The following is a 57,671-nucleotide window of genomic DNA, read 5'->3' as shown; positions in this document are numbered from 1 at the left end:
CTTTCGATATAAAAATGCGACAGCCACGCACACTCTTTTCTAGAATAAGAATAAGTAGGGAAAAAATAAAGTTGATCTGTCGGACTGATTGCAATCGGTGCTTTATGTGTAATGTGCGTTAACTCTTTCGTTCCTTCTTTTCTGCCCAAAAAACTAGATCCATGCTTACGACAACTTCTCTCTATAATATCTAGAGGCTTTTGAAATACGAAAAAAGAATCTTCCATTTCAACAACTCGCGTAACAATTTTCTTTTCACTTAGAATAACAGGAAGTAAGGCCATTGTATTTTTAGTTACAACATAATTTTCGACATAGCGTTCTACTTTACTTTCCATATCCTATTATCTCCTTTTTTCATTTTCTATTTATATTAGCAGCTGCATATATAATTTTAGCACCTACGAAAAGGAAATAGGTAACAGGTTCCGCTTTTTTACAATTTTTTATCATTTATCAAACATTTGTCAAAAAATAAAATCACAATATATAAATTAAGTAATTTTCCAACCATAAAAACAGCATTTATACTACCTATAAATATTTATTATCCCTTCCTCTTTTTACATCATTACAACAATTAACTTTGCTATAATTAAAATATAAATCCAATATATGGAGGGCCATTATGGAAGAAAAAGAGATCCAACCATCGATTCAAATGAAAAATAGTAGCGTCATTATCGTGAAAAATTCAGCTAGTATTATATTCGGTTTATTTTTCATTCTGCTATTCTTCGCTAAACCATTTCGTAAATCGAAATGTCCTGAATGTAAAAAACGCGAGAAGAAAAAAGCAGGGAAAGAAGAGTAAAAGGTCTTCCTTTTTGGAAGGCCTTTTACTCTTCTTCATTGCCTCTATAAACGTCGAGTACAACTTCATTTACATATATCTCAACAACAAAAAAAGGATGGCATGAGCCATCCTTTTTTCCATCATCAACTATAAAATTATAGTTTGATTACGTTTTTAGCTTGAGGTCCACGGTTGCCTTCTTCGATTTCGAAGCTAACTTTTTGACCTTCTTCTAAAGATTTGAAACCTTCAGTTTCGATTGCAGAGAAATGTACGAATACATCGTTTTCGCCTGGAACTTCGATGAAACCGAAGCCTTTTTCGTTGTTAAACCATTTTACTTGTCCTGTTACTGCCATGATTATTTCCTCCTAAGAAAATACAAATTATTTTAGTCTTCCTGTATAAAAAAAGAATCCACACATTATCAAACACGAAACATAAACTAGTTCTCACATACTTTTTCTCGTTCGTTTTCGGCACTTGATAATATATGGATTGCTTAATTTAACTATTCAACTGACATCATCATAGCATACTTAAAATAAAATGTACAATCTTTTTTGAAAATAGAATTTCTAATTTTTAGTATTTCTTATAAAATAAAATTATCTCTATTCTATATAAGGAGGAATTCATGACAACCAAAATTCCTAAAAAAACATTAAAGAGAATTGAGGAGGATATTGAAAATAATAATCTTGGAAAGGCAAGAGAAAGATTACATGGTCTCATCTTTACATATCCAAATGAATTACATCTTCGAAAACAACTCGGAGACATTTATTATAAATTACAATATCCAGAAATGGCTGGACGTTATTGGTATCTAGAGGAGCATAAAACAGATATTATGCATGAATCATGTTTATTATTTGAAAAATCAATGGGAAATGATCCTTATCATATTGCGCGTGCTTTAAAATTCAAAGGCGATTCTAGCAAGATAAAGAAATTGTATAAAGAGCAGCCTTTATCTCCAGTACAAAAAAAGTAGCAGAGGAATTAGTATATGAATATAAAGAAACATGGGAAGATAAGTTACTCTCTCTTGGGTGTCTAGTATTCCTTGCTTTCCTTCTTTTCTCTGCTATTGTCGGTATATTCACTATTTGGAATTGGATTTTTTAATTATAGGGGGAATTTTCACATGTCAAACTACGAACAAGAAGAAAAGCTAACAGGGGGAAACGTCTCAAACGTATATCGTTCTGAAAATACTGTTCGGCGGGAATTAAAGCCAGACAGTAAAAAAATTCATAAGCTATTACGTCATCTAGAAAACAAAGGATTTCATTATGCCCCAAAGTTTTTGGGCATAGATGAAAAAGATAGAGAGATTTTATCATTTATAGAAGGCGACGCAGGCAATTATCCTTTAAAAGAATTCATGTGGTCTAATGATGTGCTGAAAGAAATCGCAAAGATGCTCCGTCTGTACCATGATGCTGTAAGTGACTTTCCGTTATTAGCTGATTGGAAACCGATGGATCATACCCCACATAACATTGAGGTTTTATGCCACAATGACTTTGCTATATATAACATTATTTTTAATAATGAAAAGCCAGTCGGTATTATTGACTTTGACGTCGCTGCTCCTGGTCCAAGAATGTGGGATATCGCTTATACGCTTTATACTTGTGTACCTTTAAGTCGAGTGTATTATACAGAATCAGGAGAAGCCGTTCATTACGACTCATCGCAACACGCAGGTCGTATTAAAGAAAGAGTGAGGTTGTTTGCTCAGTCCTACGATAAAGATATGGACGAAGATTACTTCGAAATGGTGTTACTACGTTTAGAAGGGTTATGTACATATGTGAAAAGAAAAGCACAAGAAGGAGACGGAAATTTCCAAAGAATGATTGATGAAGGACATCTAGATCATTATGAAAAAGATATGACGTTTATTCGTGAGCATGGGAAAGAGTGGATCTAATATTATTTCTATTTTTGTTAGTAAATCGATATATCTTTTCGAATCGTAAATATATTTTAAGTTGTGTTACATATATCCGAATAATCGTTCATATCGTTTCTTTTCCTACCGGAACTATCACATCACTATCAAGCTAAAATCTCGAGATACCCCCTAACGAAATTTTAGCTTTCTATAGTTATGTAAGAGAATTCAGCCCATTTTTTCGTTTCACAAAAATTTTATAATAATTAAAATCACATTATAAAAATATTATATTATAATGCAACTAGTTAAAGGGAAACTTTAATCAGTGGGGTTTTGTGCATCTCCCACGTAACTTCTTTGCTCCAGCCAACTTTTGAGGCGGGAGTCTTACTGCCGCAAATAGCGGGATAAAATTACAAGGCCGTTTGCCATGGGGGATTTACATACATGAAAAAGATTTTATTTTTGTTATTGGCTACTATTATTACGTTAACATACCTTCTAGTTTTTAATAAGACTATTGATTCTGAAATTAAAGGATTCCCTATACCTTATGAAGCTAAATTAATTCATACTACTGAGGAGATAGGTGAGTATGTATATAAAGGCGATTGTTTTGAATCAGGTTTATCTATATGGTATCAAATACATATAAAATTAAAAGGATGGGATAAAAATTTTGCAGAGGGTGGAATGAAAGTTTATGAGAAGGATAATAAAAAAGTAACCGTAATATATTTAACGGGAGAAGATGTTATCAGTTTATATAAAGAGTAATAAAAAAGGTGATCACTTAATTGTGATCACCTTCCTTTTATTTCGTAAACTGAGCTTCTTCTGTAGAACCTTTTAACGCTGTTGTTGATGAAGTACCGCCTGTAATGACTTGTGCTACTTCATCAAAATAACCTGTTCCTACTTCGCGTTGATGACGAGTTGCAGAGTAACCGTGTTTCTCTGCTGCGAATTCCGCTTGTTGTAATTCAGAATATGCTGCCATGCCACGGTCTTTATAGCCACGTGCTAATTCAAACATGCCGTAGTTTAATGAGTGGAATCCAGCAAGTGTTACGAACTGGAACTTGTAACCGTAAGATGCGATTTCTTTTTGGAAGCTCGCAATCGTTTTTTCATCTAATTTTTGTTTCCAGTTAAATGACGGTGAACAGTTATAAGCGAGTAATTTCCCTGGATATTTTTTATGGATTGCGTCTGCAAATCGTTTTGCATCTTCTAAATTTGGTTCAGACGTTTCACACCAAACGAGGTCTGCATACGGTGCATACGCTAAACCACGTGCAATTGCTTGATCCAGTCCTGCTTTCGTACGATAAAATCCTTCTGGTGTTCTTTCTCCTGTAATAAACGCTTGATCAACCGGATCGATATCACTCGTAATTAAATCAGCTGCATCTGCATCTGTTCTTGCAACGATAATTGTCGGCACTCCCATTACGTCCGCAGCAAGGCGTGCGGAAATTAAATTACGTACCGCTGTTTGTGTCGGCAGTAATACTTTTCCACCTAAATGTCCGCATTTTTTCTCTGAAGATAATTGATCTTCAAAGTGTACACCTGATGCACCCGCTTCAATCATACCTTTCATAAGCTCGAATACGTTTAATTGTCCGCCAAATCCAGCCTCTGCATCTGCTACAATCGGTACGAAATAATCTGTATCATCGCTTCCTTCCATATGCTGAATTTGATCCGCACGTTGAAGTGTTTGGTTAATTCGTTTTACTACAGCTGGTACGCTGTTCGCTGGATATAAGCTTTGGTCTGGATACATATGTCCAGAAAGGTTTGCATCAGCCGCTACTTGCCAACCACTTAAGTAAATTGCTTTTAATCCCGCTTTCACTTGTTGCATCGCTTGGTTTCCTGTTAATGCACCAAGTGCGTTAATATAATCTTCCGTATGAAGCGATGTCCAAAGCTTCTCAGCACCGCGGCGTGCTATTGTATGTTCAATATCAATCGAACCACGCAAACGAATTACATCTTCAGCTGAATACGGACGTGTTATTCCTTTCCATCTCGTATCTAATTCCCAGTTCTCTTGTAATTTATCGATTCTTTCGTTTTTCATTTATTCCATCCCCTTTTCACTTTATAAAATTTCATAACCCGGTAATGTTAAAAATGGTACGAACTCATCATTCCGAACGAGGTTTGTAAACAATGTTGTCGCCTCTTGGAATCTCCCTTTCTTAAAGGCTTCTTTACCAATCTCTCTTTCTATCTTTACTAATTCTTCTTCTTTCCATTCTTCCATTAATTCGAGCGTAATATTGCGGCCATCATTTAGCTTTCCGCCTTCATGACGAATCCATTGCCATATTTGTGCTCTGGAGATTTCCGCAGTTGCTGCATCTTCCATTAAGTTATAAATTGGCGCTGCTCCCCGTCCACTTAACCAAGATGCAATATATTGAATACCTACACTAATATTCGTGCGAAGACCTTCTTCTGTAATCGTTCCCACTGGTACTTCTAATAAATCTTTTTCTGTAACACGTATTTCTTCACGTTTCCTAAAAATTTGATTCGGCGTTTTCATAATGTGATTAAATACTTCCATTGCAACCGGTACAAGTCCCGGGTGGGCAACCCAAGTCCCATCATGACCGTCTAAAGCTTCCCGCTCCTTATCAGCACGCACCTTTTCGAAAGCCGCTTCATTCGCTTCTGGATTATTTTTAATCGGAATTTGTGCTGCCATTCCTCCGATTGCTGGTGCATTACGGCGATGACATGTTTGAATTACTTTTAAAGAATACGCGCGCATAAACGGCGCCGTCATCGTGACTTGCGCTCTATCTGGCAGTAAAAATTCATTATGATTACGGAAACCCTTTAAGAAGCTGAAAATGTAATCCCATCTTCCGCAGTTTAAGCCAGCAGAATGATCTTTTAGCTCATACAAAATTTCATCCATTTCAAACGAAGCGTGAATCGTTTCCAATAGCACAGTCGCTTTAATTGTTCCGTTTGGAATACCGATGTATTTTTGAGCAAATACGAATACATCGTTCCATAATCTCGCTTCTAAATAACTTTCCATTTTCGGTAAGTAAAAGTACGGGCCACTTCCTTTTTCTAAAAGTGCCTTCGCATTATGGAAAAAATACAGACCAAAATCCACTAAGCTGCCAGACATATTTTTCCCATCAACTTGCATATGCTTTTCCTCTAAATGCCATCCTCTTGGACGCACAATGAGTACAGCTGTTTTATCATTTAATCTATATTCTTTTCCTTTATCATTTTTGTGTGAGATCGTTCCCTTTACTGCATCTCGTAAGTTAATTTGGCCTTCAATTGCATTTTCCCAAGTTGGTGAATTCGAATCTTCAAAATCCGCCATAAAAAGATGAGCTCCTGAATTTAAAGCGTTAATGACCATCTTTCTATCTACCGGCCCAGTAATCTCTACGCGGCGATCCTCTAAATCTTTCGGAAGCTTGGCGATTGTCCAATCCGTTTCACGTATGTGCTTTGTTTCTTCTAAAAACTTCGGAAACTCCCCTGCATCAATTCTTTTTTGTTTCTCTACACGTTTTTGTAATAGTTCTGTGCGGCGCTCATTGAAATTTTCATGTAGTTCCTTTAAAAAACTAAGCACCTCAGGTGTCAATATTTCGTTGTACGCTGGTAACATTTCTCCGGGCAATGTAACCCGTGAAGTTTGCGTCGACATATTAGCATCCCCTTCTTAAACTGTTTTATAACAGATTTGATTTTATGTTTTATATTATATAACAAATCTTCAGAAAAGGAAGTTTTTTTTGAAAATTCATTTCATTTTTTTTGAAAACGCCGTTCTTTCGTGCTCTATTCCATACAAAAAAGGCCACTGTTATACAACAACGGCCTTTTCGTAACATCTTCCAAAATTAAAAATGAAATTATATCAAATACAACTTTACATTTCAGAGGTAGCACTTCCCTTCACCGATAGCTCCTTTTCTCTTCCTTTACGAAAAGTGAGTGCCATTCCTACAAAAATAAGGACAATCCCTGCAACTTGCATACTAGTCGGTCTAAATCCGGTAAAGACCGTATCTAACAAAATTGCAACAGCAGGATCTAAAAACACTAATACAGAAATAAGTCTCGTCGATAAATCTCTTAAACTGTCAAAAAACAAGTAATATACAAACCCAGTATGTATAAGTCCTGTTGCCGTTATCATCATCCAGTTCGTCTCTGTTAAACCTTGAAACTGTCCGAAATCCACAAATGGTAACAATAAAAATATACCTAAAAACGTTTGTACAAATGTCATCGCATATGCACTCGTATGCTTGATTCCTTTTCCTAATAAAGTCGTAAAAGCATAAAATAACGCTGCAAGTAGTGCCCATACCATTCCAGATGACATGAGTTTCTCGAGCGACACACTTCCATCTACTCCAGCTACTAAAACCGTGCCGAGGAAACAAATGACAATGGACATAACGGCAAACGCTGTTAGCCTCTCTTTAAATACGATACTCCCAATCATTAATACGATAATTGGAGCGAGATGATAGACAGAAATTGCAATTGTAATTGACATAACTTCAAACGCTTTAAATAGAAATACCCAGTTAAAAACGAGAAATACGCCGCACGCTAATATTTGCACAATCTCTTTTTTATTCCACTTTTCATTTTTATATTGTCCGGTCACTAACCAACATAACGCTAAAAATATAGTTGCACAAATACAACGAACAAATACTAATTCAAAAGACGGTAAACCTGTTTGGACAGAAAAAAATCCAATTGATCCGAAAATAGACATCGAAAGGATCATTTTTATAGTCGGCATTGATTTTTTATTGTACACCCTTTCTCTCCTCCTACAATCACTCTCTTATAAAACTAAAAATTCTAAAAACATTACTTATTATTATATATTACAATCAAAAAATTGTAAAAAACTAGAATATAACGAGTGACATCCACACAAAATTTTCATAATAAAAAATCATCCTTTTGTATTCCATAGGATGATTTTTTATACGTATTGAGAGGTCTATATATTTATAAAGACTTACATATACTCTACTATTTTTGAAGAGTAAATTGGGAAACTATTTGTTTTAGTCCTCCTGCTACGTTGTGCAGATGTTCAATTGAAGTCGAAATCTCTTGAACAGATTTTTCTTGCTGTTGAATAGACTCTTTTACCCTATCAGTTCGATCAGATGATCTTTGAGAAATTTGCGCCATATCTTCTGTAGAAGCAGAAATCTCCTCACTACTCGCTGCAATTTCATCTGTAGACATAGATACCGTTTGAATTTGCTCAGATACTTGCTGCACTTTTTCTGTAATAGTTCCAAATACTTTTTCTGTATGCATTACTACTTGTGTACCTGCCTGTACCTCATTATCTACTTTCCCCATCATATGTACCGTATGATTCGTTGTTCCCATAACTTGAGTAATAAGCTTCTCAATTTGTTTAGCAGAATCACTAGATTGTTCTGCTAATTTTCGTACTTCATCTGCCACAATTGCAAATCCTCTACCACTTTCTCCAGCACGTGCAGCCTCAATTGCGGCGTTTAATGCTAATAAGTTAATCTGAGAGGTAATACCTTGCATAACATCAATGATTTTAACAATTTCTTCTGATTGTTCTTTCATCGTCTCTACTTGTTTCACACCGCTATGTACTGAATTTTGGATTGTATCCATCTGCTGAATCATTTGTTTCATTAATTTGTTACCACTCTCTGCATCTAATGCTGATTGAGCAGACAATTCATTTACAGAGGATGATGTATTCACTATGCTCTGCATTCCTTGTGTCAACTCTTCCATCGCACCCGCAGTCTGTTCCATTGCTTGCATTTGGCTCTCTGCGCCATTGGCAACTTCTTCAATATCCATAGTGATTTTCTTTGCTGCACCGCTAGATACTTCTGATGCAGATACTACTCCGTCTGCATGTTGGAATAAAAGCTGAATATTATTCTCTACTTCTTGCATATTTGTTCTTAGCCCTGCAATCATCTCGTTAAAATCACTTACTAATATACCTAATTCATCTTTAGCATTATAATCACCATGTACAGTTAAATCTCCCTCTTTTGCTCTTTCCATCATACGACTAACCGTTTGTAAAGGAGCAACTATAAGCTTGCTAATAATATAACTTACTATACATATAATGATTGTAGTAACTACTGCAAGAATGATAAAGGTAATAACGGACCGATCTATCATTTTTTGAGAATCTTTAAATACTTGGTCAGCTAAGTCTGAAACATAAGTTTCTAAATCTACAGCATAACCAGCTAACTCTACTCCCTTCGGTTTTAAGTCCTTTTGAAATTCGTTTACCATTTGAGATTCATTTGTTCCCTTCGCTTTGTCAAACAACTTCTTATATGTCTCCATATAACTTGGCAAAGATTTCTTCATCTTCTGAAACAGCTCATCCTCTTGCTTACTTAAATTAACGCCATCATCATATTCTTTTAATAAAGAATCATATTTTTTAAGATCCTTTTCAACATTACTAATAATCCCTTCTTTATTTGTCCCCTCATTTTGTGACGTTGTAATTAATTCTAGTAAGTTATATTCTAGTGAATTTTGTGTACGAAGCATTCCTTCTAATATAACTGCAGAATTTTGATAATCATCTACTACAATCTCTGTATCGCGCTTAATCTTATTAATAGAATTAATTGCTACACAGCTCATAATTGTCATGCCCAAAACTGCTAATGAGATAAGTAAGAATAATTTATGTTTCACTTTTAAATTTTGTAAAAAATACATATTTCCACCTTTATTCCTTTATATATAGATTTTTAGAATTTTATAGCTTATTATTTACAAAATCTCAATAAAAAGCAATGATAAATATTCCCAATACCAAACTGATATTTCTATAAAAAAGAAGTAGCATAATCGCTACTTCTTGTTTTTTTGTTTCTCATATTGTTCAAACGTATGAATTCTTTCGAAAATTGGTGGATGTGTGTATAAGAAAAATTTGACTAACGCAGGTGGATTCACTTGGCTTAAGCTTGTTTTTGATAAATATTGAAAAGTTCTCACACCAGATTTCCCATCTTTCGTCATATTTAAAGCGTATTGATCTGCCGCTCGTTCTTCTATTCGTGAAACGTAGTTTGTTGCTGGTTGTGATGCAAAAGATAATAAAGAGGAAATTAAGAAAAACAAAGGTAAAATTGAAAAACATGCCATTTTGGAAATTTGCAGCGTATCTCCCCATTTTCGAATACACATATTTAAAATACGACTAATTACATACATACCTATAAACGATATGAAAATATAACTCGCAACGCCCCAATATATATGTTTCATTACGTAATGTCCCATTTCATGGGCCATAATAAATAAAATCTCTTTATCTTTTAATTGCTTAAGCGTTGTATCCCACATTACAATACGCGAGTTAAGGCCAATTCCTGTTACATATGCATTTAACGAATTCGTTTTTTCCGACATATTTACTTCATATACGTGTTTAGCAGGAATGTCAGCTTTGTCTGCCATCGCTAAAATTTTCGTTTCTAACTCTTTATTTTTCAGCGTCGAGAAGTCATTGTAAAGCGGATCAATAATAACAGGTTGCACGAACGTTAAGAAAATTGTAAACGGTACAGAGAGTGCCCATCCTGCTAGCCACCATCTCTTCGGAAATTTACGGATAAGCCATAAAAGAACTGTAACAATGAGTAACATCGTCGCATAATTAACCCAAAAATCGATAACGTGATCTTTTATCCAGCTTTGTGTACTTTGCGTGGAAATACCGTAATCAACGGACACTTTACGGCCGATCCATTGCATCGGTAATGCAAGAATGGTTGTCAGTAGTGATAAATAAAAGAAATAAATCGCAATTTGTAAGACATTTATTTTGGTCGTTTCCTTCGACCACTTCTCAAACTTTTTTGAAATACCGAGCACGAGTACAAATAATAAAATAATCCATTCAAGGGGCGTCGCTAAAAAGAAAAGTAAATTTTTCACGCGCGAATAATCTTGGCTTAGCGTAAGCTCTTTCGCATTCATAAAGGTTTCTGGATCTGCACTCGTTCCTTTATACATGTCCGGAATGAGTTCATGATTCCATCCAAATAAATACCAATATATAAATAACGCAAATCCAACGTACAAAAAAAGCGACCACCCAATAACTTTCCTCACGTTATTCCCTCCTCTATGCTGCCTGTCTATTATTATTGTAAGTTCGTACATGCTAAATTAGAACAAGCTAATTACGAGAATTGCTCGAGAGCCTTCTATTTACATAAAGTGAAACTTTAATCAGTGGGGGTTTTCTTCATCCCCCACTGATTATTAGCCTTCACCAATCGGGCTTTTACGGGCAGTTGATCCCCCGCCTAACTTCTTTGCTGTCACTGAATTTTGAGGTGGGAGTCTTACTGCCCGTTAATGCGGGATAAAAAAAACTCTTCTACATAAGAAGAGTTTTACCTATTTTTAGACACTTTCCTCGGTTCATAATTCGGAATAAGAAAAGCACTTACAAACCAGCACATTAAACCAGCGCCTTTTACATATTTTACATATTCATAGTCTTGAAAAAATAGCGTCGTTATAATAATCGTAAAAAAACCTACTAAAACAAATATATACCCTATTTGTTTCTTCGATAACATAAATACTTATCCCCCTTAAGGCAGTACATCTATTAACAAACTGAAATCTTGTACAGAAAAAGAACTATATTTCATAATACCTTGTACAGCTAAAAGTAAAACAAGACCGATCACACACATATAGTTAACACTTTCGTCACCCTTTTTTTCAGTAACCATGCCACCACTTATACATAAGACCCCTAATAAATGGAGCGCTAAATACATGAAAAAGTAGGCTTCCTCCCAGCGGAGAATAACATTTACTGTCGTTATTAGCACTATGCTAAGTAAAATCAAATAAAAAAACTTATTTGATGATATTGTTTCATTCATATAATTTTATACATTCCTTTCAAATTTAGAATTAATGATGTCTCAAAGCTATAAAGTAAATGATTGTTTTCATACCATAAAACAAAAGGAAAGCTCCCATTACTTTCGCGAATACTTTATGAACCCGCACATACTTCTCTTCATTTTTTCTGAAGATACGCTTCATCATTGCTTCTAACATTAGACCGAATATTATTAAAATCCCTAATACAATAAGAAGAGAAATAATATTTTCTTTTAAATGAGTACTAGAAAATAAGTAATACTCCGGAAACACAATTGTATCTACTACAGGTTAAAAAGCCAATGACAAAAGCCTTTATCACACATATCTGTAATAGACGTAGCATCTATAATGTCTTTCAATATTTTTTCAATCGTTTTCTTCGTCTCATTTATCTCCCACTACATCTGCAAAACTCTCTACCTGCTCTGCGTATATAACTGGCACTTCTTTACTCCAGTATTTGCGGTTAACAAATAAAAAGATGAGTACTAAATTTAATCCTGTTATAAAAATAATCAGTCCTGGAAAGAACGTCGTATAGTTTGAGAAATCTGCAAAACTCATGATCTTTTCTCTACTTACTAGGAACGATGCACAAAGTACAAATGTATTATTTAACATATGTATCGCAATTGGCATGAGTAAGCTTTTCGTACGAATATATACGATTGATAATACGATACTAAATACGGCGGCACCGAGAAAATCGACATGTAATATCGCAAATAAAAGTGCCACTGCAATCATCGCTATACTCGTTCCCCATTTCGCAGCAAAGCGCTGAAGTAAAAATCCACGAAAAACAAATTCTCCAATAATAGGTGCGATAAATACAACCATAATAAATTGATATATATATCCCCCGGCACTATCTACAATCGGTTTGTGTAAAGCATTCATAATAAAATCTGGTGTAATCCATGCAAAGCTGTACATGTATAAAATCAGATACCCGTAACTGAACATGCACAACATAATCGTAATGTATATAACTTGCACCAAGTTAAATGTTTCATTTTTATTAAGAAATAATGAAAATGAAACACGGTGCTTTCTATACTCATAAAAAATCCATGCAATCGGAAGGATATAAAATATAAGTATATTTATAAAAGATGAATTTTGTATATGAAATGTACTTTCTAGCAATTTTTCACTACTTCTCGCTACTAAAATTAATAGTGCAAATACAATTAAAAAATATCTAGCTCGCATCATTTGAAACGGATTCACACTCATCTCCTCCCCTATGTTACTTTTATCATATCATTTGATTCTTAATTTTTTATAAAAGAAAACCTTAAATTTTCCTTAAAAATTCCATATGTTACAAAAAGATGATATGATATTCGAGGAAATTAAGGGGGATTCTTATGTATCAAGCAAATATATTACTCGTCGATGATGAAACAGCAATTTTACAACTACTAACTACCATTCTTGAAAAAGAAGGTTTTTCTCATATTACAACTGCAACATCAGCTGAATTAGCTTTATCTCTCACCGAACAAAACAATTACGATTTAATTATTTTAGATGTCATGCTTCCTGGACAATCTGGTTTTGATATTTGTCCAATTATTCGCCAACAAACAGATTGTCCAATTTTCTTCCTATCAGCGAAGGCATCTGATTTAGATAAAATATCTGGATTTTCATACGGTGCAGATGATTATATTACGAAGCCATTTAATCCATTAGAAGTCGTAGCTCGTATGAAAGCACAACTTCGAAGACATATGAAACAAACCGTACCACACGAACAAAAAGCACACTCCATTTCATTTGGGAGATTTGAAATTGATCAACATTCCGCAGAACTTACAGTAAATGGACACGTTGTCGAATGTTCCGCTCAACTGTTTCAACTACTACTCTTCTTTTGTGAGAATCCGAACTACGTATTTTCGAAAGAAGAAATATACGAAAAAGTTTGGGGAGCACCCGCCTATAATGGCGATGACAATACTGTTATGGTCCACATTCGAAAGCTACGCGAAAAAATTGAACAAGACCCAAGTAAACCAGAATACATAAAAACTGTTCGCGGACTTGGCTATAAGTTCGTTACAAAGTAGGGTGACAATATGAATCTTAATAAACGACTTATCATCCAATTTATACTGCAACACGTTTTTGTTTTAGTTACATTACTTATTGCTGTAGTCGCTGCTTTCACTTATTTAATTTTTCTTGTTACTAGTATTTCATACGAACCTAATATTCCGGATTCTGATAGTTTTACAATTTCAAGATATATCTCTTCAGAAGATGGCGATATTACGTTAAAAAAGGAAGTAAAAGATTTAATTAAAGAGAAAAATGATTGGATTCAGATTGTAAAAGAAAACGGCAAAGTCCTCTATCAATTTAATACACCAAGTGATGTCCCAACTTCTTATACGAAAACATCTTTACTCGCACATATACAGAATCATATAGAAAGCCCTTATACATTTACATATTGGGAAATTGAAGTAGAAGAAAAGAACGTACTTGTTATTTATGGCGGTATGTTAAAAAGTAATGCATTACTAAAAACAATTCAGAAAGAACACCCTTCTGTTTCTACAGATTCGTTCACATTAACGGAACAAGAAAAACAGTTACTCTCTAAAGAAAAAGCAACAATGCAAATATTTAATCATAATGGCGAAGAGATTTTTTCCTATCCGACTGGAAAGAAAAAAACACTTTCAACAATACAGACTGCTCTTAACGAAAAAGAACCGTGGAATCATAAAGAAAACACGTCTAGCTTTTACGATGCAAATAGCGGTCAGCTTCTCGTCATTACCGCAAAAAATGAACGCTACTATCCAGATGATGAAATTGAGGATATATTTACTAAGAAGTTTCTAATCGGATGTGGATTAATCCTTCTTATCGTCTTTGTTTATTTAGTCATTCTATCTATTTGGTACGGAAATAAGTTTGGGAAACCGTTACTACACGCAATGCGTTGGCTTAAAAATATCGCTGGTGGAAAATATGAAGAGCCTGTTAGTAAAAAAGGAAAACCAGTTCGATTCAGGCGATCTGGTAAAGAAAAATGGTCATTTCGCTTATTTAGAGATGTTACTAGCTCACTAGAGCACCTTTCAATTACACTCAATAAAAATGATGCGATGAGGCAAGTACTGCAGCAAACACGTGAAGAATGGATTACCGGTCTCACACACGATTTAAAAACACCACTTAGCTCTATATATGGATACGCATTATTACTAGAATCAAAGCAGTATAACTGGACTGATCGTGACATTCAGCAATTCGGCAGCGTTATGAAAGAGAAATCTCAATATATGACTACACTAATTGACGATTTAAGCTTAACGTATCAATTAAAAAACAATAGCCTTCCTGCCCAGCACGTAAACATTGAAATGAATCAATTCGTCCAAAAAGTATTATTACAATTTATTAATAATCCGACACTGCAAAATCAAAATATTGAATTCGTACCGAGCTCAAATAAAATTCAATATTTCATTGAAGAAAAATTGTTCCAGCGTATTATCGAAAACTTACTAGCAAACGCTGTGAAACATAATAATGAAACGACAAACGTAATCGTAAAGCTTTCGCAGGATGTAAATTCATTTACACTATCTATTTCAGATAACGGAAAAGGAATGGACGATAAAACGAAAGAACTTCTATTCGAGCGATATTACAGAGGAACGAATACAGAAGAAAGCAACATCGGAACTGGACTTGGTCTCGCCATTACGAAACAGCTCGTTCATGCCCATAACGGGACAATTTCTATTGATAGTGAACTCGGGAAAGGAACGACGATTGTTCTTGTATTTCCGTTTCGTTCGTAGGAAAGGCGCTATGTGGCGTCTTTTCTCTTTTGGAGTGATTTTTTGGTAAATGAAATTATGTCGCGTGTCTTTTATCAGTGGTTCGTCGGTAAAAGAAATTATATCGGCGATTTTCTAAATATATCGGCGCAACTCGAAATATATCAGCGATTTTTCAAATATATCGACCGCAACTCGAAATATATCAGCGATTTTCCAGATATATCGATTTGTCGACAAAAATCATCAAATATAGCAATCTATATGATAAGAGGATCTGTATTTCATACTTCTTACAAAAAACAATTCAATATTCTCCCCGTATTACGGATAAAAAAGCGAACCTCTCTGGTTCGCTTTTCCCCTATTATTTCTTCTTCACTGGTAGCCAAAGTTCAATTTGAGCAAACTCACTTTTATCTGCATGGGAACGCTCATCATATAGTTCAAACTCTGTAACGCCGCAATGTTCATATCCTGAATGCGGGAACCATTCTGAGAATACTGCATTCCACGTTTGATGAATAGACGACACCATTTCTGCATGAGGAACTTTCGGTGTTGTAAATACGGCATATGTTGCTGCTGGGAATGTACGCTTTGCAATTTCATTTGGTACATTTTCAAAGCCTGTAACTTCCATTCCGATAATATAAGTGAAGTCCCCTGTTTCTAAATTAAAATCAGTACATAATCCAAGCTCTACCCATTGACTCGTATCTTTACGATTCGGAATTGTCGTTCCAAGATCTTTTTGTAAATATTCTTGCCAAAATGTTGGAATGTCTTGATGGTTTTTTCCTTCTTTACTTGTCGTCTTCAGTTCATAACCTGCCATTAAAAATTCTGGTTTATTTACAATACGATATTCCATTTGTATGCCCCCTAAATACGGATTTAATTTTCTTTGTTTTACATTCACACTGTAATACATCGGTGTTTCAATTTCTTGTTTTCGATATTCACTCGGTGTCATTTGAAATAATTTTTTAAAGGCTCTCGTGAACGTTTCGTGAGATTGAAAGCCATGCTCAAATGCGATATCAATAACTTTTTCATCCGTATGAGAAAGTTGATAAGCTGCCCGGGCTAACCTCCTCTTTCGAACATACTCCATTACCGTATCACCTACTAACGCCTGAAATACACGATGAAAATGCGACTCAGAAAAACCTGCAATGCGAGCTAAATTACGCAGCGTCTGTTTTTCCATTACATCTTCCTCAATATAATCAATGGACCTTTGAATTTGTATTTCATAGCTTTCCATCTCTGTTCACCCGCCTTATATGTATTATGATAAAAGAGAATCCTATCCAATTCTTGACGTTTTTTACTATAATTTTAAAAACAAATGTAACTTTTTTATATGTATTTCGTTGTTATGTATGAAGGGAGGGAAATTAGTGAAACGCAAACAATCATTAGAAGACATTTATTCAGATCATATGCATGATTTATTTCGCTATCTTCTCTCCCTAACCGGAGATTCCCACTACGCGGAAGATCTTATGCAAGAAACATTTTACCGAATGCTCGTCCATATTGACTATTACAAAGGAGAAGAAATTAGACCTTGGTTATTTACAATTGCCTACAACGCCTTTATCGATTGGTATCGAAAAGAAAAGAAATATAAAACAACTGAAGTTGCAGAATTCCATTTACCAAACGTGCCAAGTACAGAACATGCATATTTCGTAAAACATGAGATTACTAGTTGGTTAGACCGTTTATCCTCACTTCCGCTCGAAAGACGAAACGTGCTGCTACTACGAGATTACTACGGATTCTCTTATAAGGAAATAGCAGAAATGACCGGTCTCTCATTAGCGAAAGTGAAAATTGAATTACACCGCGGACGAAAAGAAGCAAAAAGCATAAAGGAGTGATACAGATGGGTTGTGCAGAGTTTAAAAAACTATGGGAAAAGTACGAAAACGGAACGCTCACGCATGATGAACAAGAGCAGTTAGAAAGTCATATAGAAACTTGTGCAGAATGTGAAGCTCATTTAGATGAATTGCTTACGAAGAGTGAACCCGTAAAGAAAAAATTACCGCCAAAAAATCTTAAAGTTCCTTTTTGGAGAATTAAGTGGAAACATCGGTTACAAACGTTTGGTTTTATATTATCCATTTGCATCGTTATATATATAATCGGCGGGGTATTATCAGCCTTTTATTTTCAAGCTAATAATGATAAAAGGCTAGAAGAAATTAGAGAGGTTCCTTCACTTGCACTTGAAGCAACGATCCCAAATAGCCGCGTTATGGGGGGCGGAACAAGTGTAGAAGCTTTTTTCCGTACGAACAGCAGCTTTGATTTAGTAAGAACCGTCGGTAAAAAAGAAATGCCACTCGGTACAGTAGAAACAAAAAGCTTCTTATCATCTGTAGATGTCACGAAACAAACTTGGATGAATCCGTTCTATCAACCAAAGCTTTTCTTTGTTCATCCTAAAACAAAGCAGGGTGATGATCTAAAGGATTCCTCAAAAAAAGTATGGGATACACTTGCAAAAGTACATGATGGCACGGTTGCAGAAGCAGCAATTTCTTTTGATAAAGCTTACACTTTAAAAGAATTAGAACCGCTTTTATATAGCATATTTGAAGCACAAGAACTCCCCCCAACTCCTGTATGGTACGCTTTAGATACAGGACAAGAAAGAAAAAATGCAGAAGACTATATCCTCCATGGCGGAGAAACTATAGGATTTCCAGAACATGTAAGATTCCTCGGTAATGAAACTGACAGGCAGAAAACGCAAGAAGACAAAGTAATCGAAATGATGCGCGTCCTTTCTACCCATAAAAAAACGGTAAGCAAAATAGCTGCGCTTCCAGAAAACGAACTAAACTTAGATAAACGTTATCAATATGTAAAAGATAACGGCGTAAAAGTATATGGCATTGTCATTACCGGCCCGTCGAAAGAATTATTAAAATTACAAAACTCCCCGCACGTACGTTATGCGACTCTTGGAGATATTGAGATGTGGAATTGGTTTGATAATTAACAGGAAAGAAGTAGAGCATCCAAAAGTGATGCTCTACTTCTTTTTAATTAGAAATCACTTTCACATACATCCCTCTCACCGATTTTTCATAAGCGATATCGCTCATCTCTCTTATTTTTTCTGATACGACAGATGACTGAACGATTTTCCCTTCACGAAGTAATGGCGGATCAATAAGACGGACTTTATTTTTCTGATGTAAATCATACTCACTTCTATCTTCTCTTACTTTTACATTTGGATGGACTTTTCTTAATAAAGCATGTATTTCTGAATCGTTACATAGCTGCAATTTTACTATAAGCTCATGATCTTCAAGAAGAAAATCCTCTGCATGAATAACTTGTTTATGAAGAGCTAACTTTAACGTCTTAGCTAACATATCATTTCCGTAAATATTAGTTGGTTGCATAAAGAAATCGATTACTTCTTTGTAATACGTTTCTGTAAACCATTCTGCCATTTTGATATTTTGAAGAACCATTTTCCCATCTACTTCGATGACATCCGATAAAAAATTGTGAACTTCTTCTAAAGAAACATATCCGTATGTATACATATCTCGTAATGTGTAATCCACCCGGTCTGCACATAATTCCGGCGCGGATCTTTCCAGTAACGTCCACTTCGAATCATCTAACAAAATATCTTCATAGTTATAACCATACTTTGAAAGAATTGCTGGAATTTCTGAGTTTTTCACAACAGAACTAAATATCTCTTCATGATAACTTTCATTCATATTATCAAAAACGTAATCTATTACATGAGAAAAAGTAGTATGTGATACGTCATGCAGTAAACCAGCAATCTGTTCTTCTACCGAACCACCTAGTTTTTTTATTAACAACATAACACCAACTGAATGATTAAATCGCGTTACATTCCATTTCTCATTCATTAAGTAACTTGCTCCGGCTTGATGAATCCCCTTCAACCTTTGCACTGGTTTACTTAAAATTAATTTTTCTAACACTTGATCTACTTCAAATTCTCCGTATAGTACATCTGATATGATCACTTACAGTCCCCCTTTTCAAGCAGAGTCTTTTTATAATATCTCTTTTTTAAAGAAGAGTAAATATACTATTCTGTCATTCCAATATGAACGTTCTGTTTTCAAAAAAGCGGTCCTCTATTCTCATCAAGTTAAATTATAAAAATTAAAATATTCCCACAGTTCTTCTTTTTTGTTTTAATAGATTCATAAATGCATATTCATTTAAAAACAGAAATAATTTGAAATCGCTTCACCATTATAGTATGAAAGGTCGGATAACTATGGATAGTTATTTTCCAAAAGCGGGGAAGCTCATTGGTGGAATCATTATACTTCTTATTTTACTTTCATCTCTTTGGCTTATATGGATCGGAGAAACAAACATTCGTTACAGTGGGGATCATACGGGCACACTGCCTTTTTGGAACAAATGGATTCCTGTTATTGTCGGTATACTCCTTGTTCGTTTCTTACCATCTCACCATAAAAACTACAATCCCCTTCAACAATTTGAACTAAGGCGCATCATAATTCAAACTGTTATTTTATTCTCGAGTGGTTCCCTCTTCACGATTTGTCTCCTCACCACGAACTTTGAAGGAATGACATTACAATTGTGGTTTATGATATTTAAAATTATTTTATTATTATTCACTCCATTCATGCTTCTTTTGTTTTATAAAAGTAACCCCGAAAAAGAACGACAAAAGCCTGTAAAATCAACGGGAGGTAATAGATGGTATCGGTTTACACCACTTATTGTCATTATAGTCTGGGGTTACTTCAACTTCTTTTCTACATTCTCTACACCATTTGTTTCAGCGAGAATGGAACCCACGATTTTAATCTTAATTTTACTTGTAGGATTTCTTATAAATAGTGTACTGGAAGAGCTTTTTTATAGAGTTTGGTTGCAAACACGTTTGGAACTATTACTAGGTACTTGGCCGGCTATACTTCTTACATCATTGTTATGGGCGAGCTGGCATATTGCATTACACGGCTCTGGTCATTGGGATATTGATACAGCTACGGTCATTGTGAACCATGGTATCGTAGGTCTATTCCTTGGATATTTGTGGGCGCGTTATCGCAAGGTATGGGTAATTATTATTGTCCATGGATTAATTAATGCACATCCACAACAACTAATTGAGATTATATTCAAGTAAAGGTCGCGATTACGAAATAAAAAATAAAAGGGATTATACATATTAATCATGTATAATCCCTTTTATTTAACCTTATTCAAACGTAACTTCTACCTGCACAATCTCCGACCTACTACCAAGTCGAAGCGGCGGTCCCCAAAATCCGAATCCAGAAGAAACAATTGCGTGGAATGCGCCTTTTTGTGCGTATCCCCAGTCTAGCTCGTACATTCTTCTCGTTACAATATGATTTGGTGCCATTTGTCCGCGGTGCGTGTGACCGGATAATAATAAGTCTACACCTGCCGCTGCTGCTTGTTTTAACTCAAATGGCTGGTGATCCATTGCTATAACAGGCATCGATTTATCCACTGTATTCATAAGTTGTTCAAAGCTTTGGCGATCTCGCTCTGTTTTATCTCTTCTTCCAACGAGATAAAAGTCATCTTTAATTGTGATCACTTCATCTAAAAGAATACGAATATCAATCTTATCCATCTCTTGTAAAAACTCTGGAACCGCTCTGCCGTAGTATTCATGGTTTCCTAAAACACCATATACGCCTAATGGAGCTTTCATTTGTTTCATAATATGACCCATGTTTTTTTGAATAAATACCCCTGGATGATCATCGATAATATCCCCTGGCAGTAAAATAATATCAGGCTGCATTTCATTTACGTGACGGACAAGTCTTTTTAAATGCGAAACACCAGACAGTTTACCGAAATGCATATCAGAAGCCATCGCAATACGTAAACTTTTGCGGCCCTTCACCTTTTTCGGTATGTGCACTTCATATTTTCTTACTACCGGACTATACGCATTAAATACTCCATATGCAAAGATAAAGATAAACGCAGCTAACACAGCCACCCCTGTCCAAATAATTGCTGTTTCTTTCTCAACCGAAAACTGTAAAAGAAAGACTGTTATATCAGCTAACGGCAATAACATAAGGGCGTATTGTATGACTGCAAACCAAATTGAACCAATCGTTCGAAGGAATGGGAGAAACTTAAACGCTTGCACGAGAATATACGCATAAGAAATAAATCCGACTACGAAAGCATAATACCCCCAGGACTCCCAGCCAAATACTGCATGAAGCCAAACCCATCCGTTCCAGCCGATGTAAAACATAAGTAGCGTGTATATAATTAACATAGTAAATATATTGAAATAACGAAGATTCTTCACAGCTAGCCTCCTTATTGATTTCTTCTATTATAACTTGTTATGCACGTTTAACGTAAATATTAAGCACAGCAATCTTCACAATAAAAACATTGATAAGCACATCGTTTTAAAATTTTTAGGAACTGCTGTAATGGGCATTTTAGAATCTTACGTGTTAGGCCAAATTGATAATGATATTGAATATGTTGCGATGCAGGTTGGGTTGGAAACAACGTAAAAGATGTTGATCAAAAAACATTTAATAAATCATTTACACTAGATTGAAAGAATAAAAAATTAGTAGAGAAAAAATAAAGAAAACCGAATCGCCACTTAGATGACGGTTCGGTTTTTAAAGTTCGTTACCTTACTTTCAACAACTGAGCTAGCTCTTTAAGACTCCCTCTCAAAGAAAGTTCGTTATTTATGTTAAAATATTGCGAGTAAGTTTCTGTCCTTAACGATTTTATCACGTATTAAACAAAATCATTTAAAAACGAAGAAAGGATGGTACTAACATGGAAAACGTATCAGATGTACATAAAGAGGAATCAATAAAATCCTTACAGTCAACAATCCGTAAACTCGAAAGTGCCTTGTCACAAATGACTCAGAAAGGCTCAAATACTACGTTAGTAAAGAAACGCCTCCAGGCAGCTTGTATCGGCTTAGCAATGCTAGATAGTGTTTGGAATCAAAAACCTCATCATTACAACCAGGAAGATTTAGCAGAAGCTCGCAATGTTCTTACCGGTTTGCTTCCATCAATTGAAAAAATTTACGTTAAGTCAAAGGTTGGTAGTCCTCAAAGAACTCTTTTAGAAAGAAGGATTAAATCTTTGGAACTTGCTATTCAAGCGATTAATAACACTTCTAATGAGTAACTTTTCCAACTAAAAAGTGGCAGGTGCTTTCATTCATTAAGAACAAAACAACTGTAAAGAGCCTTACTACAAACGTGTAGCAAGGCTTTTATTTCGAGCTTTATTATTTATAAGTACAATTATAAGCAGATTAATTTATCGTCTTAAACCCATTGTACTCATCCTTTTATTGATAACAATTATCAATAAATATCAAAAATAATAAACACCCCATCAAATGATGAATGTTTATTTATTACACAAATATGCTTTACGATCATTTTTAAATAATAAATAGTGCGCTGTATGAACTTTCCTCTCCAAATAATCAATTGAATACGTACCAGATGGATCTACTAAATCACCAATTGCTCCTGAAAGCTGATCAATTACTTTCTGCAGTGTTTCTAAGTTTTTCTTCTCATTTTCAGCGTTCATTTCATCCATAATGTCACAAATAAGATATTGCACTCGCCGCAAACGTAATTCCTTCTGCTCCATGTATATCTCCTCCCTACTAGTCATATTACGGTTTAAATATATGGCGTCATAGCTTAACCAATGCAAAAAAATAGAGGCAACCAACTTCATAAAGCTGGTTGCCCCCATTCTTACACTTGCATCGCTTTTTCTCTCAAAGCTCTTCTTAACAACTTACCCGTCGTATTCTTCGGCAATTCTGTTAAAAACTCTATGCTCATTGGCACTTTATATTTTGCTAAATGTAACGTGCAATAATGCATCAGCTCTTCTTCTGTTACGTTCGTTTGTTTCAGAACGACGAAAGCACGCACTGCTTCTCCTAAGTTTTCGTCTGGTACACCAATTACGACAACTTCAGCTACTGATTCGTGCGTATATAGTACCTCCTCTACTTCACGAGGGTAGACGTTATAACCACCAACTAGGACGATATCTTTTTTACGATCAACGATATAGAAGTAACCTTCTTCATCCATTTTCGCTAAGTCTCCTGTATATAGCCAGCCATCTTTTAATGTCGCAGCTGTATCTTCTGGTGCATTATAGTAACCCTTCATAACGTTAGGTCCACGAACAATTAATTCACCGACTGCGCCGACTGGTACGTCTTCCCCAAGTTCATTCACAATTTTATTTTCTACATGCCAAATATTTGTGCCGATTGACCCTGGTTTACGCGGGCGATCTAACGGATTGAAACAAGTAACTGGTGATGCTTCTGATAAACCATATCCTTCTGAAACAATTACGTCAAAACGTTTTTCAAAGTTTTGCAGAAGAGCAACAGGCATTGACGCACCACCTGAAATACAAAGACGAAGTGTCTTCACGTCTTCTGCGCTTGCTTCTTCAAATAAATATAAGTAATTGTACATCGTCGGTACACCAGCAAAAATCGTTGGTTCATACGTACGACAAATACGGAACACTTCTTTCGGACTAAACTTCGGTAACATTAAAATCGTTGCCCCGTTCACAATCGGTGCATTTACCGCAACTGTTAAACAGAATACATGGAACATCGGCAGTGCCGCAACGACGCGATCATCGGCCGTATATTGTAAATACGACGCCACATCGCTTGCGTTACTATATAAATTTTTATGTGTTAACATAGCACCTTTTGGTTTTCCAGTTGTGCCTGAAGTGTAGAGGATAACCGCTACATCTTCTTCATCTAGTTCCGGACCTTCGTAAGTCGCATCTCCAGTTCCTATAAAACTAGTAAACGTTTTCATTTTTTCGGTTTCTATATGATTAAAATCTGATGAGGTTTCGCATATGATGATGTTCTCTAGTGAAGGAAGTCTTGTTGTAAGAGATTGTATAACAGGTAGAAGGACGTCGAGTACGATGATTGTTTTTACATCTCCATTTTGTAAAATATAATGCATTTCGTCTGCTGTATAAATTGGATTAACTGGTATAACAGTTGCCCCGGCTTTCATTGTTCCGTATAAACCGACTAAAAAATGTGGTGAATTCCCAACAACTAATGCGACATTGTCCCCTTTTCCAATGCCCATTTCTGCTAAATTGCTAGAAAACCTTGTGACCATTTTGTTTAATTGGTCATATGAGACCGACTGATCCATAAAAACATAAGCCGGTTTATCCCCCTTCTTTTTTGCCGTTTCAGCCAAAGATTGAACGAGATTCACACAAACCCCACCTTTATAAAATTTAGAATATTTAAAAATTCTAAATTAATTATATTAAAAGAAAATTAAAGTGGCAAGTAATATCCTATTAACTGCATATACACGGCGTACTTCCTATTGAATAACTTTGGGAAAATATAGTGATTTCACTTACCAACAAATTATTAAACGAGGACAGAAATCATTTTAGGATAATATGCACCTATCTTTTCTGTAAGCTTTTCAAGTTCTTCTTTATTTAAACTTGTATGCTCTCCATACAAGTTTATCGCGTCCGCTCCATTTTCATGAAAGTACACTGTAACATATACTATCGGTAACCCTGTAGCGTCTTCATCTATAGACAAGACAACATCTGGTATTTTACCAACAGTACTAAACATTTCATTTCTTTTCCATTTCTTATTTTGAAACATAGTTTGTATATCATCTATCTTTCGTTTGTTATCCGTATGCGTATAATATATAACATTATCCTTCGCTGGTTTTCCAATAGATAAAGTTGTACGACTTGAGGAGGTTTCATCGTTACACGCTGTCATCCCGATGAGGAAGCTGAGCAATAATACAACGCACATTATTCTTTTCATTTTGATCCACCTCCTTTTATTATGTATATTCCTTTATAAGGGGCAGATGACTTGTGAGTGGTGTTTTGAGGAAGATATTTGTGATAAGTGAAATTATATTAGCCGCAACTCAAAACCAAAAGTGACAATCCACACAAAAAGAAAGAGGCTGTCCTTTATGACAGCCTCCCCCATTTTTAGAAGAATAAATGTAAGAAATCTTCTGTTGTAATATTACCGAAGTAGCGTGCGATATCTACGCCTTCTAAAGCTGTAGTGAATGCATCTTTATCGAACTGTACGCCTGTTAAGCGTTCTTCAATGTCATGAACATCTAGTGATCCGAAGAAGTCACCGTAAATTTTACATTCTGTTACTGTTCCTTTTTTCACTTCAAGACGAACGTCAACTTGTCCAACTGGGAAACGGTGCGAATGTTGTAAGTTGAACTTCGGAGATTTTCCGTAGTTCCAATCCCAATTGCGGTAACGTTCTTCAGAAATTTTGTGTATTTCTTTCCAATCCGCTTCTGTTAATTCGTACGTTGGAATTTCTGTTTCACCTTCGAAAATGGTTTCTAGAAGAAGTTGTCTAAACTCTTCTGTCGTCATTTTTTCGTTTAAGAATTCTGTAATGTTCGCAACGCGGCTACGGATTGATTTGATTCCTTTTGATTGAATCTTATCCATTTTTACTTTTAACGCTGATACGACGTGATCGATTTCAGAGTCAAATAGTAACGTACCGTGACTGAACATACGACCTTTCGTTGAGAACTGCGCGTTACCTGAAATTTTTCTACCTTCAGCTAAAATGTCGTTACGACCACTTAGTTCTGCATTTACGCCTAATTTACCAAGCGCTTTCGTTACAGGTTCTGTGAATTTTTTGAAGTTGCTGAAACTGTCGCCATCATCTTTCGTAATAAAGCTGAAGTTTAAGTTTCCTAAATCGTGATATACTGCGCCTCCGCCTGATAGACGACGAACGACATGAATACCTTGTTCTTTTACGTAATCTGCATTAATTTCTTCTACTGTGTTTTGGTTTTTACCAATGATAATGGAAGGTTCGTTAATGTAGAACAGTAAATATGTTTCGTTAATATCTAAATTCTTCACACAATATTCTTCAATCGCTAAGTTTATTCTAGGATCTGTAATCCCTTTATTATCAATAAATAACATCGTATCACCTCATGAATTCCATACGTAGCCACTATGAGCTAACGTAATATGGCCACTGAAAATTTGTTTTGCTTCTGTTACTAAATCAGATGGGTTTCCTATATGCGGTAAGTGCGTTAATAAAAGTTCTTTTACATTCGCATCTTTCGCAATACTTGCTACTTCTGTACTATTCATATGCCCTGCTTTTGCAGCCTCTTGGTGTGCATACATATTACACTCACAAATGAAAAGATCAGCATCTTTTGTGAATGGAATGAATTCAGGAATATAACTTGAATCAGCGCTATATACTACAGCGTTACTACCAGCTTTAATACGCATCGCAAAGCATGTAACAGGATGAACAGTTTTTAAGAATGAAATAGAAAACGGTCCAACTTGAAGTGTTTCTTCTGGGTTGTACGCGATTCCTTTCGTATGCGGTGCATGCGTTAAAGAATGGAATCCATTCTCGTCAAACGTATGACCGTATATTGGCAATTCCGGTAGTTGTCCCTTTGTCGCACTTGTAATTAATCTCGCATATTGCAATACCCCAATGTCTGCAACATGATCGTGGTGGTAATGCGAAAGTACAACTGCATCTATATGAGATGGTGTTATATATTTTTGAAGCTGTGCTAGTACACCACTACCACAGTCTACAAGTAAACGAAAACCATCGTGTTCAAACAAATACCCCGACGTTGCTTCTCCCGCTTCTGGAAAGCCGCCCCAAAAGCCGACAACAGTCATTTTCATATGTATCCATCCTTTCTAAAACCGAGTAGGAATGCAGTTTTTCTCCGTACTTGAGAAAGTTTTTTACTTACATCCTACATTGTTAACTATAATCCATTTCCTAAACTTTTTCATTAATTTTCAATTTGTTATAAAACAGTTGTTGACTTTTATTTTTTGTACTAATACAATGATAGTAAGAAATGGAAATGGAGGAATTGACATGATCGATCAACCAATGGAGTTTTTCAGAAATTTACCGACGAAAACTTGTGCGCACTGCGGGAAAGAAATTGATGAGCAGCACGAAGCATACCATAACAAATGTGATGACTGCGTTCACGAAGAGTAGTAGTTTGTGAACAGAAAAAAAACCTAGCAGACATAGTCTACTAGGCTAATAACATCGTATCCTTCATCGTTGAACCTTTCACCAAGAGCTCCAGTTCAAACTCATACAATTCTTTTTTACGATAATTTTTCGTATGGATTTTATCCATCATCAGGTCGACAACTTTTCGAGCCATTTCATCAATTGGCTGTTCAATTGTCGTAATACCTGGCTCAGTAATCTGCGATAAAATTTGATTATCAAAACCGATAACAGCGAGATCCTCTGGAATACTCCAGTTATGGCGCTTCGCCTCTGAGATAATTCCAGCTGCAACCTCGTCGCCTCCTGCCAAAATCGCGGTAGGATTTTTTTTGTCCTTTAATACTTCATGGAATATTCGCTTCCCATCATCCCAAGAGAAAGCGTTTTCAAGAAAATCAATCGCTTCTACTTGGCGGCTCTTCTCAGTTATTGCACGTAAAAAGCCCATTTTCCGCTGTTGGCCAACAACTTTGGTTTCGTTACCACGGCAAAAAATAAGATTACGATATCCTTGTTCTAATACATGATTGGCAGCTATGTATGCTCCTTGTGCATGATCAAATTTCACTGTTGGAACATTTGCTTCCTCAATATATTCATTACATAACACGATTGGACCGTGCTGTAAGTACGGCTCTACATCTTCCCACGGATTTTCTAGTGAACATAGAATAATCCCATCTACTTGTTTCGTAGATAATAATTGTAAATACTCCATCTCTTTTTCTGGTAAATATCTTGTTTGACAAATAATCAGTTTATATTTATGCTCAGAAGCAGCAATCTCGATTGCTTCAATAAATCTACTAAAAAAAGGATTTGTAATCCTTGGAACAAGCACCGCAATTGTTTCTGTTTTTTGTTTACGAAGCCTTCTCGCCGCAGAATTAGGAACGAAGCCTAAATGCTTCATTGCTAATTGAACCCTTTTTTTCTTCTCATCTGAAACATATGGATGATTATTGATCACCCTAGAAACCGTTGTCCTTGATAACCCCGCTAATTTCGCCACGTCCTCGATAGTCGACACGAAATTCTCCCCCTTTGCATGAAAACGTTTTCTTAAATTGATTATATAGTATATTATTGGAAACTGCAATATCGGTTGTTATGATTTTACTATATTAATATTATACATAGGGAAAAGTCTGTTAATAGTAGGGGAAAATGTATTACTTTTAGAAATTTACAGTGATCATATTTATAAAAATAAAGGATGATATTTCATGAATCGAACGGATCGTTTATTAGCGATATTAATTGAATTACAAAGAAAACAAACTGTTACAGCACAAAGTTTAGCTGGAAAATTTGAGACAAGTATAAGAACTATTTATCGAGATATGGATGCACTTAGTGAATCTGGTGTCCCAATTTTTGCAATGCCCGGCCACGGCTACTCATTAATGGATGGATATTTCTTACCACCCATTCAGCTTACCCCTGAAGAGGCTGTTACCCTTTTATTAGGCGGTGATTATATCGAGAAAACTTTCACTTCTTCTTTTTCTGCACATGCACAATCGGCAAAAGAGAAACTTGAGGTTATCCTCCCTACTGATCAAAAAAAGAAAGTTGAGGGGTTACGAGGTACTTTCCGTTTCCTTTCTCCTATATTTTCAAACCAGCAAGCCGAGCAAGAAAAACTAGAGAACCAACTTTTCTTGCTACAAGAAGCAATTCAAAACGAGCAAGCTATCTCTTTTTCTTATCGTAAGCCAAGAGAAACCACAAAAATAGAGCGGACTGTTCATCCTTACGGTTTAGTCAATATTTCAGGAATTTGGTACATCGTTGCTCATTGCTTACTTCGGAAACAAATACGTAATTTTCGTTTAGACCGTATGGATACATTACAGCAAAAACAAGAATTTTTTACAAAACCGAAAGACTTTTCTTTACAAGACTATCAACCTGAAAACAATCGTATTGTTACGATTCATTTATTGTTTCCATCTCATATTGCACATAAAATTATTGAGTCACGATACTTTTTTATAGATTCATACGAGCATAAAGATAATGGTTTCCATGTCTTTTTGAAATCAAGAAACATAGACGAAGTATTTCAGTGGGTATTAAGCTTTGGGAGCCAAGTGCAAGTACTTGAGCCAAAAATTCTTTCTGAGAAAATCCGTGATGAAGCAAAAAAAATGTTAAAACTTTAATTTTTATATTTCACTACTGACATAATGTTGTCAGCATTACTTCTTTATAGTAGGTAGTAACAAATACAGTTTCATAAAAAGGAGTTAGTGATATGAAGAATTTTGAAGAGTTAGCAACGTACTACATAGGGGAATTAGAAAAGTACTCTATAGAACAATTTAGGATGAAGCCTTCTAGTGAGGAATGGTCTCTCGGTCAAATGTATAATCATTTAATTGCTTCCACATACATGCAATTAGATGCAATCACAAAATGTAAAGGCGAAACACCATCAGTAACTAACAAAAAAACGGATATGGGTGAAAAAGTATATAAACTTGGTGCTTTCCCAGACATACAAATCAAAGTACCAAATCATCCTGGATATACGCCAGAAAATCCAATTAACAAAGAAGAAGTACAAGAGCGTTTTCTGAAATTAATTACAGTTGTTAAAGACATTGAACCAACAATTACTTCTATTCCAAGTGCTTATAAAGTCGAACACCCTGGGCTTGGTTACTTAAATGCGGCAGAATGGTTTCAGCTCATTTCTATGCATTTTGCACATCATCTTCGTCAGAAAGAAAGATTGGAAACAAAAGTTTTATAATTCTACTTCCCACATATCCTTACAGTTTAGATATTTCCTGCATAAATCCAGCCATGCTCGCTAATAAACTAGTGAAAACGAAAAGTGCAAGAATAAGAGGAATAAGTAATAACTAACTGTAAAGATGAAAAAAACACCTTCACAGGTGTTTTTTTCATCATAGAAATATCTTAAAATAGATATCTATTGTCATTTATTCAATTAAAAATCTTTGTTACATCATAACGCCATCATTTTTGAATGAATACCATTTTCCATTAATGAAATGTTTGCCCACTGCCATTGCACCATTGGATTGTAAATAGTACCATTTTCCATCTTTTTGTAACCAATTTGTTTTCATCGTTCCATCTTCATTCAAGTAGTACCATGTGCCATTCACTTGTACCCAACCAGTTGTCATTGGGCCATCATAAAAGTAATACCACTTGCCATTGTAGTTTAACCAACCTTCATGATTCGCTCCACTTTTCTCATCAAAGTAACACCAGTCACCATCCACTATTTTCCATCCAGTCACCATAGATCCATCTGGATTAAAATACCATGAAGTGCCGCCTTCAGCTAGTTTCCCTGTACGCATAGCACCACTGTCATCGAAAAAGTAGCGCTTTCCTCCTTCATCTAACCAACAGTCTTTCCATCCATTTTCTGAACTTTTCATCGTGCCATTTGAGTTCAGATAATACCATTTTCCATTATCTTTTACCCAGCCTGTTTTCATTGTGCCGTCTGTATTCATGTAGTACCATTTTCCATTATCTTGTACCCAACCTGTTTGCATCTTACCACCTACAAAATAATACCAGCTTCCGTTATAGCTTAGCCAGTCATTATAACTAAGCCCCTTATCGTTAAAATAGTACCACTTATTATCAATTGAAGTCCAACCTATTGCCATTGATCCATCTTCGAGAAAATAATTGCCTGTATGATATTCCCCAATCCAAGCTTTCGTAAACATCTGCCCATTATCTGGATTTAAAAAATAAGTTTTCCCATTATATTCAAGCAATCCGTAATGTAGCTTTCCACCTTGATGTACATAATACCACTTTCCACCATACTGAATCCAACCTTCATTGGCATACATTGTACCGTCTGCTCCCAGTAAGTAACCCTCATATTGATATACAATATGACCTGTTTGCATTTTTCCATTACCATCAAAATAGTACCATTTTCCACCATCTTGTAACCAGCCTGTTTTCTTCATACCTTTTTGGTCATAGAAATACCATGTATCCCCTACTTTTACCCAACCACTTTGCTGAATTGTCTGCTCTGCTTTTGCAGTAGTCTGTTTCACATTATCTTGTTTTTCAGCATGTGATACCGCCGGAACTATAACCATAGCAGACATTAAAACTGGTAAAATAACTTTCTTCATTTTCCATATCCCCCAAATAATGAATAATTTTTGTTTTTATTTCCACAAACAGTATTATATTACGCTATTTAGATATAATCAATAGTTTTTGTAATATAATCGTAATATTTTTAAATAAAACGACACAAAAGTATAGTTAACGTCATCAAATTCACTTATACGTTACAATATAGGTAATATTACACATCTATCAACTTAAAATATTACTTTTTCTAAAACGAAAAGGATGAGCCGAATTTTCAGTACTAACTGTAAAAACGTGAATTTTTCATTATGAGGTGATCTATTTTCTTAGGTTGATGAGTATTTGGCAAGCCCCCATAAATAAATGTTTTTGTGGGATTACATCTTCATAAAGAAAAGACACTCTTATAAGAGTGTCTTTTCCATAGTTTTTTAGCAAAAGCAAGCAGCTCCAACGATGATTAATAAAATAAACAATATAACTAATAAAGCAAATTCACCGCAACTACCACCAAAGCCCATAATAGTTCCTTCTTTAGATAAGAGAGGCAAACTAGGAATTACTCATTACATTTATAACTCCTCCCACTTCGTCCAAACTTCTCTCCCATTTATATGGTACATATTATCCTCTCGATCCATAAACCCATGCACGATAAATTCTCTTCTAATCGTACAAAAATCATCATGATATTGTTTTATGAACACATTCATTTCTTTCTCTGTATATTGATTTTCAACGTTTAACTTGCTAATCAAATGTTCTAATAACACTAATTTTTTTTCTTTTGACCTGGAATCGATTTTAAACGATCCTCTTTATCGAAAAAGTTACGAATGGTCGTATCTCTAAATTTTATTTCGCTTTCGGTCATTTTGTTATCCTCCATCAGCTTTTAAATAGTGAAACTTTACTGTTTTTCTTTACCGTTTTTCTTTATTCTTTCACTTAAAAAATCAATAAAGTAATATCCACTAATTAAAATGTAATACGTTACAATCATTCCCAATATATCCTTTATGCTCGTATGTTCTTTTTTGTGAAATAAAATCGGATATAGTGTATAAACCAAGAAGGTAATTAGTGGATATATTATAAAATAGAAGCGAGATTTTTGTTTCATCATATCAACTCCCCTATTCTAGTTTTCTCTGTAAATTGCTGTAAGTCCTTTTCTTTCGTTTAGACTGCAATTAGAAGTTAAAGATTATCCTTGTTCCAAAGAAAATACGGATGAACTGCAACTACAGCAAGATGTACAAGCCATTGAAGAATTGAAAAACCTTCTTAAAAAACCTGAATTAACGGAAGAAAAAAGAGCTCAATATTTATTTTCAATTATGGCTTTAACTCCTTACACACAATTGCATGAAATACTTCCCCTCTTGGACGAATCGGATATGTGGGTACAAGAGAGAGCGGCTGAAATTCTAGGTTTCCATATATACGTGCCAGCTAGTGAAAAACTAAATTGGATTAAAGAACACGGACAACATAATGGGAAAATGGCAGCTGAATTAGCATTAAAAAGAATAAAAATGGAATGAAAGAACGAAAAGAAAAATGCTCTAGTAACAACAATCTTTATGAACAGATCCAATAAAAAGAGCCTGTATCGATAATCACTGAGTAATTATTGATACAGGCTCTTCATTCCAATGTTTCGTTATTATAAATATTTACCTACAAGGTGCTTTTTTTAAACTTCAATCGATTGATTTTCAACAACATTTCTAAATTGTCGTTTGTGCATCCAAGTTAAGGAAGCGATTGTTCCAAGTGATAATACGACGATAAAGATCATGAGTATTCCTATGTTTTGCCACATGAAGTTAAAGTCTCCGCTTGATACGACTGCTTTCAATCCTGATACAGAGTATGTCATCGGTAACCACGTATTAAATGGTTGTAAAAACTTCGGAATCAATTCTAGTGGGAATGTTCCAGCACTTGTTGTAAGCTGAATAATTAATGTGATGATGGCAATAAATCGCCCTGCATCACCGAATGCTGTTACTAAACATTGAATTAATGCGATAAACGCTAAACTTGTAACGATGCTAAAGAGTATGAAGTATGGAATACTTTGCACTTCTACACCTAATCCGAACAGTAATATGACATCTGCTACTATCGCTTGAATAATACCGACTGATAGTAAAACGCCGAACTTACTAATAAACCAGCTAAATCCTGATTTCGGAACGCCGACTGTGTCGCGTAATGGGTATACGATAGATAATAGTAATGCCCCAACAAATAAACCGAGTGATAAGAAATACGGTGTAAACCCAGTTCCATAGTTTGGAACTTCCGCTAGTTTCTCTGTCTTCACTTTTACAGGGTTTGCAAACATATCATACGTTTTATCCGTTCCTTTTACTTCACCTGTTTTTTCTGCCCCTTCGCCAAGTTTCTCAGCAAGTTCACCTGAACCGTCGTTTACTTTTACGAGGCCATCGGTTACTTTTCCTGAGCCATCTGCTAGTTTATTTACGCCGTCGATTAGCTGTGTTGAGCCAGTTGACATTTTATTTAGGCCGCCATTTAGAGTGCCTAATCCAGTTGTTACTTGACTTGAACCGTCCGCTAATTGCGTTATGCCACCTGTCATTTGGTTGGCTCCTACAGATAATGTACCTAAACCACCCGTTACTTGGCTTGAGCCATCTGCTAATTTGGATACTCCTACTGATAATGTATCTAAACCGCCTGTTACTTGGCTTGAGCCATCCGCTAATTTTGTTACTCCTACTGATAATGTACCTAAACCACCTGTTACTTGGCTTGAGCCATCTGCTAATTTGGATACTCCTACTGATAATGTATCTAAACCACCTGTTACTTGGCTTGAGCCATCCGCTAATTGATTTATTCCACCTGCCATTTGATTTGCTCTTTCAGATAATGTACCTAAACCGTCTGTTACTTGACCTGAGCCATCTGCTAATTGATTTATTCCATCAATAAATTGGCCGGATTCGTTTTTAAATTTATTTGCGCCTTCTTTTGCTACATTTAAATTCCTTCCAAATCCTTGGAACTTTTCAACAAACCCCTTTTGTGCACTAGCTAATTCATCAATACCACTCGTTAAAGTTTGCAATCCTGCTGTATTCGGTAGTTTGTTTTGTGCATCACTTGTTCTTTGATCTATTTCACCTTTTAATTGTTTTACTTCTTCATTTAATTTATTTGTTCCACCTGCTACTCCGGCAGCTTTTTGCTGAACTGTCACTGTACTTTTTACAGCAGTTGTTATGAATGGTTGTAACTGCTCTTGATATTCTTTCGGTAAACTTTCAATTTGCTTTTGTAAATTCGCTACATCTTGCGCTGCATTTTTTGCATCTCCTGCTGTTGATTGCGTAAGCTCATTTAATTGATTTACATTTGCCCCAGCTCCATCTATTTTTTCTTTTACTGTATTCAATATAGAAGGGCCTTTCGACTGCATTTCCTCTAAACCGGCAGCAGAACTTTTCACTTTACTATTCAAATCTTGCAAACCCTTTTCAATTTTTTGAGAAGCTTCCTCTAGTTTGCTTTGTCCCCCAACCAGCTGTTCCATACCATTTGATAAATCAGTTGTTCCTGTTTTAAATTCACCAGATTTACTTACTAATTTGTTCAAGCCATCCGTCACTTTCTCAGATCCATCACGTAATTCGCCAATTCCTTTTTGCATTTCACCCGTTTTGCTATTTAACGTATTTAAACCGTCCGTTACTTTTCCGGAGCCATCTACTAATTTCCCTACACCTGCTTTACTATTTAGTGCATGTAAACCATCTGTTACTTTTCCGGAGCCATCTACTAATTTTCCGATACCAGTATTGCTATTTAATACATGTAAACCATCTGTTACTTTTCCGGAGCCATCCACTAATTTTCCGATACCAGTATTGCTATTCAATACATGTAAACCACCTGTTACTTTTCCGGAGCCATCTACTAATTTTCCGATACCAGTATTGCTATTTAATACATGTAAACCATCTGTTACTTTTCCGGAGCCATCCACTAATTTTCCGATACCAGTATTGCTATTCAATACATGTAAACCACCTGTTACTTTTCCGGAGCCATCTACTAATTTTCCGATACCAGTATTGCTATTTAATACATGTAAACCATCTGTTACTTTTCCTGACCCATCTACTAATTTCCCTATACCTACCTGCATTTCACCTGTTTTGCTATTTAGCGTATTTAAACCGTTTGTTACTTTTCCTGACCCATCTACTAATTTATTTGATCCATCCGCTAATTTCTGAACTCCATCCTTCATCTCCCCAGACTTCCCTCGAAGTGTATGAAGGCCATCCGTCACTTTACTTGAACCATCATGCAGCTCACTTGATCCGTCGTGCAGTTTATTTGCACCTTCCGCTCCATCTGCTAATCCTTTTGAGACGTCTTGAATAGAATCAAACATTTTCTCTGCATATGTTTTCGTTAACGTACTTGCTACTTCACCTTTAATTTTTTCAATCGCTGTTCCGCCAATTTGTGAAGATAAGAAGTTTAAGCTTTCATTTGGAATGTATTCTAAGTTTAATGGCTTTGGATCATTTTTTAATAACGTTGTAGCATTACTTGAGAAGTCATTTGGAATGCGTACTAACATGTAATACTTTCTACCTTCCATTCCCTTTTTCGCTTCTTTTTCACTTACAAATTCCCATTTAAAACTTGTATTATCTTTTAAATTATCAACGAGCCCTTTTCCGACCTCAATTGGTTTCCCATCAAATACTGCACCTTTATCTAAATTGACTACCGCAACTGGTAAATCATCTAACTGTTTATATGGATCCCAAAAGGCCCATAAAAACATACCCGCATATAAAATCGGCACGAATAGAACTGCGATAATTGGAATTAATATTTTTTTGCTTTTTATAATTTCAGTAAACTCTTTACGAAGTAACTGATTCCATTTCATCATTTCTCCCCCTTTATCGAAATGACCAAAATGTTCATTTAGTCATTTTCACCCAAACAAAAAGGCTATACTTATTCATACATATGCCTTATCCCCGAATTTATACTATGCAACTGTTCCTTACTATGAAATGAATATTTATATTATCCCTCCTAAAATAAATATATGACTACTTTGTTCAAATGGTCACTTTTTATAATAATAAAAGGATTATCTTAGTTTGACAATCCTTTTAATAAATAAAGTTCAAATAATTCTGCAATTTTTTCTTTTTCTAGTGGTTCATGATTTTTTTCCCAATCAAAAATAAGTGATACGTATAGGCGAAGCATAATAAATGCTGTAATTTCTGGGTCACATTTGCTAATTTCACCTTTTTCAATCGCAATCTTTAAATACGATTGAATGACAGAAACGATTTCCACATCTACTTGTTGCATCACTTCTTGTACTTCTTTCGTTCCCATATCGCGCTCTTCTTGAATTAACTTAATCATGAGCTGATGTTCTTTTCTAAATTCCAAGATGCTATATAATGCTTTATGTACATTTTCAAAAAATGAAACATCTGAACGAATTGCGTTTTCTGCCACTTGCTTCATTTCTGTAATTAAATTAGAAATAATTTCGCCAAATAGCTCTTCTTTATTTTTGAAAAAAGTATAAATCGTTCCTTTTCCTACATTCGCTAATTTCGCTACTTGATCCATCGTTGTTGCTTTATAACCGAACGCTGAAAAAGACTTTGTTGCAGCTTCAATAATAGAACGTTTTCGATCTATCGCCACATCGTCACCTCCAAAAATGACCAATTGGATAATATAGTCAATCAGTACATATTTGATATTACCACACGCTCACATTCTATACAAGTTCTCTTTTTTAATTATTCCCAGTATGAAAAAATTCCAGTCCATTCATATAATACTGTCATAGTGTATCAGAAGGAAAGAGAAAAAGAAAAGGTATTCTTAAGATGTATAGATAAACCTTACTTAACAACAACAAAATTCCTCTTTTTCAAATAATCAAATAAAAAAACAAGAAAATCTTTACAATTAATAGTAATATAGAAAATAGACAAGTTTATCAAAATAGTGGAGGCTTTTTCAGTCATGATGCGTGCGCTTCGTTTAAGTATAAAGCAAGCTTTTTGTAATCGTGTTTCTTTAATTATTATGTTTAGTGGATTAGCTCTTATCTCTATCTATCATTATTATTATGTAATTCGTTATATTGGAGACGGAACGGATGCGTTTGTAACAACGGCTTTTAAATGGATTGGATTTCGCGACAATGAAATGGATGTTTATTTATTATTAATGCCAGTTATTGCAAGTCTTCCCTTTAGTACAAGTTACAACTCAGATAAATCAGATGGTTTTAAGACATTTATAAGTAAAGAAATTTCGTTACTTCCTTATTCAGTAACGAAATATATCGTTACATTTTTTTGCGGAGGACTTCTTTATACGTTTCCATTTATCTTATCATTATTATTTTGCAAATTAACCATTCCAAACGGAGCACCCGCAGCGGGTTCAGGTATTATAAATGACAACGGGATGTTCGCAAACTTATATTACGGCTCCCCCATCACTTATATTATTGTATATATCGGAATTAATTTTTTATTTGCAGGGTTAATGGCTCTTTTAGGACTTGCTGCATCTGCATGGTCACAAAAGGACTATATGGCGATTCTGTTTCCATTTGCAGTTACCTCCATTCCTTACGTCCTGCTCAATACGATATTCCCTACAATAGGCGGAGCACCTATTCATTTATATGATCCAAAGCAACCGTTACAGGGCATGTCATCGTATATATTAACGATACAATGTGCCTTCTTCTTCTTCTTCAGCCTATGCATGTATATAAAAGGCGTACAGCGTGATAGAAAAAGGTACAAAAGAAGATTGCAAAGAAGGGATCGGTGTAGAAAAGCGTTTCAAGCATAAAAACCTAATTTCCTCATGTCTTCTTGGAAATTAGGTTTTTTATTCATTTACGGCGTACCAGCCAATCCCCATAAAATAACAACAGCTACAAAATAAATCGCTTTAATAGCTACTACTAAACATAATAAAATAATTGCATATTTACTCAATTCTCTTCTTGCACCTATTAAAGTAAAAATCACTGCCAAGCTAAATGTTATATATGACGTTGTTGTATTTATTAAGTTATACGTAATATCTAAATTTTGCGTAAATCCTGTTACTTCAGCTATAAACTGAAGCATGGCGATACTACTAAAAAAGATTGCGATTTGATTCATTAATTTTCCATTTAGTTGTACCTGCATCGTTGCCCCCCCTTTTTATAAACCTGAATATTCAATTAATTTTACCATGAATTTTACAAAAAAGAGTTTCTATATATAATCTTTTGCAATTAGTTACACTCTATTTTCCAAATAAAATGACCACCGCTACGGTTTGCTTAAGAAACCCTAAAATTCCCCACAGAAATCAAGCTCTAAATAGCTAGATGCCCACCTCAAAATTCAGTGAATACAAGGAAGTCAGGTGGGAAATCAACTGCTCGTAAAAGCCCGATTGGTGAAGACTACTAATCGGAATAAAAGTGCACCTCCAATTGTTAGACCGTGTCTAACAATTGGAGGTGCACTTCATAATAATAGGTTTTTCTATAAAAAACGAACAATACTTTACGGTGTCCCTGCCAACATCCATAAAACTACAATAACAACTATATAAATTATTTGTATTCCTATCGCCGAACATAAAGAAATAATTGCATATTTACTTAATTCCTTTTTCATACCCAATATAGTAAAAATCACAGCTAAACCAAATGCTGTATAAGTGATGCTCTGCCTTATTGTACCTAAATAATGAATACCTAGTGATTGCGTAAGACCTGTTACATCAGCTACAAACTGAATCAATATAAAAACACTCAAAAAAATCGCTAGTTGATTCATTAATTTCCCATTTAGTTGGGCTACCATATATCTACACCTCCCTTTCTACAAAACAGAATATTCGATTAATTATATCGTCAGATTACAAAAAAAGGAATCCCCTCTTTGTAATTAAATGACGATGCAAAAACAAAAAAAGAACGCTTAGTTACCTAAGCGTTCTCTCACTTTAAGAAGCTTTCTTCAAATCAATTTGAGCAAGTACTGGGTCGTGATCGCTTACGCGTCCATGCTCTTTCATAATGTTTGAGTTTAAGTGTACTGGGTCTACAATTGTGTGCGGTGCGATGTTGTTCGTTACTAAAATATGATCTAACACTTGTGCATTCCCTTCATGAATGTACGTGTAACGATTCTCTTTCGGCACAGTGTTTAGCATATCTTTTAAGATTGTTCCCTCTAATGCTTTTAGTGGTTTCGAGAACTCAAAATCGTTCATATCACCTAATACAACAACAGGTGCATTTGCATTCTTTTTCTGAATACCTTGTACGAAATGATTTACTTCTTGCGCTAATTGAATTCGTTTTTCTTCACTCTTTAATACGAGCGGCTGCACTTTTCCAAATGGCGTTGCATCTCCTAGTTTTGAGTTTAAGTGATTTGCAACGACAACAACGTTTTGTCCTTGGAATGTAAATTCTGCTGCTAACGGTTTTCGTGTACTATCAAATAATGCATTTTCGTCTCCAATACGAACTACATTTTTATCAAGTAACTTCGGTACTGTTGCTAATTTCACACGTGATGGGTTATAGAAGAAACCGACGCGAATGTTAGCTCCAGGCGCTCCCCCGTCTTGATTGTTGCTTGGCGCAATTTCTACATACTCATACTTCGGTCCGCGAATTTCTAGAACTGCATCAATGATACGTTTTGCGCTTAATGAAGCATCTGTTGTCCCATCATTAATTGATCCATTATTATCTTGCATTTCCTCTACACCGATAATATCTGGCATTTTTAAATTGTATTTAATAGAATACGCTAACTCTTTTACTTTTTCGTCCGTCGTTTCTTTTTTATTTGCTGAGAAGTTTTCAATGTTATATGTAGCAACTGTTAATTTATCAAGACGTGGCTGAATATTTGCCCCTACTCGCTTAAACCCACCGTCCACTACAGATGGTAATTCCGTCACTGGCGAAATACGGAACGAACCGTAATCATATCCTACTACCCCTGTTATATCTCCTGTGAAAGTATCTCCTACTTTTGCTACATAATCACGAGGTACTTTTACAGAAAGACGCTCTGGGTTTAATTGATTTTCATCTAAAAGAGGTGTACCATATTTCGTTACTACTTTATCCCCGCTATTTTTTACTGTTACATATAAATTTCCGTTTTTCTGAGGTGCAATAATTTTTGGTGTTGGCATCGTAACGCGCATACCTTCTATACTTTCATAAAAGTCGATTGCATCTTCATTTGGATCAAATAAACCGAATGCATCATTATCGATAATTTGATCAGGAATTTTCACACCGTTTTCTCCGAGTACGATGGGTGCTGGTAAAGGTTGATCTTTTGCGATTACAGCAACGCGACTCGCCTTAATTTCCGTCGTTGTTAAGTCTGTTTCAAACCTTTCTGCATATCCAGGCCCAACATATTCTTCTACTTCTCCATCAACTTGAATAAGGTCTCCAACTGCTACATTTGCCTCTTTTTTGTATACGTACATACCTTCTGAAGTAGCTGGATCATTATCCGGTTTATTATCTTCTATATAAAAACCATTTTTATCAAGCGCTGTTACAACGCCTTCCACATTGTTTACTTTCTTCCCTTTGTAAGGAGAAATATGTGATTTCCCTTGAATATCATGAATACGAACTGGTTCATTATTTACGATAATAAATGAAAATGTAGAAATCGCCGAAGAAGTAAGTCCTTCTTTCTCTGCGATTGCTTTAATCACACTATTTTCATTCACTACAATTTGTCCGCTATAACGAACACTCTTATTTGTAGGATTAGAACCATCTAACGTATAGTAAATTGTTGCTCCTTCTGTATTCGTTGTTAATGTTACCGCTGTTCCTTTCGCAACTTCCCCGCCCCCAGGTGAAGCCACTACATCGCTAACACGGTTTTGTTCTTCCCCTTGAAACTTATGGGCTGTTACTGATTTTAAACCCGGACTACTAAAATATAATTCAAGCGTCCCTGTTAAGCTAACTTTCTTCCCAATATTTTCAGGATGATCTTTCACATTCACTGCCGATCTCACATCGCCTTTTGGCAACTGAACAGGCATGATTTTATCTGGATTTGTTTCGTTTGGTGAATCGGCAATTGCCACATTTGTGTCGTCAAACTTAGCCGGATCCCTCGTGTACTTAGAAGGACTTTGCGTATATCCGACAATATATCCTTCTACTATCCCCTTCGTTTTCCCTTGCTGCTTGAATACTTGAATTGCTTTTTCTACCGACATAGAAGTAGTTTCTTCTGCTTGTGCTAAAGTTCCAGTAAATGAAAGCAATAGTAATAATGATAAAAAGACACTTAACAATTTCTTCACAGCTATTTTCCTCTCCCTATTTCATATTTTCTCAGCATATCTATCATAACAAATGATTCGTTATATAGAACTATATTTCGACAAGTTTTACAAAAAATTAATCTCAGCTATACGTTTAAAACAAAAATTACTTATGCTAAAAACAGATGGAATATGTAAGGTACAAACTTCTATTTTCCAATAAAAAACTACCACTTCATTAGGAAGTGGTAGTTTTTTATACATTCAAAGCATCTCGTTCACATTCTACTATTTTTTCAATATATGATAACACACGTTGCGCTACCAACTCACCTTGCCCAATACAATCTGGCAGACCAGAACCAGCGTAAGAACTTCCAGCTAAGTACACACCTGGCAATTCTTTCTCCATAAATGTTGTAAGCTTTTTCATTCGCTCGTTATGACCTACTGTATATTGAGGCATCGCTTCTTTCCAGCGGCTTACGATTGCAAACTCCGGGTCCTCTATAATATCCATCGTCTTTCGTAAGTCTTCTAGTACGAGCTGAACGAGTTCCTCTTCGGTTTGTTCTACAATCGCTTCATCACCAGGGCGTCCAACGTAACAGCGAAGAAGTACCTTACCTTCTGGCGTTGTGTGCGGCCATTTTTTATGTGTCCACGTACATGCTGTAATGGAGAAGTCACTATTTCGTGATACGACAAATCCCGTTCCATCAATATCGCGCTGAATGGCTGATTTCGGAAAAGCAAGTGCTACATTCGCAACTGATGTGGACGGAATGTTGCGGAAGAAACGAAATTGTTTATACTGCGCAAACATAGAAGGCAATACTTTATGTGAGCTTGCCACTACGATGGCGTCCGCTTCTATTTCTTTTCCGTTACTAAGAGTAATCGTGTAACCATCCCCCAGTTTTGCAACTTTTTCAATGCGAGTTCCCTTTATTATCGTACCTTCATGCATCTTCACTTCGAGAGATTCTACTATAGATTCTAAACCTGTTTTCACCGTTTGGAAGATTCCCTTTTTCGGTTCAGCCTTCTCTTCTTTCGGAGCGAGCGTACGCATACCGAGTGAAATACTGCGATGTTTCTGCTCAATTTGATACATTTGCGGGAAGGTCGACATTAAGCTCATTTCATCAATATCCCCTGCATAAATACCCGATAATAATGGTTCTATTAAGTTTTCAACCACTTCGTTTCCGAGGCGATGTCTGAAAAACTGCCCGAGTGATTGGTCAGATACTGGTTTTGATCTAGGCATTAACAGATCAAAACCAGCTCTTAATTTACCAATTGGGGAGAACAACCCGGAAAATAGAAACGGTGTAATTTGCGTTGGAATTCCCATCATTGATCCACTCGGCATTTTATGTAACCGATTGTTTACGAGAATAAATGATTGACCGGCCTTATTATTTACAAGTTCATCGCCAAGACCTAATTCTCTCACCAATCTAGACGCACTTTCTTTTCGTGCTAAAAAAGAATCCGGTCCGCGTTCAATTGTAAATCCATCTTTTCGAACGGTTTGAATTTTCCCGCCAAGTTTACCCGACGCTTCTACAAGTAATGTATCTATCGGCAAGTCCTTCTCACGAATATCTTTTTGTAAGTGATACATAGCTGTTAATCCTGTGATACCACCGCCGATGATCACAACTTTTTTCCTCAAGCAGGCTCCCCCTTTCTTCTTACAATACAGATTCTTTTTTCTTTAATACAACATCCGTTAAGCAATCAATGAATGCATCCGATGCGTTTGGCATTTCTGGACGATAATATTTCGCGCCAATTTCATCAGTCACCACTTTACACTCAAAGTCATTATCATATAAAACTTCTAAATGTTCCGCAACAAATCCAACTGGTGCATAAACAAATGAAGTATAACCGTACTTTTCATTTAATTCTCTCGTTAAATCTTGTACATCCGGACCGATCCAAGGATCTGGCGTGTTTCCTGCACTTTGCCATCCTACTGCATAGTTTGCTACTTCAGCGCCCCTTGCAATATAATCAGCTGTTTCATTTAATTGATCTGGATATGGATCGCCGAGTGCGATAATTTTCTCTGGTAAGCTGTGAGCAGATACGATTAATACTGCTTTTTCACGTTCTGCTTCTGACATACCGTTATATATACCTTTCACTGCATCGACCCAATACTGGATAAACTTCGGTTCTTTATACCAGCTATAAATGCCATGAATTGTTAAGTTTCCAAGTTTCTCAGCTTCTTCTTGCGCTCGTCCAACATATGATTTCACGCTAAATGTAGAATAGTGAGGCGCAAGAACAAGTGCGATTGCATCCTCTATTCCATCGTTATGCATAGCTTGTACCGCATCTTCAATAAACGGTTCAATATGTTTTAAACCAAGATACATGTGGTACTCTACTTCATCTTGTATTTCATTTAAACGCATTTCTAACTTTTTAGCTTGCTCTAATGTAATAGTAGCTAAAGGAGAAATACCACCAATTGCACGGTAACGCTCTGTTAAATCTTCTAGCATTTCAGGACTTGGCTTTCTTCCTCTGCGAATATGTGTATAGTAACGTTCAATATCTTCTTCTTTATATGGCGTTCCGTATGCCATTACAAGCAAACCAATTTTCTTTTTCATACAGCAAATCTCCTTTACTTCGCTAACTGTTCTTTAGAGTACTCATGAATAAATGTAGTTAAACGTTTTAATGTATCTGGATTTACTTCTGGGAATACACCGTGACCTAAGTTAAAGATATAACCCGGCTGCTTCATCCCTTGATCTAAAATACCTTTTACATGTTCTTCAATAACAGACCATGGTGCAAGTAGGAACGAAGGATCCATATTACCTTGTACCGCCTTATGAACGCCGCGTGCACGCGCTTCTTCAATCGGTAAACGCCAGTCTAAACCGACTACATCAAGAGGCAGATCATGCCATTCGTTCACTAAATGTGCAGCTCCTACGCCGTGCATAATCATCGGTACACCCATCGTACGAACTTCTGCAAAAATACGTTCCATTGCTGGTTTAATAAATACGCGATAATCTACTACATTTACTGTTCCAACCCATGAATCGAAAATTTGAACTGCTTTTGCTCCTGCGTTAATTTGCGCTTTTAAATATGTAATAACCATATCAGCAAGTTTATCCATTAAAGCGAACCAAGCTTTTGGCTCTGCATACATGAACGCTTTCGTATTATGGTAGTTACGAGATGGACCGCCTTCAATCATATAGCTCGCTAATGTAAATGGAGCTCCTGAAAAACCGATTAACGGTACATCTAACATTTCTGTCGTTAATAAACGAATTGTATCTAATATGTATGGTACGTCATCTTCTGGATTGATTTCCCCTAGTTTTTCTACGTCTTGTAAAGAACGGATTGGATTATCAATTACTGGTCCAATACCAGATTTAATTTCTACATCCACACCAATTGCAGGTAGTGGTGACATAATATCTTTATAAAGAATTGCTGCGTCTACGTTATATTGATCAACTGGTAACTTTGTAACGTAAGCACATAACTCTGGATTGTGTGTAATTTCAAATAAAGAATATTTTTCTTTTATCTTTCTATATTCCGGCTGCGAACGACCTGCTTGACGCATATACCATGCTGGTACATACTCTGTACGTTCCCCCCTACATGCTTTTAAAAATGTCTCATTTATAGTTCTTACCAAGACCCTTGCTCCCTTCCCTACCAATGCTTTTGCTTTAAATACGTTCTATTCCGATATTTATCTTTTTTTACTATACAGCTTGTAAAAACAAATTGCATAACATTATGTACGTTGTTCATGAAATTGACACAAACATTCGTAAAACCGCTTACTATTTTCACAACATTCTTATTATAACACAGAGAAAATCTACGGTTTAGCTACTTTTGACTTTTCTCCTTCACGGTTCGTTTGTGTGTTAAATGGCACAACGTAAAAACTCGGTTTTGAGAATATGTTAATAAACTTTTCCTCATATTCTCCGACACCTGTTACAGTACTCACATGCGTATGAATTCCGTTTTCCACTCTATAAATTCGATACATAATTCTTTCATCTGGAAGTGGTGTCCAGCTTAATTTTGCTTTAAATAAACCGAAAGGACTAAATGATAGTTTCATTTTTACATCTTCAATCTTGCGCAACCGAATTGGGGCACCAATCGTTTCTACACCTTCTGGCTGCATAAACTTTTCTTTCTGTTCTACATTTGCCTTCGTTAAAATTTTCTTAAATAACTTCGTTGCAGCTGCACTTTCGCCTTGCAATTTGTGCTCTTTATCCGTGTGATCATAGCCGACCCAAACTGCTCCCACTAAATTCGGCGTATATCCAACAAACCACATATCCCTTGCTCCATTATCATCATTAGGAATTGAAGTGGTACCCGTTTTTCCAGCCAACGCACCGTTATAGACACCTACTTTGGCTGTCCCTTCCTTTACAACTCCTTCTAACATTTTCGTCATATACCATGCTGTTTGTTTCGAGAAGACTTTCGTCTCTACTTTTGGCGATTCTCCAATGACTGCGCCGTGTCTATTTAACACTTTATCAATAACATGTGGCTCAATAATATTGCCGTTTGCTAAAAATGCACGATACATTTTTACAAGATCAAATGGTGAAACACCGTTTTTCAGCCCACCAAGCGCTGTACTTAACCCAGTATCTGCAATATGAACATTTCCTTTCTCTAAATATTGCTTTCCTTCTTCGACCCCTAACTCATTTAATAAAGAAACTGCCGGTACGTTTGCTGAATCTAAAATCGCATCATACATCGTCATTTCTTTCGTATATTGACGATTGTAATTTCGAGGTTCATAACCTTCAAAAGAAGCTTTGTCATTTGTTAATAACGAATACGGATTATACTTTTTCGTTTCTAATGCTGGTGCATAGACGATAAGTGGTTTCAGAACAGAGCCCGGTTGCCTTTTTGCAAAAATACGATTAAATCCTCTCGGGACATACTTTCTTCCGCCAATCGCAGCTTTAATCCCGCCCGTACGATTATCCATTAATAAAAATGCACCTTGCGCCCCATTTTCTTTACCAGGGAAATTTCGCGCATCTTGAAACTGGTTATACGCCACCTTTTGAATCTTTTCATCCATCGATACGACAAACGTATATCCTCCGCGAAGTACTTCTTGATGAGACAATCCGTATAAACGAGCCGCTTCATCTATGACCATATCAATATACGGCATATATGCGAGTTCATTCTCATCTAAGTTTTTATATAGAGCAATTGTCTTTCCTTGATAGCGAACGCTTTCTTCAGCAGTCAAATAACCTTGTCTATGCATAAGTGACAATACGAGATCACGGCGCTCCTTACTCTTCTCTGGAGAGAAATACGGTGAATATCCGTTTGGTGACTTCGGAAGACCTGCAAGCATTGCCCCTTCTTCTACTGTTAAATCTTCTACATTTTTATTAAAATACAACTTTGCTGCAGCTTGAATACCGTAAGCCCCGTGGCCAAAATAAATATGATTCATATACATTTCAAGAATTTGTTGCTTCGTATATTTTTGCTCTAATTGAAGGGAGATTGCGACTTCCTTCAACTTACGCGTAAATGTTTTTTCACGAGTTAAAAAGACGTTTTTAGCAAGTTGCTGCGTAATCGTACTACCGCCTTCGACCTTCTCTCCAGCTAACGTGTCTTTATAAAGAGCACGGAATATTGACGGATAATCAATTCCTTGATGCTCATAAAAACGAGAATCTTCCACCGCAATAAACGACTGCTGCACGTATTTTGGAATTTGCTCGATTGGTACGAGGTCTCTATTTTCTACGTATAATTTCGTAATTTCTTTCCCTTTCTGGTCAACGATACGTGATGAAGAGTGGAAAACGAGCTGCTTTTCATCCATCATATAGCCACCAGCTAACACAATAAGTTTATAGATTACAATCGCTAATACAAGCGTCGCTAACCCACCTAATAAAGTCCACTTTACTTTCTTCATACATCGGCCTTCTTTCCAAATGATGGTACATTTATTATTTGAAAAAGAAGTATCTTTATGTATATAATCTTCGAAGTTTTTTAAGAGAGTTGATATAATAGAAACAAATAAGTAAGGGGGCATTAAAATGAAGGCTATTATTTCATACGAAACACCTCTAGAACAAGCACATCTCACTGCAAAAAATAATGAAAAAGATATGTTTTATAAAGAAAATACAGAAGAATCTGTAGAAGGATCTCTTCAATATGACGTACTAGATGCTGTTGGCGAATTTAAAGGACAACCTGGCTATATTGTTTGTAATAACATTTCTGTCACAGACGAAGGTCGCCCGGTATTTGAAAACCGTTTTAAAAACCGTGCAGGCCTTATTGAAAACGAACCCGGCTTCCAAGCAATCCGTGTTCTACGCCCATTAAGTAACGATACATACGTCATCTTAACGATGTGGGAAACAGAGCAAAACTTTAAAGACTGGACAGAATCACGTTCATTCGAAAACGCTCATAAAAAACGTCCTGCACAAGCAGAGGGACAATCACAGGCTCAGGCACATCCACATGCAGAACAGCAAAAGAGTATTTTCTCTCGTCCTTCTTTTGTGACTACTTTTGATGTGTTAGTTTAATTAAAAAGTAATACAACACTATCAGTACGTGAAATTATATTAACGATTTTCCGAATATATCTATCACATCTTGAAATATATCAACGATTTTTCGAATATATCTATCACATCTTGAAATATATCAACGATTCGACTAAAGATATCCATTTAATAACAAAAAAGGAAACACCACTACGCACCGGTGTTTCCTTTTTCTTTGTACCAATTATATATACGAAGTGTGTCCTCTTTTCGCATGTGCTTCACTTTATAACGATGCCCTGCTACCGATACGGCAGCTGTACATAACTCGTCTTTCTTTTGAAAATATGATTGATTGTACCCCACCGCTTGAATATGCCTTCTACGCATGATTCCTGTATATTTCGCAAGACCTCTGTACACCATCGTTAATTGATTTTCTCTCATCATATAACCGCCGCTAGTATAACGAGCGTATGCGAGTATTATAAATCCGATACATAGCGGGATAAGAGTGAATAACGCGATATATTGTTTGAAATATATACTCGCACTAACGATCGGCACAGCGAGCACAGCAGTTGTAATCCAGCCCATGATGATGTAACGGCGCAATGCCGTTTTCGGTAAATGAACGATTTCCTCTTCCATTTCATACGGCAACTGTAAATATGCGAGTAACTGCTGCACATCTTTTTTCTTCATAAAAGGATGTAACATCACTTCATTCCCAGCGGATTCTATACTTTGAATGACTTCTACTTCCACAGAACAATAACCGAAAGGCTGACGGAGAATGCCTTCTTTCACAGTAATTGCTTGAATACGGTGCAATTTTAACACAAACTCTTTCTTATCAAATAACCCTTGTACGATGCGAATTTCATTTCCGTTTCGCTCAATTTTAAAGTTTGCATATTTTAACGCATAGCCTGCTGTTGAAATAACCCAAGAAATTGCCATTAAAATTGCGGTCATAACGATTTATTCATATACACCGTTATCCATCACATACGCTTCCACTTTATTGATGAGCCATTCTGGTAGAAATTGATTAAACTCTGTGTAAAGGATTACTAACATAGAAAACACTAATCCAAATCTACCAGATGTAATAGATGCGAATAAAATTTCTTTCGCTTTTAACTGATAAACTGTCTTACTACCTTCTTCCGCAGGCACCTCTTCAGCCACAACGCTTCTTTCTTTATGCAATAAAGCAATTAGTTCCTTCGCTTCATCTTCTTTAATACCAGCTAACATCACTTCTGGCTCACTACCGCCGCCTGCAACTTCTATATTTAATTTTGTAAGTCCAAGTATTTGATAAATGATGTTAGAAGATGTACTAACATTTTGCACACGTTCTTTATTTAAGTAGCTTTCTTTCTTTACAAACACACCATGCTTTATATGTAAAATATTATTCTCAATCCAGTACACTTTGAAATACCATTTCACAGCGGAGAAAATAGCCATCACGAATAAAAGAAACAACAAAACAAAATAAAATAAATACCAAGGCTCATTTTCATCAGAGCGAAATATTACAAGAAGGATAAAAGGAAATAAACCCGAAATTCGAATACCCAATAATATCGTGATCGGATGTTGCCTCTTATACATCCTTATCACTCACTTTCGCAAGTTCTCCAATTTGTCTTTTCAGCTGTTCTGCTTCTTCTTTCGTTAAACCTGGAATACTATGAGAAGTTGCTGCTGTTGAAATGTGTAATTCTGCTAAATTATACTTTCTCATAATCGGCCCTTGCTCAATCGTTACGTGCTGCACACGGATCATCGGAATAAGTACACGTTTTACAACGAACATTCCCTTTTGAATCTCAATCTCTTCTTCATTTAATCTGTAACTATAATAGCGTTGACGTAAATTTGGAAATACAAAATAATCAAGCGGGATAAATGTAATAGCGCCTGTTACTAACAATCCGAACAGCCAACCCCACCAGTTAAAGTTAATCATAAAAAAGAAATACGTAATTACGACTGCTAGTATAACTGCCGCCCCAATTAAAGCGTGAATTCGCCACACTTTCAGCATATTAGAATGAATCTCCCTTTCTAACGGCTGCATCTCATCACTCCAATTATATGAATGTATTACTTATATATTAGTTGGTATATACATTTTTGTAAAATTATAGTTTTTTACATCGTATCAAGCATTTCTTTAAAATTCCCTTCATTAATCGAATACACTTGAAACTGGATGTAATCTATCTCATTCGTATCTGGTTTAGCAAATGGCAAAATGTTAAATCTCGCCGCCGATCTTCCTAGCATATCTACAATCATAAGAGAAACGTCAATATATTCGAAATCTACACGGAATACTACTGCTTCTTTTGTAAACTCATAATCTTTAATCGCATCATACGACTTATTCGCACTTATGAGCGTCACTTTTAATAATTGATTTAATTTTTCTGGTTTAAAATTAATCATATGTACAGCTCCTTTTTTTAACAAAAAACTACGAAAATAGTGTAATCTTTTCCTTTCACGGCTTCACACATCAATTATATAAAAATAAAGCTAGTTTTTTATAAATTTTTTGATATAATTACATACGGGAAAAGGGAAGAATTTTGTCTTCCCTTGTGTTTTTTATTTGCATCTAGTACTTTTGCTAGATGCCTTTTTTTATACTAAAAAAGCATCCTCAAAGTATGTGAGGATACCTTTTCAACAATTGTACTTACATAATCCAGCTTCATTTTCTAGTTTATATTATTTCTGAGTATACTCTAAAGTTCGTTTTCATTCATTCTCTATAAGCAATTGCATTTGGCAACTGTAAGAATCCATACTAAAAAACTCATCTAATAATTCCACTTCAATGCAATTTTTAATTGTTACATTATTTTTCTCTATATAATCTTTTAATTTCTCCATACTTTCTTCTTTATTATTCTTTTTATAGGCCAGCGTTAAATAGTTACCTTCTGGTAAGATATCTATATTTTGCTCTTTCTGTGTGTAATCATATTTACATAACACAGAAAAAGCATACTTTGGTTCAAATCTATATTTTGAATGAACCGTATATGCTATACCAATCTCCATCGTTGTTTCTAAATTTCTCTCCTGAATAATTTTATCTACCTCTGAATAATAAAGGAATTCTTTAAAATTACCCACTTCTTTGCATGGAGCAGTGACGATATAACGTTTCTCAAAATACTGTATTGTTATTTGATTATGTACTAGTACCTTTTTAGCGACTTGTACACTATTATCTAGTTTATCAATCGTATGAATGACTGCTTGCATCTCTTTTATCTTTTGCTCAGTTTCTTCTCTTTTTAATGCTAAAAATTTTAATAATTCATCCATATTCTTTTCCGTGAAAATTTTTTGCAGTTCTTTCGTACTCGTTCCTAAAGCTCTACAAACTTTAATTATATCAATATAAACAAATTGATCTACCGAATAGTATCTATAACCCGTTTTTGCATCAATATATACTGGGATAAGAATGCCTGTTTGATGATAATATCTTAAAGCTTTTATTGTAATGCCTTTCATATTAGCAACTTCACCAATAGAAAATAAATTTTCCAATTTATATTGCCCCCTTATTCTTGACTCTCCTCTAAAGGGAGACGTTATTATTTTATCGTTAAAGTTAGTGGAAGGATAATAAAAATGGGTCGTGTAAAATATGGAAACCTTAAAAGAAAAGATTATAAATAAGTGAGGTTAAAAATCAACTTGGCAGTCTTAGAAAAGTTACTAGGTGCCATTACAATCATCGAATTTATTTAAAAAAGAGGTTAAAATAGATGATACATTTTTTCTAGCTAACTAATTCAATGAAAGAAGGATATAATATGAAAATTGATAGACCAAAAATTTCGCCAGAGTTATCTTTAAAGAATTTTCACGATATTTTTTATGAAGAAGATTCAACATTAGAAATGTGTGAAATCATCGATTCCACTTTTGAAAATGAATCTGTAGATAGAGTGCGTTTATATAATGCAGTGATAAAAAATTGTAAGTTTACCAATACAGACTTTAGCAATATTGATATTACAGATGTTTGTTTTGAGAACTGCGATTTATCAAATGTTAATTTAAGCAACTCTTCTGTTCACAGAGTCGAATTTAAAAACAGTAAATTAATTGGCGTTAATTTTACGGAATCTAGCTTAGGAAATGTTACATTTGAAAATTCAATTTTGAATTTAGCTTCACTTGGAAATTCTAAACTAGAAAAGATCATATTTAATGAAACTTCATTAAATAATGCAGATTTTTTTGACTGTAAACTAAAAAAAGTTGAATTCAATTCATGTAGCCTTGACGAAGCAAATTTTGATCAAACATCACTGAAGGGAATAGATATTAGTTCTTCTAATTTTGATACACTTACCGTTTCAGTGAACAATCTAAGAGGATGTAAAGTATCATCATATCAAGCTATTCAGTTTGCAACATTACTCGGATTAATAATTAAAGATTAGTCATAAAGAACGATTTAAAATGTAAAAAGGTATCCTCGTACTTGAAGGATACCTTTTTATTATCTCTATTTTTGACAGATTACTGTTTTGTATCATATTCTTTTCATCAATCTAGTGCACTTCAACAATTGTACCATCTTCGAATACTTTGAATACACCAGTAAATCCTGATCCAGCTGCACCTTCTATTTTATATGTCGTACGCACTCTTATTTGATAATGTTTCTTTCCATTTTCTACTTGCGTATTCTCTAGCGTGTAATCATATTCTTCTTTATATTCATTTTTAATATATTCTTTAGCTTTCTCAAAAGTAAATGCATCTTGATTCTTTCCTGTCTCTACCTTTTGATTCTTTTCTGCCTCTACTTTTTGACTCGTTCCTGCATCTGTTTTTTGTGCCTTCGCTGCTGCTGTTTCACTCTTTGCAGTTTTTTCCTCTTCACTAATTTTAGTAACTAATCCTACAGCTTTTTTATTATATTCTTCAAAGTTCTTGTTACCTTTCGTTTCGGAAACTAGCTTATCTAATATCTCTTTCGCTTCTGCATAATTTTTCTTACTTATGAACTCTTCACTTTTCGTCAGTTGCTCGCTATATTTCTTTTTTTGTTCTAAGATGGCTAGTAATGCTGTTCGTTCTTCCTTCGCTTGTTTTATCAGCGTATTACTTCCATTCTTCACGCTCTCTACTTTTTCAAATGACTTGATTGACTCTTCTACCTTTGTTTCCTCTTTTAACTTCACTGCTTCAATCATTGCTTTCGTTTGTTCTATAAGTACTTTTACATCTGAATCATCTTTTTTCTCATCTAGCGCTCGTTCAAATGACGATAAGGCTGTTTTATATTCTTTATTCGTTAGTGCAGTCTTTCCCTCATCCATTGCTTTTTCAAAGTTCCCATTACTACATCCAGCCAACATTAAAAATGTAAGTCCAATTACCGTTAATAACTTTCTCATTTTCTCTCCCCCTATATACTCCTAAAACAATAACATCATATGTATAAAAATCTGTGTAGTACTTAGACTAACAGTAAAATATGTACTACATTGTGTGCGGGAAAGGAAATACATTTCATTTACTATCATTACTTAAAACTCCTAAATAGTTGGTAGTCTTCTTCTTTTAAGACCGAAAGGAATTTTAATAATGCGGATAAAGCTCCCACTCAAAATCTTTACTACACACTCTCATACACATAGAAAAACCATTTTTAGTTTATAGTTTGTTATTTCTTCAACTTTAAATATTCTCAGTTGATTGGAAATACGAACTACAACTCGTAATCTATCGAAAACATAAGAAAACAAAACGTAACAAAAGTTACGTTTTGTAACTTATATGTAACACAAATGTAACATAACGTTTTTAAACATACAATAGTTTTTTTACATTATTTTCCCCACCTACCGTTGGACTATCCCCATTCAAACATGTAAGGAAAGAAACTTCTTTCCTTACGCGTTAAAATTAATTACATAGATAGCCCTTTTTTCAACAAAACACTATGAAAACGTGAGGACATTTATCTTCCCTTGTATTTTTATTTGCATCTAGTACTTTTGCTAGATGCTTTTTTATGCCAAATAAAATAAAAAAGGTATCCTCAAATACTTGAAGGATACCTTTTCACTTTTATTATCTCTGCTGTTTTCTACCTAATACGAGTAATCCAAAACTCATCATTACAAGAAATGCTCCCATATATGGTTCCACAGGCATTTTCTGTCCTGTCTTCGGTAATTCTTTTTCAGGTTTTTCTGGATTTGGTGTTCCAGGCTTCTCTGGATCTGTTGTTTCCGGTTTTTCTGGATCCGTTGTTTCCGGTTTTTCTGGATCTGTTGTTTCCGGTTTTTCTGGATCTGTTGTTTCAGGCTTTTCTGGACCTGGTGGTGCTAAATGACTCAATTTGTTTAACACTTCTAATTGAACCGAACTTATCATTCCTTTTGTAATTTCAAATGGAATTGGATTAGTTAATTTTTCATATCCTTTTGGTGCTTCTACTTCTACAAGTGTGTAGTTACCTACAGATAGATCTGAGATTTTTGCTTTTCCAGCTTTATCTGTCGTTACTTTCGCTACTACTTTGCCCTTTTCATCATGAACTTCAAACACAGCTCCTGCTAATACTTCCTTGCTTTCAGCAGCCATTTTTGTAATGTCCACTGAACCTTTGTCTAACTGCTCATTCTCTACTTTCAATGATAAGACTTTCGTCATACCTTGTTGGATTTCAAACGATACTGGTTCTGTTAATTGTTTGTAACCTGGTAAGCTTGCTTTTTCTACTAATTTATACTTTCCTACTGATAAATCTGAAATTATTGCTTTTCCATCTTTATCTGTCGTTACTTCGGTTACTACTTTGCCTTGCTCATCTTGTACTTCGAAGACTACGCCTTCTAATACTTTTTGGCTATCTTTATCTACTTTTGTAATTTCTACGTTACCCTTGTCTAACATTTCATTTTCTACTGTTAAAGCAAGAGATTTCGTCATACCTTTTTCAATTTGGAAAGTAATCGGATCTACCAATTGCTTATATCCTTTTGGTGCTTTTACTTCTACTAGCTTGTATGTGCCAACTGATAAATTAGTAACTTGTGCTTGTCCTTTTTTATCTGTCGTTATTTTAGCGACTACTTTTCCTGATTCATCTTGAATCTCAAATACTGCATCAGCTAAAGCATCTTTCGTTTCTTTGTCTACTTTTGTAATTTCTACATTTCCTACATCCACTAATTCATTTTCTACAGTCAATTGTAATGCTGTAACTCTACCTTTTTCAATTTCGAATGAAATTGGTTTTTCAAGTGGCTTGTATCCTACTGGTGTTTCTACTTCTACTAACTCATACTTTCCAATAGATAAATCTGAAATGTTTGCTTTTCCTTCTTTATCCGTTTTTACTTTCGCAACTACTTTTCCTTTTGAATCACGTACTTCAAATACAACATTTTCTAATGGTGCTTTACTGTCTTTATCTATTTTTGTGATTTCTACATTCCCCGTATCTACCATTTCATTTTCTACAGTGAACGCTAAAGATTTTGTCATACCTTTTTTAATTTCAAATGGTACAGGCTTTTCTAATTTTTTGTAACCTGGTAAACTCTCTACTTCTACTAGCTTGTACTTTCCTACTGATAAATCTGCAACTGTTGCTTTTCCAGCTTTATCTGTCGTTACTTTCGTTACTACTTTGCCTTTTTCGTCTTGAACTTCAAAGACTACACCTGCTAACGGCGCCTTATTATCTTTATCTATTTTTGTGATTTCTACATTTCCCGTATCTACCATTTCATTTTCTATTTTTAACGATAGAACTTCTGTCATGCCTTTTTTGATTTCAAACGATACTGGTTCTGTTAATTGTTTGTAACCTGGTAAGCTTTCTTTCTCTACTAATTTGTATTTTCCTACAGATAAGTCTGAGATTTTTGCTTTACCATTTTTATCTGTTTTTACTCCTGTTACTACTTTGCCTTGCTCATCTTGTACTTCGAAGACTACACCTTCTAATACTTTTTGACTGTCTTTATCTACTTTTGTAATTTCTACTGAGCCTTTGTCTAACTGCTCATTCTCTACTTTTAATGATAAGACTGTCGTCATACCTTTTGTAATTTCGAATGATACTGGCTCTGTTAGTTTTTTGTAGCCTGGTAAATTCTCTACTTCTACTAGTTTGTAACTTCCTACAGATAGATCTGAAATTTTCACTTTTCCTTCTTTATCTGTTTTTACTTTCGTTACTACTTTTCCTGCTTCATCTTGGATTTCAAAGACTACGCCTGCTAATGCATTCTGGCTATCTTTGTCCACTTTTATAATTTCTACTGAACCTTTATCTACTAATTCGTTCTCTACTTTTAGTGATAAAACTTCTGTCATACCTTTTTTAATTTCAAACGATACTGGTTTTGCTAGTTTTTTATATCCTGGTAAGCTTTCTACCTCTACTAGCTTATATTTCCCTACTGATAAATCTGAAACGTTTGCTTTTCCTTCTTTATCTGTCGTTACTTTTGTTACTACTTTATCTTTTTCGTCTTGCACTTCGAATGTTACGCCCGCTAATACTGCGCCACTTTCTTTGTCCACTTTTGTAATCTCTACTGAACCTTTATCTAACAGTTCGTTCTCTACTTTCAATGATAAAACTTTCGTCATACCTTTTTCGATTTCAAACGATACTGGTTCTGTTAATTGTTTGTAACCTGGTAAGCTTTCTTTCTCTACTAATTTGTATTTTCCTACAGATAAGTCTGAGATTTTTGCTTTACCATTTTTATCTGTTTTTACTCCTGTTACTACTTTGCCTTGCTCATCTTGTACTTCGAAGACTACACCT

Annotated in this window: 53 protein-coding genes and 5 pseudogenes (1 of these 58 running past the window's edge); 18 read left to right on the top strand and 40 right to left on the bottom strand. The window is 35.3% G+C overall.

Annotated elements, in window-relative coordinates; genetic code table 11:
* Positions 1-338, bottom strand: partial view of a competence protein ComK gene (locus DPQ31_RS05765; protein WP_000444436.1) — the 5' portion only. Its footprint begins 244 nt before the window's first position; the window shows 338 of its 582 coding nt (coding positions 1-338); the start codon lies at positions 336-338; its stop codon lies beyond the left edge, outside the window.
* A 290-nt stretch (positions 339-628) separates the two neighbouring features.
* On the opposite strand from DPQ31_RS05765, the gene DPQ31_RS05760 reads away from it, so the two are divergent.
* Complete coding sequence (locus tag DPQ31_RS05760) at positions 629-814, top strand: hypothetical protein (protein WP_000391370.1); 186 nt, start codon at positions 629-631, stop codon at positions 812-814.
* A 137-nt stretch (positions 815-951) separates the two neighbouring features.
* Here DPQ31_RS05760 and cspA read toward each other — a convergent pair whose 3' ends face one another.
* On the bottom strand, positions 952-1,155 hold the full coding sequence (gene cspA / locus DPQ31_RS05755; protein WP_000301522.1) for an RNA chaperone/antiterminator CspA: 204 nt from the start codon (positions 1,153-1,155) through the stop codon (positions 952-954).
* Positions 1,156-1,433: 278 nt separating this feature from the next.
* Between cspA and DPQ31_RS05750 the strand changes: the two are divergent.
* From DPQ31_RS05750 to DPQ31_RS05740, 3 genes and pseudogenes are all read left to right on the top strand, one after another.
* Positions 1,434-1,927: pseudogene (locus DPQ31_RS05750) on the top strand (DUF6584 family protein).
* Between the two features lie 19 nt (positions 1,928-1,946).
* Complete coding sequence (locus DPQ31_RS05745; protein WP_208731672.1) at positions 1,947-2,738, top strand: phosphotransferase; 792 nt, start codon at positions 1,947-1,949, stop codon at positions 2,736-2,738.
* Positions 2,739-3,152: 414 nt separating this feature from the next.
* On the top strand, positions 3,153-3,482 hold the full coding sequence (locus DPQ31_RS05740) for a hypothetical protein (protein WP_199633965.1): 330 nt from the start codon (positions 3,153-3,155) through the stop codon (positions 3,480-3,482).
* Positions 3,483-3,519: 37 nt separating this feature from the next.
* Here DPQ31_RS05740 and aceA read toward each other — a convergent pair whose 3' ends face one another.
* The 9 genes and pseudogenes from aceA to DPQ31_RS05695 all read right to left on the bottom strand — a co-directional run bounded on the left by aceA (position 3,520) and on the right by DPQ31_RS05695 (position 12,926).
* The gene (gene aceA, locus DPQ31_RS05735; RefSeq protein ID WP_208731671.1) at positions 3,520-4,797 is read right to left on the bottom strand and encodes an isocitrate lyase; all 1,278 of its coding nucleotides are present in this window, start codon (positions 4,795-4,797) and stop codon (positions 3,520-3,522) included.
* Positions 4,798-4,818: 21 nt separating this feature from the next.
* The gene (gene aceB / locus DPQ31_RS05730; RefSeq protein ID WP_097953201.1) at positions 4,819-6,408 is read right to left on the bottom strand and encodes a malate synthase A; all 1,590 of its coding nucleotides are present in this window, start codon (positions 6,406-6,408) and stop codon (positions 4,819-4,821) included.
* A 225-nt stretch (positions 6,409-6,633) separates the two neighbouring features.
* Positions 6,634-7,542 (bottom strand): DMT family transporter, encoded by a 909-nt coding sequence (locus DPQ31_RS05725; protein ID WP_097958854.1) that lies wholly within the window; start codon positions 7,540-7,542, stop codon positions 6,634-6,636.
* A 221-nt stretch (positions 7,543-7,763) separates the two neighbouring features.
* On the bottom strand, positions 7,764-9,491 hold the full coding sequence (locus DPQ31_RS05720; protein ID WP_208731670.1) for a methyl-accepting chemotaxis protein: 1,728 nt from the start codon (positions 9,489-9,491) through the stop codon (positions 7,764-7,766).
* 135 nt (positions 9,492-9,626) lie between these two features.
* Entirely contained in the window at positions 9,627-10,895 is a 1,269-nt protein-coding gene (locus DPQ31_RS05715) for a M48 family metallopeptidase (RefSeq protein ID WP_208731669.1), read from the bottom strand.
* Between the two features lie 287 nt (positions 10,896-11,182).
* Positions 11,183-11,371 (bottom strand): hypothetical protein, encoded by a 189-nt coding sequence (locus DPQ31_RS05710; protein WP_000949414.1) that lies wholly within the window; start codon positions 11,369-11,371, stop codon positions 11,183-11,185.
* 15 nt (positions 11,372-11,386) lie between these two features.
* Positions 11,387-11,686, bottom strand: a complete 300-nt coding sequence (locus DPQ31_RS05705; protein WP_002105543.1) for a hypothetical protein — start codon at positions 11,684-11,686, stop codon at positions 11,387-11,389.
* A gap of 31 nt (positions 11,687-11,717) precedes the next feature.
* A pseudogene (locus DPQ31_RS05700) lies at positions 11,718-12,016 on the bottom strand (malate synthase).
* 61 nt (positions 12,017-12,077) lie between these two features.
* Positions 12,078-12,926 carry a CPBP family intramembrane glutamic endopeptidase gene (locus DPQ31_RS05695; RefSeq protein WP_001067942.1) on the bottom strand — a complete coding sequence of 283 codons (849 nt, stop codon included), beginning with the start codon at positions 12,924-12,926 and terminating at the stop codon, positions 12,078-12,080.
* Positions 12,927-13,066: 140 nt separating this feature from the next.
* Here DPQ31_RS05695 and DPQ31_RS05690 point away from each other — a divergent pair, with 140 nt between their 5' ends.
* Positions 13,067-13,771 (top strand): response regulator transcription factor, encoded by a 705-nt coding sequence (locus DPQ31_RS05690; protein ID WP_000283868.1) that lies wholly within the window; start codon positions 13,067-13,069, stop codon positions 13,769-13,771.
* 9 nt (positions 13,772-13,780) lie between these two features.
* Complete coding sequence (locus DPQ31_RS05685; RefSeq protein WP_208731668.1) at positions 13,781-15,523, top strand: ATP-binding response regulator; 1,743 nt, start codon at positions 13,781-13,783, stop codon at positions 15,521-15,523.
* Positions 15,524-15,869: 346 nt separating this feature from the next.
* Here DPQ31_RS05685 and DPQ31_RS05680 read toward each other — a convergent pair whose 3' ends face one another.
* The gene (locus DPQ31_RS05680) at positions 15,870-16,772 is read right to left on the bottom strand and encodes an AraC family transcriptional regulator (RefSeq protein WP_208731667.1); all 903 of its coding nucleotides are present in this window, start codon (positions 16,770-16,772) and stop codon (positions 15,870-15,872) included.
* A 136-nt stretch (positions 16,773-16,908) separates the two neighbouring features.
* On the opposite strand from DPQ31_RS05680, the gene DPQ31_RS05675 reads away from it, so the two are divergent.
* On the top strand, positions 16,909-17,394 hold the full coding sequence (locus DPQ31_RS05675) for an RNA polymerase sigma factor (RefSeq protein WP_087970735.1): 486 nt from the start codon (positions 16,909-16,911) through the stop codon (positions 17,392-17,394).
* Positions 17,395-17,399: 5 nt separating this feature from the next.
* Positions 17,400-18,524, top strand: a complete 1,125-nt coding sequence (locus DPQ31_RS05670) for an anti-sigma factor (protein WP_098138339.1) — start codon at positions 17,400-17,402, stop codon at positions 18,522-18,524.
* A gap of 43 nt (positions 18,525-18,567) precedes the next feature.
* Here DPQ31_RS05670 and DPQ31_RS05665 read toward each other — a convergent pair whose 3' ends face one another.
* Positions 18,568-19,545 carry an HD domain-containing protein gene (locus tag DPQ31_RS05665; RefSeq protein WP_208731666.1) on the bottom strand — a complete coding sequence of 326 codons (978 nt, stop codon included), beginning with the start codon at positions 19,543-19,545 and terminating at the stop codon, positions 18,568-18,570.
* Positions 19,546-19,805: 260 nt separating this feature from the next.
* On the opposite strand from DPQ31_RS05665, the gene DPQ31_RS05660 reads away from it, so the two are divergent.
* Positions 19,806-20,696 carry a CPBP family intramembrane glutamic endopeptidase gene (locus DPQ31_RS05660; protein ID WP_000378921.1) on the top strand — a complete coding sequence of 297 codons (891 nt, stop codon included), beginning with the start codon at positions 19,806-19,808 and terminating at the stop codon, positions 20,694-20,696.
* A gap of 72 nt (positions 20,697-20,768) precedes the next feature.
* Here the strand turns inward: DPQ31_RS05660 and DPQ31_RS05655 are convergent, their stop codons facing one another.
* On the bottom strand, positions 20,769-21,875 hold the full coding sequence (locus tag DPQ31_RS05655) for a metallophosphoesterase (RefSeq protein ID WP_208731665.1): 1,107 nt from the start codon (positions 21,873-21,875) through the stop codon (positions 20,769-20,771).
* Between the two features lie 34 nt (positions 21,876-21,909).
* Between DPQ31_RS05655 and DPQ31_RS05650 the strand changes: the two genes are divergently transcribed.
* Both DPQ31_RS05650 and DPQ31_RS05645 read left to right on the top strand, forming a co-directional pair.
* Positions 21,910-22,092, top strand: coding sequence for a hypothetical protein (locus DPQ31_RS05650; protein WP_053446476.1), 183 nt, complete (start codon positions 21,910-21,912; stop codon positions 22,090-22,092).
* 280 nt (positions 22,093-22,372) lie between these two features.
* Positions 22,373-22,738, top strand: coding sequence for a hypothetical protein (locus DPQ31_RS05645; protein WP_000432655.1), 366 nt, complete (start codon positions 22,373-22,375; stop codon positions 22,736-22,738).
* 228 nt (positions 22,739-22,966) lie between these two features.
* On the opposite strand, the gene DPQ31_RS05640 is transcribed toward DPQ31_RS05645, so the two are convergent.
* The 5 genes from DPQ31_RS05640 to DPQ31_RS05620 form a co-directional block, all read right to left on the bottom strand.
* The gene (locus DPQ31_RS05640) at positions 22,967-23,218 is read right to left on the bottom strand and encodes a hypothetical protein (RefSeq protein ID WP_000435466.1); all 252 of its coding nucleotides are present in this window, start codon (positions 23,216-23,218) and stop codon (positions 22,967-22,969) included.
* Positions 23,219-23,328: 110 nt separating this feature from the next.
* The gene (locus tag DPQ31_RS05635; protein ID WP_001055192.1) at positions 23,329-24,861 is read right to left on the bottom strand and encodes a fatty acid--CoA ligase family protein; all 1,533 of its coding nucleotides are present in this window, start codon (positions 24,859-24,861) and stop codon (positions 23,329-23,331) included.
* A 164-nt stretch (positions 24,862-25,025) separates the two neighbouring features.
* Positions 25,026-25,451: a hypothetical protein gene (locus DPQ31_RS05630; protein WP_208731664.1), complete on the bottom strand. Its 426-nt coding sequence runs from the start codon at positions 25,449-25,451 to the stop codon at positions 25,026-25,028.
* A 176-nt stretch (positions 25,452-25,627) separates the two neighbouring features.
* The gene (locus DPQ31_RS05625) at positions 25,628-26,617 is read right to left on the bottom strand and encodes a lipoate--protein ligase (RefSeq protein WP_208731663.1); all 990 of its coding nucleotides are present in this window, start codon (positions 26,615-26,617) and stop codon (positions 25,628-25,630) included.
* Positions 26,618-26,626: 9 nt separating this feature from the next.
* Positions 26,627-27,361 (bottom strand): MBL fold metallo-hydrolase, encoded by a 735-nt coding sequence (locus DPQ31_RS05620; protein WP_000784682.1) that lies wholly within the window; start codon positions 27,359-27,361, stop codon positions 26,627-26,629.
* Between the two features lie 202 nt (positions 27,362-27,563).
* Between DPQ31_RS05620 and yhfH the strand changes: the two genes are divergently transcribed.
* Positions 27,564-27,692, top strand: a complete 129-nt coding sequence (gene yhfH / locus DPQ31_RS05615) for a protein YhfH (protein ID WP_000567010.1) — start codon at positions 27,564-27,566, stop codon at positions 27,690-27,692.
* A gap of 40 nt (positions 27,693-27,732) precedes the next feature.
* On the opposite strand, the gene DPQ31_RS05610 is transcribed toward yhfH, so the two are convergent.
* The gene (locus tag DPQ31_RS05610) at positions 27,733-28,746 is read right to left on the bottom strand and encodes a LacI family DNA-binding transcriptional regulator (protein ID WP_208731662.1); all 1,014 of its coding nucleotides are present in this window, start codon (positions 28,744-28,746) and stop codon (positions 27,733-27,735) included.
* Between the two features lie 196 nt (positions 28,747-28,942).
* Here DPQ31_RS05610 and DPQ31_RS05605 point away from each other — a divergent pair, with 196 nt between their 5' ends.
* Entirely contained in the window at positions 28,943-29,884 is a 942-nt protein-coding gene (locus DPQ31_RS05605; RefSeq protein ID WP_098162293.1) for a helix-turn-helix transcriptional regulator, read from the top strand.
* Between the two features lie 92 nt (positions 29,885-29,976).
* Positions 29,977-30,477: a DinB family protein gene (locus DPQ31_RS05600; protein ID WP_097958836.1), complete on the top strand. Its 501-nt coding sequence runs from the start codon at positions 29,977-29,979 to the stop codon at positions 30,475-30,477.
* Positions 30,478-30,496: 19 nt separating this feature from the next.
* Here DPQ31_RS05600 and DPQ31_RS05595 read toward each other — a convergent pair.
* From DPQ31_RS05595 to DPQ31_RS05575, 5 genes and pseudogenes are all read right to left on the bottom strand, one after another.
* A pseudogene (locus tag DPQ31_RS05595) lies at positions 30,497-30,583 on the bottom strand (YIP1 family protein); the annotation flags it as partial.
* A 108-nt stretch (positions 30,584-30,691) separates the two neighbouring features.
* On the bottom strand, positions 30,692-31,867 hold the full coding sequence (locus tag DPQ31_RS05590; RefSeq protein ID WP_208731661.1) for a cell wall-binding repeat-containing protein: 1,176 nt from the start codon (positions 31,865-31,867) through the stop codon (positions 30,692-30,694).
* Between the two features lie 396 nt (positions 31,868-32,263).
* Complete coding sequence (locus tag DPQ31_RS05585; RefSeq protein ID WP_000505668.1) at positions 32,264-32,353, bottom strand: YjcZ family sporulation protein; 90 nt, start codon at positions 32,351-32,353, stop codon at positions 32,264-32,266.
* Between the two features lie 51 nt (positions 32,354-32,404).
* A pseudogene (locus DPQ31_RS05580) lies at positions 32,405-32,706 on the bottom strand (DUF2087 domain-containing protein).
* Between the two features lie 36 nt (positions 32,707-32,742).
* Positions 32,743-32,958, bottom strand: a complete 216-nt coding sequence (locus DPQ31_RS05575; RefSeq protein ID WP_097958833.1) for a hypothetical protein — start codon at positions 32,956-32,958, stop codon at positions 32,743-32,745.
* Positions 32,959-33,232: 274 nt separating this feature from the next.
* Between DPQ31_RS05575 and DPQ31_RS05570 the strand changes: the two genes are divergently transcribed.
* Positions 33,233-33,379 (top strand): LacI family transcriptional regulator, encoded by a 147-nt coding sequence (locus DPQ31_RS05570; RefSeq protein ID WP_097958875.1) that lies wholly within the window; start codon positions 33,233-33,235, stop codon positions 33,377-33,379.
* Between the two features lie 152 nt (positions 33,380-33,531).
* Here DPQ31_RS05570 and DPQ31_RS05565 read toward each other — a convergent pair whose 3' ends face one another.
* Entirely contained in the window at positions 33,532-36,780 is a 3,249-nt protein-coding gene (locus DPQ31_RS05565) for a YhgE/Pip domain-containing protein (protein ID WP_208731660.1), read from the bottom strand.
* A 215-nt stretch (positions 36,781-36,995) separates the two neighbouring features.
* Positions 36,996-37,568: a TetR/AcrR family transcriptional regulator gene (locus DPQ31_RS05560; RefSeq protein WP_000963370.1), complete on the bottom strand. Its 573-nt coding sequence runs from the start codon at positions 37,566-37,568 to the stop codon at positions 36,996-36,998.
* Between the two features lie 327 nt (positions 37,569-37,895).
* Here DPQ31_RS05560 and DPQ31_RS05555 point away from each other — a divergent pair, with 327 nt between their 5' ends.
* A complete protein-coding gene (locus tag DPQ31_RS05555; RefSeq protein ID WP_000984181.1) occupies positions 37,896-38,741 on the top strand; it encodes a hypothetical protein in 846 nt (281 codons plus the stop codon).
* Positions 38,742-38,788: 47 nt separating this feature from the next.
* Here the strand turns inward: DPQ31_RS05555 and DPQ31_RS05550 are convergent, their stop codons facing one another.
* The 7 genes from DPQ31_RS05550 to DPQ31_RS05520 all read right to left on the bottom strand — a co-directional run bounded on the left by DPQ31_RS05550 (position 38,789) and on the right by DPQ31_RS05520 (position 48,228).
* Positions 38,789-39,088: a hypothetical protein gene (locus DPQ31_RS05550; RefSeq protein ID WP_001198065.1), complete on the bottom strand. Its 300-nt coding sequence runs from the start codon at positions 39,086-39,088 to the stop codon at positions 38,789-38,791.
* 366 nt (positions 39,089-39,454) lie between these two features.
* A complete protein-coding gene (locus DPQ31_RS05545; protein WP_000226526.1) occupies positions 39,455-39,757 on the bottom strand; it encodes a hypothetical protein in 303 nt (100 codons plus the stop codon).
* 142 nt (positions 39,758-39,899) lie between these two features.
* Positions 39,900-42,266 (bottom strand): DUF6359 domain-containing protein, encoded by a 2,367-nt coding sequence (locus DPQ31_RS05540; RefSeq protein ID WP_199633995.1) that lies wholly within the window; start codon positions 42,264-42,266, stop codon positions 39,900-39,902.
* Between the two features lie 211 nt (positions 42,267-42,477).
* On the bottom strand, positions 42,478-43,905 hold the full coding sequence (hemY, locus tag DPQ31_RS05535) for a protoporphyrinogen oxidase (protein ID WP_199633953.1): 1,428 nt from the start codon (positions 43,903-43,905) through the stop codon (positions 42,478-42,480).
* Positions 43,906-43,924: 19 nt separating this feature from the next.
* On the bottom strand, positions 43,925-44,860 hold the full coding sequence (gene hemH, locus DPQ31_RS05530) for a ferrochelatase (RefSeq protein ID WP_199633952.1): 936 nt from the start codon (positions 44,858-44,860) through the stop codon (positions 43,925-43,927).
* Positions 44,861-44,874: 14 nt separating this feature from the next.
* Positions 44,875-45,921: a uroporphyrinogen decarboxylase gene (hemE, locus tag DPQ31_RS05525; protein ID WP_070172836.1), complete on the bottom strand. Its 1,047-nt coding sequence runs from the start codon at positions 45,919-45,921 to the stop codon at positions 44,875-44,877.
* Between the two features lie 189 nt (positions 45,922-46,110).
* A complete protein-coding gene (locus DPQ31_RS05520; RefSeq protein WP_000756256.1) occupies positions 46,111-48,228 on the bottom strand; it encodes a transglycosylase domain-containing protein in 2,118 nt (705 codons plus the stop codon).
* 127 nt (positions 48,229-48,355) lie between these two features.
* Here DPQ31_RS05520 and hmoB point away from each other — a divergent pair, with 127 nt between their 5' ends.
* A complete protein-coding gene (gene hmoB, locus DPQ31_RS05515) occupies positions 48,356-48,859 on the top strand; it encodes a heme-degrading monooxygenase HmoB (RefSeq protein WP_098821202.1) in 504 nt (167 codons plus the stop codon).
* A 171-nt stretch (positions 48,860-49,030) separates the two neighbouring features.
* Here the strand turns inward: hmoB and DPQ31_RS05510 are convergent.
* The 4 genes and pseudogenes from DPQ31_RS05510 to DPQ31_RS05495 all read right to left on the bottom strand — a co-directional run bounded on the left by DPQ31_RS05510 (position 49,031) and on the right by DPQ31_RS05495 (position 52,405).
* Positions 49,031-50,446, bottom strand: a pseudogene (locus DPQ31_RS05510) (PH domain-containing protein).
* On the bottom strand, positions 50,439-50,915 hold the full coding sequence (locus DPQ31_RS05505; RefSeq protein WP_208731659.1) for a PH domain-containing protein: 477 nt from the start codon (positions 50,913-50,915) through the stop codon (positions 50,439-50,441). The pseudogene DPQ31_RS05510 and the gene DPQ31_RS05505 overlap by 8 nt, the downstream one beginning before the upstream one ends.
* 74 nt (positions 50,916-50,989) lie before the next feature.
* A complete protein-coding gene (locus DPQ31_RS05500; RefSeq protein ID WP_070172833.1) occupies positions 50,990-51,286 on the bottom strand; it encodes a protoporphyrinogen oxidase in 297 nt (98 codons plus the stop codon).
* Between the two features lie 315 nt (positions 51,287-51,601).
* Positions 51,602-52,405 carry a MerR family transcriptional regulator gene (locus tag DPQ31_RS05495; protein WP_208731658.1) on the bottom strand — a complete coding sequence of 268 codons (804 nt, stop codon included), beginning with the start codon at positions 52,403-52,405 and terminating at the stop codon, positions 51,602-51,604.
* Between the two features lie 269 nt (positions 52,406-52,674).
* Here DPQ31_RS05495 and DPQ31_RS05490 point away from each other — a divergent pair, with 269 nt between their 5' ends.
* Complete coding sequence (locus DPQ31_RS05490) at positions 52,675-53,310, top strand: pentapeptide repeat-containing protein (protein WP_000687251.1); 636 nt, start codon at positions 52,675-52,677, stop codon at positions 53,308-53,310.
* A 111-nt stretch (positions 53,311-53,421) separates the two neighbouring features.
* Here DPQ31_RS05490 and DPQ31_RS05485 read toward each other — a convergent pair whose 3' ends face one another.
* Positions 53,422-54,273 (bottom strand): hypothetical protein, encoded by an 852-nt coding sequence (locus tag DPQ31_RS05485; protein WP_208731657.1) that lies wholly within the window; start codon positions 54,271-54,273, stop codon positions 53,422-53,424.
* A gap of 679 nt (positions 54,274-54,952) precedes the next feature.
* A partial coding sequence (locus DPQ31_RS05480; protein ID WP_208731656.1) for a SpaA isopeptide-forming pilin-related protein occupies positions 54,953-57,671 on the bottom strand: 2,719 nt, incomplete at its 5' end.

The organism is Bacillus sp. COPE52, from assembly GCF_003355115.1.
Lineage (GTDB): Bacteria > Bacillota > Bacilli > Bacillales > Bacillaceae_G > Bacillus_A > Bacillus_A toyonensis.
The sequence above is the reverse complement of the archived record's forward strand: the minus strand, read 5'-3'. Positions and strand labels throughout refer to the sequence as shown.

What these genes read in the sequence shown, in the direction of transcription:
- DPQ31_RS05745 (WP_208731672.1), top strand. Translation starts at nt 1,947, where the DNA reads ATGTCAAACTACGAACAAGAAGAAAAGCTAACAGGGGGAAACGTCTCA.
- aceA (WP_208731671.1), bottom strand. Translation starts at nt 4,797, where the DNA reads ATGAAAAACGAAAGAATCGATAAATTACAAGAGAACTGGGAATTAGAT.
- DPQ31_RS05550 (WP_001198065.1), bottom strand. Translation starts at nt 39,088, where the DNA reads ATGCAGGTACAACTAAATGGAAAATTAATGAATCAAATCGCAATCTTT.
- yhfH (WP_000567010.1), top strand. Translation starts at nt 27,564, where the DNA reads ATGATCGATCAACCAATGGAGTTTTTCAGAAATTTACCGACGAAAACT.
- DPQ31_RS05600 (WP_097958836.1), top strand. Translation starts at nt 29,977, where the DNA reads ATGAAGAATTTTGAAGAGTTAGCAACGTACTACATAGGGGAATTAGAA.
- DPQ31_RS05720 (WP_208731670.1), bottom strand. Translation starts at nt 9,491, where the DNA reads ATGTATTTTTTACAAAATTTAAAAGTGAAACATAAATTATTCTTACTT.
- DPQ31_RS05625 (WP_208731663.1), bottom strand. Translation starts at nt 26,617, where the DNA reads ATGTTATTTATTGATAATAAAGGGATTACAGATCCTAGAATAAACTTA.
- DPQ31_RS05490 (WP_000687251.1), top strand. Translation starts at nt 52,675, where the DNA reads ATGAAAATTGATAGACCAAAAATTTCGCCAGAGTTATCTTTAAAGAAT.
- DPQ31_RS05690 (WP_000283868.1), top strand. Translation starts at nt 13,067, where the DNA reads ATGTATCAAGCAAATATATTACTCGTCGATGATGAAACAGCAATTTTA.
- DPQ31_RS05660 (WP_000378921.1), top strand. Translation starts at nt 19,806, where the DNA reads ATGGATAGTTATTTTCCAAAAGCGGGGAAGCTCATTGGTGGAATCATT.
- DPQ31_RS05500 (WP_070172833.1), bottom strand. Translation starts at nt 51,286, where the DNA reads ATGATTAATTTTAAACCAGAAAAATTAAATCAATTATTAAAAGTGACG.
- DPQ31_RS05740 (WP_199633965.1), top strand. Translation starts at nt 3,153, where the DNA reads ATGAAAAAGATTTTATTTTTGTTATTGGCTACTATTATTACGTTAACA.
- DPQ31_RS05630 (WP_208731664.1), bottom strand. Translation starts at nt 25,451, where the DNA reads ATGAAAAGAATAATGTGCGTTGTATTATTGCTCAGCTTCCTCATCGGG.
- DPQ31_RS05670 (WP_098138339.1), top strand. Translation starts at nt 17,400, where the DNA reads ATGGGTTGTGCAGAGTTTAAAAAACTATGGGAAAAGTACGAAAACGGA.
- hmoB (WP_098821202.1), top strand. Translation starts at nt 48,356, where the DNA reads ATGAAGGCTATTATTTCATACGAAACACCTCTAGAACAAGCACATCTC.
- DPQ31_RS05485 (WP_208731657.1), bottom strand. Translation starts at nt 54,273, where the DNA reads ATGAGAAAGTTATTAACGGTAATTGGACTTACATTTTTAATGTTGGCT.
- DPQ31_RS05645 (WP_000432655.1), top strand. Translation starts at nt 22,373, where the DNA reads ATGGAAAACGTATCAGATGTACATAAAGAGGAATCAATAAAATCCTTA.
- DPQ31_RS05565 (WP_208731660.1), bottom strand. Translation starts at nt 36,780, where the DNA reads ATGAAATGGAATCAGTTACTTCGTAAAGAGTTTACTGAAATTATAAAA.
- DPQ31_RS05585 (WP_000505668.1), bottom strand. Translation starts at nt 32,353, where the DNA reads ATGGGCTTTGGTGGTAGTTGCGGTGAATTTGCTTTATTAGTTATATTG.
- DPQ31_RS05590 (WP_208731661.1), bottom strand. Translation starts at nt 31,867, where the DNA reads ATGAAGAAAGTTATTTTACCAGTTTTAATGTCTGCTATGGTTATAGTT.
- DPQ31_RS05640 (WP_000435466.1), bottom strand. Translation starts at nt 23,218, where the DNA reads ATGGAGCAGAAGGAATTACGTTTGCGGCGAGTGCAATATCTTATTTGT.
- hemH (WP_199633952.1), bottom strand. Translation starts at nt 44,860, where the DNA reads ATGAAAAAGAAAATTGGTTTGCTTGTAATGGCATACGGAACGCCATAT.
- DPQ31_RS05570 (WP_097958875.1), top strand. Translation starts at nt 33,233, where the DNA reads ATGTGGGTACAAGAGAGAGCGGCTGAAATTCTAGGTTTCCATATATAC.
- DPQ31_RS05760 (WP_000391370.1), top strand. Translation starts at nt 629, where the DNA reads ATGGAAGAAAAAGAGATCCAACCATCGATTCAAATGAAAAATAGTAGC.
- DPQ31_RS05705 (WP_002105543.1), bottom strand. Translation starts at nt 11,686, where the DNA reads ATGAATGAAACAATATCATCAAATAAGTTTTTTTATTTGATTTTACTT.
- DPQ31_RS05520 (WP_000756256.1), bottom strand. Translation starts at nt 48,228, where the DNA reads ATGAAGAAAGTAAAGTGGACTTTATTAGGTGGGTTAGCGACGCTTGTA.
- DPQ31_RS05605 (WP_098162293.1), top strand. Translation starts at nt 28,943, where the DNA reads ATGAATCGAACGGATCGTTTATTAGCGATATTAATTGAATTACAAAGA.
- DPQ31_RS05685 (WP_208731668.1), top strand. Translation starts at nt 13,781, where the DNA reads ATGAATCTTAATAAACGACTTATCATCCAATTTATACTGCAACACGTT.
- DPQ31_RS05505 (WP_208731659.1), bottom strand. Translation starts at nt 50,915, where the DNA reads ATGCAGCCGTTAGAAAGGGAGATTCATTCTAATATGCTGAAAGTGTGG.
- DPQ31_RS05555 (WP_000984181.1), top strand. Translation starts at nt 37,896, where the DNA reads ATGATGCGTGCGCTTCGTTTAAGTATAAAGCAAGCTTTTTGTAATCGT.
- DPQ31_RS05545 (WP_000226526.1), bottom strand. Translation starts at nt 39,757, where the DNA reads ATGGTAGCCCAACTAAATGGGAAATTAATGAATCAACTAGCGATTTTT.
- DPQ31_RS05680 (WP_208731667.1), bottom strand. Translation starts at nt 16,772, where the DNA reads ATGGAAAGCTATGAAATACAAATTCAAAGGTCCATTGATTATATTGAG.
- DPQ31_RS05575 (WP_097958833.1), bottom strand. Translation starts at nt 32,958, where the DNA reads ATGATGAAACAAAAATCTCGCTTCTATTTTATAATATATCCACTAATT.
- DPQ31_RS05620 (WP_000784682.1), bottom strand. Translation starts at nt 27,361, where the DNA reads ATGAAAATGACTGTTGTCGGCTTTTGGGGCGGCTTTCCAGAAGCGGGA.
- DPQ31_RS05710 (WP_000949414.1), bottom strand. Translation starts at nt 11,371, where the DNA reads ATGTTATCGAAGAAACAAATAGGGTATATATTTGTTTTAGTAGGTTTT.
- aceB (WP_097953201.1), bottom strand. Translation starts at nt 6,408, where the DNA reads ATGTCGACGCAAACTTCACGGGTTACATTGCCCGGAGAAATGTTACCA.
- cspA (WP_000301522.1), bottom strand. Translation starts at nt 1,155, where the DNA reads ATGGCAGTAACAGGACAAGTAAAATGGTTTAACAACGAAAAAGGCTTC.